The following is a 55829-nucleotide window of genomic DNA, read 5'->3' on the forward strand; positions in this document are numbered from 1 at the left end:
GCGACGTTCCCGCGACACTGAGCCGGCCCGCCCAGCTTGCCCAGCGGTAACGGTCGCGGTGCCGGGCACCGCCCCACCGAATCCGTACCAGCGAATCCGACAATCCCGTTTCCGCGTTCAGGTCACGCCGCCAGAGTGGGCCCCGAGTGTCGTACAGCACCAACTCTTCCCAGCCGGTGCTGCCGTATACGGCGTAATCGATGTCGAGTTCCGCAGCAGCGGTGAGGATTTCGTCGCCCATCCAGTCGTTGCCGCTGTGCAGCAGGGCAACTGACCGACTACCCGTGGTGGCCCAGGTGCGCCGGGATCGCAGCGCCTGTCCAACGTGAGCGGCGGTGAGATCTCCGGCGAGTACGCCGGTCAAACCGCCATGGCCGCCAAAGATATTGGCGCCGGGCGCGCCGCCGCCGGGTCGGCCTCGATGCTCGTCGCTGGCAGCGCTGGCGCCGACCTTGATCCCGCGTGCGAGGGCATCCTCGAGGAACCACGGGCTACTGCCCCAGGTCGAATGCACCTCGATCAGGCGCTCCAGTTCGGGGTGATGCCAATCCAGCACCGCGCGCCGACCCCCGACGTGCGGTATCAGCAGGTATGAATCGGGTTCTTTCTCGTACGCCGCATACAGTTCGGTGATCGGCCAGGTTTGGGGCGTCGGCGCGGTGGCGGACATGCCCTGACGCCACTCCAAAGACCTTGCGACGGTGGTGTCCTCGCCGAGGAACACGACATTGTGATCGCCGCCCACGCCGGCGGTTCCGCACCATTCCACGCCGGGGAAGCAGACGAAGTGCCCGTCTTTAGACGCTTCGCGGCAGGCCGCGACCACGTCCGACCAGGCACCGTCGGTGATCTGAAAGTCGTTGGCGGTGTACCCGAGTATGTCCAGGCCGCCGATATCGCGGCCGTAGCGCAGGTTCCAGTCGGTGTCCTGCGTTCCGACTGTGTCGTTGGAGTGCACGTGCAGATCGCAGAAATAGGCGCGGGGCGCGGGCAATTCGGTGACGATGTCGATCTCGGCGACGGTGGGCCCGAACGCCGCGTCGCCGACCTGCGCACTCACCGCGATGGAAGCCGTTCGGGCGGGCACGTCGAGCACCGCCCGTGCCCATCCGGCCGTCGGAGTCGTTGCGGTGGTCAGGATTTCACTGCTTGCGTGCGCGTGTATGACCGCAGGGACGTCACGGCATGCGTTTCCCCAGCGATCCTGCAGGTGCGCGTGCAAGCGCACGGTCGACGTCCGCGGACTCACCACCCGTGGGCCGTGTACCACCAGTTCCGCGGGCGGCCCGGCGACGACGGCGAGCTTCGTCAATCCGGCATGGGCCATCCGCGAAGTGCCGAGTGGATCGACGTAGAGATGGATTTCGAAGTCATCCTCGACGAAGGTCTGCACACGGGTGCCGGGGCCTCCGAACTGTCGATCGCCGAGCCGGATCTCGATGACGTCGCCCGGGCGCAGGTAGCCGTCGACCACGTGTACCAGCAGAGACTTCTGAAAGGGCCGCTCGCCGCCTTTGACGTCATATCGGGTGGTCAGCCGTCGAACCGTGGCCGCCCCGTCATCGGATGCGCCGCCGATCAAGGAACGACTGACCAGCGAGGCGGTCGCGTAGTCACGACCGGACGGGTCGGTGGTCTGCAGATCCCAGTCGGAGTAGTAGCGGAAGCAGAGCTTGAGCCATCCGCTGTCGGCGATGCCGGAAAGGCCGACGGTGTAGGTGAAGACGAGTTCCGCCGTCTCTCCGGCGACGACCTGCTGAGTCCGGCAAGTCAGAGTGCCCAGGAACGGCAACCCCTCGAACTCGGCGTTGATCCGATCACGGACCTCGACCGACGAGCAGTCATTGGTGCGCAACCCACCGGTCGGGCGCACGACGACCGGGACCGGCCGCTCATCGCGAAGTGCGCCTGCAGACATCTACCAATTCTCGGGTTGATTCACTTAGACGTCCAGCGCATAGATATGATCCGATCAATCATCGAAAGTGATCAATCATGAACCTGCAGCAGCTCCGCTATGTGCTCGCGGTGGCCGAGACGTGCAGTTTCACCCGCGCCGCAGACGGCTTGTTTGTGGTGCAATCGGCGCTAAGCCAGCAAGTCCGCAAGCTCGAGGGCGAGCTTGGCGTCCAGATCTTCAATCGCACCACCCGCTCGGTCTCACTGACACCCGCCGGTGAGGCCCTGATGCCGCTGTTGCGCCAGGTGATCGCCGGTGTCGATCAAATCGCCGTGGACGCGCAGGCGCTGCGCGGCAGCGTGATCGGCAGGCTCACCGTCGGGATGATGGAGATCCCGTCCGAAAGCCTGGATGTCGCAGCGCTGATGGGAACCTTTCACGCGCGCTACCCCGACGTCACGGTGACGCTGCGCAGCGGCGGCAGCGACCTCCTCGTCCAAGCGACCCGGGACCGCAAGCTCGACGTGGCCATCGTCGGCTCGGACGTTGCACAGTCAGCCGACGGTTTGTCATTCGAGCACCTATTCACCGAGTCCCTGGTCGCCGTCCTACCGGTCCGACATCCGCTCGCCGCCAATCCCACGGTCTCACTGGGCCAACTGGCCGAACTCCCTTTCATCGACTTCCCGCCCGGGTACGGGCTGCGGCGCGAGACCGACCGCGGATTCGCCGGAGTCGAGCGACGCGTCGCGTTCGAGGTCACCCGCGTCGACGAGGTCATTCACTTCGTGTGCGAAGGCCTGGGCGTGGCATTGCTGCCCGAATCGGTGGCGCGCACCCGCGCCAAAGTGAATGCGGCGCTGGTGCTGCTACCCGTGCAGGGCGCCGTACTGCGACGGGAGGTTCACCTCGTGGCGCCCAGAGCCCAACTTCGCTCTGCCGCCACCCACTCCTTCATGCAGTGCGTTCACGAACACATCAGTGATCATCAGCAGAGTTGACGGGACCGGTCAGGTAGTGCACGAGCACCGGCCGTAACCATTCGGTCAAAGTGGCGTCGTCCATGTCGGCGATCGCCGGGATGCCCAGGATGTAGCGTGCCGTCGCGAGCCCCAGCACCTGCGATCCGACCAGCGCGGCGCGCTCCGCAGCGCGATCGGACACCAGCGTGGCCAGCGCCGGAGCCACCCGGTCGACAAACACACTGAGCAGGGCGTCCGCTGCGGCCCGATTGGTCGCCGCCGCACGAAGCAACGGAAGCAACGGCCCCTGCGGCCCCCAGATGTTGATGAACAACGGGACCAGGACGTCGGCAACGCGGTCGAACGGAATTCCGGCGAGATCGGGAAACTTGATATCGAATTGTGAAGCAGCGGAGAATAATTCGGCCTTGCTGCCAAAGTAGTGCATGACGAGCGCCGGGTCGACGCCAGCCGCTGACGCGACCGATCTGATGGTCGTGCGCTCGAAACCGTGGTTGCCGAACTGCGATCGCGCGGTCGCCAGGATCGAGGCTCGAGTTGCTTGTCCATCGCGCGCTTCACGCGCTTTCGCGGGCATATCAGCAGTGTATTCAACAACTGTTGACATAACCAGTGCGGAGCGCTAACGTTGATTTCAACAGTTGTTGAACTCGAGGCGGGGGGGTCGCGAAAATGCCAGTCACAGCCATCCAGATCGGACTCGATCCTGATGTGATCGATTGCTCCGCGCCCGACTTCGCGCAATTTCCCGGCCTGACCACCGAGAAGCTCCGGGCCGCCAACGACGGCAACGTCGCTGCGCTGCGCGCCGCCGGCTACCACGTCGACAACTGCCTCATCGACTTCGGCGACGCAGGTGCCGACAAGGCGCGGCGGTGGCTGGAAGCCAAGCAGTACGACGCGGTGCTCATCGGCGCCGGGGTCCGACTGGTCGCGAGCAACACACTGCTGTTCGAGTCGATCATCAACACCGCACACGTCACACAACCCGGCTGCCGATTCGTCTTCAACTACGCAGCCAAATCAACTCCCGACGACATCCGTCGTTGGTACCCGCAACCCGAGGCGGTGGCGCGATGAACATCAATCACGTGGACGTACTGGTAGTGGGTGCCGGTCCGGCAGGACTCACTGCGGCCGGCGACCTGGCCCGCGCCGGTCGGTCGGTGACCGTGCTCGAGCGCTGGCCCTCGGTCAATCCGTCCAGTCGCGCATTTGCCACCATGGCCCGCACACTCGAAGTTCTCGACGCCCGGGGACTGGCCGACGATCTGTTGGCGCACTCCCATAAGGCAACGGGAGTGACAGTCTTCGCGGGCGGACACATCGATCTGACGCACCTCGACTCGCCCTACCAGTTCGTGATGGTCACCCCGCAAACCAATGTCGACCGGGCGCTGGCCGGCTACGCCGTCGAGCAGGGCGCCGATGTCCGCCGCGGCGTTGAGGTCATCGGTATCGACCAGGACGCCGACGGTGTGACCGTGACCGCACGTCCGCACGGCGGCGGCACCGAAATCCGTTGGCGTGCAGCATTCGTGATCGGCGCCGATGGGGCGCACAGCACGGTGCGTGATTTGGTCGGTGCGGAATTCCACGGCAAGACGATCTTGTCGTCCATCGTCCTTGCCGACGTGAAACTCGCTCACGGGCCGGCTGACGGCGGCCTCCGCGTCGGTAGCACTCGCAACATGTTCGCGCTGCTGGCCCCTTACGACCGGCATGACGCGGAGGGCTCGTGGTACCGAACGATGGTCTGGGACCGCAATCACCAGGTGCCCGACAGCGAACCAGTCGATGATGACGAAATTCTCAACATCCTTGCCCAGTCGATGGGCACCGACCTCGGCGTCGTCGACGTGCAATGGAAGTCCCGATTCCACTGCGAGGAAAGACAAGTCGCGCAGTATCGGCACGGCCGGGTTTTTCTCGCCGGCGACGCCGCACACGTTCACTCCCCGATGGGCGGACAAGGCATGAACACCGGTATCCAGGACGCGGCCAACCTCGCCTGGAAGATCGGCGCCGTGCTCGAAGGTGCGGATGATTCGGTGCTCAACACCTACCAGGACGAACGCCACCCGATCGGCAAGCGGGTGCTGATGCAATCCGGGCTGCTGGCTCGAGGCATCACCCTGCATCCGAGGATTGCGCGCGCAATACGAAACTTCTTGGTGCCCAAAGTGCTTCGTGTTCCTCGAGTGCGCGACACCATCGCAGGCAGCTTGGCGGGCACCGAATTGCGGTACGCCCACGGCGATGACGAGAGTCCACTGGTGGGGACCCGCGCCACGCAGATTCCATTGACGCAAGGACGGCTCACCGAGTTACAACGGGTACTGCCGGGGTTCGTGCTGATTCGCGAGCATGGCGCTGAGCAGGTCGATGCGATCGATCTACACCAAGCCGAAAGGTCCGACGGCGGTCCGGCAGTGCTGGTTCGTCCCGACGGCTACATCGCCTGGGCGGGCAATTCAGCTGACCGGTCCGGTTGGACTGCCGCGCTGACGCGGTGGTTGGGAATCGGCGTGTGGGCCTGGGCGCACATCAGGTAGTGGGAAGATTACCGGGGTGAACATACCGATGCCAGGTGTCGGTGGCGGACCACCCCAATGGCCACCACCACACTTGCCGCAGCGTCCTATACCTCCGGTGCACCACACCTGGGTTGCTTCTGCCGGCGATGGAAAACGTTTGTACTGGAATGCGTTCCGCCGCACTTTCGGCGTCTGGCGACTGGGAATCTACCTGGCGATGCTGGCCTTGATCAGCGTTCTCGCGATCCTCGAGCCGGCCGCGGGCATGCCTGGGCTGATCGGCCTGGTCGTCTTCGCTGTGCTATTGGCCGTACTGGTAATTCGTCGCAGCAATATCGCCGACATGTACATGCAGCCGGGTTCAGTGTGGGCGACGGGCTTCGGCGCCAACGAACTCCTGGTCATCACGCCGGTCAACACGCTGATCGCCGACTACGCTGCGCTGGCCCCGCCGCGCGACGCTGGGCTCACTGTTCTTGTTCGCGTTCGACACGGAACCACCCTCTTTCTGCCCCGGGAGCTGGTTCCGCCTGCGGCGTTTTCGCTTCTCCAACAGCGCACCTCATGATTTCGGGTTCAACCCGAGCAGCTCTGTCAGTTGGTCCAGCGAGTAGCGGTTCGGCCCGAGGCCGTTCCGGATCGCTGCACGTGTCGCGGACGCCAAGGCGGCATTGAGCGGCGCCGCGATACCGCATCGGTGAGCGAGCCGGACGATCTCTCCGTTGAGGAAGTCCGTCTCCACATTGCCGGTCTCGCGGCTCATCGATTGCCAGGTCGAGTTGCTCTGTCCGCCAGACCATCCGGGTATCGGGCGGATCGTCGGTCCGTCCTTGCGCACCTCTTTGGACATCTCGAACGGAACGAATTCGATTCCCGCACAATTCAGTACGCTTTCGCCTTCGCGGCGCACGGCAGCCAACACCTCGGTTGCTGCGGCCGCGTCGGCGGACAGGGCGCCGATGGCGTTGCCGAGGTTGCTCAGTAGCTTGTTGTACTTCCACGGGGCGACATCATCAGGAAGGCGCACCCGGACGCCGGCGGTGCTCCACGTTTCGGCAAGCCCGGTCAACAGCTCGGCATCGGCTTGGCTGCTGACCGTCGCGGGCCATCGTGCGATGTGGAACTGACCGACTACCGGCCACGACCGTACAATCACCTCACCAGGTTCGAGGTGTACGGCGGGCAACCAGACGCAGACGCCGAAAACTCGCCGGAAATAGCGCAGCGCTTTCTCCTCGGCTGCAACACCATTGAGTGCCGTCAGCGCCGGCAGCACGTTACCTGCGGTTCCGACCAGATCCTCCGGGCCATCGGTGCCCCAAACCGGCTGATCCACCCATTCCTGCAGTGCGGCGTCGAGTTGCTGGGTCTTGGTCGCGAAGACCAGCACGTCGCGCTCGGTCAGCCGCACGTCCTGGGGCCGCGACGCCGCGCTGACCGGCGTGTGAAAGGTGCCGTCCGGCGTTCGCAGCGTCATCCCTGCCGTCGCCAACGCCTCGGCATGTCGACCTCGGGCGACCAACACCGTACGAATGCCCGCTCGTGTCAGTACGGCGCCCACGGTGCCGCCGATCGCACCGGCGCCGACGATCACGTATCGGCGGTCGTCTTGATCCAAAGCCGCACCCCTCCCGTCGATCCACGAATCTCCGACGTGCGCGAGGTTACGTTGCCTTCCTGACAGCCTCTCTGATAGACATTGCCAGCTCAGACGTCACGATGTCGCGGGGTGGCCGATCTCGCGCACCAGCTCGATCGCGCGAGCCAAGGTGGAAAGTCGCGCGTCGAGACTGTCTCCTGCCGGGTAGAGCCGCACGGTGTTGACGCCGGCGTCGCGCCACACCTGCAACCGTTGCCGCACCATGGTTTCCGTGCCGATCAGCGTGGTCGCCAACACCATCTCGTCGGTCACCAGGCCGGCGGCGCCGTCGCGGTCGCCAGTCTGCCAGCGCTCGCGGATCTCGGCGGCGATGTCGGCCCAGCCCTGCCGGCTATAGGCCTGGTTGTAGAAGTTCGTGGACGCCGAGCCCATGCCGCCCAGACTGAAGGCGAGTTCCTTCTTGCGGCCCGCGACCATTTCCCGCAGCACATCCTCGTCGGCGGCAAATGCCACTTCGGCGCCCTGGCAGACATCGAGATCGGCGCGACTGCGTCCACTTCGCGCCAAACCCTCGTCGAGGTAACCGAAGTAGGCGTCGCCGGCACCCTCGGGCACGAAACTGGTGCCGAGCCAGCCGTCGGCAATCTCACCGGTGAGGCGCAGCATGGCCGGGGACAGTGTGGCCAGGTAGATCGGGATCGGGTGTTCGGCGCGCGCCGACAGGCGCATGGGCACCGCTTCCCCGCCCGGCACGGGAATGTGGAACTCTTTGCCGGAGTAGGAAATCTTGCCTCCACCGAGCACCTGGCGAACGATCTCGACGGTCTCTCGCACCCGCGCGAGCGGTCGCGCGAACGACACGCCATGCAGGCCCTCCATGACCTGCGGACCGGACGCCCCCAGCCCGAGCAGAAACCGTCCCTCCGACAAATTCGAGAGCGTGATCGCGGTTTGCGCCACCGCGACCGGCGTGCGCGTGCCCACCTGAAGGATCCCGGATCCCAACAGCATTCGATCGGTACAGGCCGCGTAGTAACCCAGCGCCGACGGCGCATCGGAGCCCCAAGCCTCGGCAACCCAGCAGATATCGAGTCCGAGCTTTTCGGCTTCGACGACGAAGTCCCTGCCGTCGCGCCACTGCGGAAAGCTTGCTGCTTCGATCGTCGTGGCGGTGCGCATCAGCTCTCCGCCAGTTTCTTGATCTGCTGCAGGGTGAATCCCATGTTCTGTTCGAACTCGCGCATGCGGACGAACACGATCTTCTGCTCCTTGTCCGGCATGCGCTCGATCGCAAATGACAACCCGGATGGCGCCGGACCCATCTGCATCCACTGATGGAGCTCGGTCCCGCCGTCCCTGGGTTCGAGGCGGAAGCGCCAGATGGCCGTCGGGTTCGTCGGGTCCTGGACTGCCCAGGCGAACACTGTCTCGGGCTCGCACTCGACCACGTGCGACGTGGTCGACCACTCACCCAGCGAGTCGTGCTTGTTGTACCCGACGAACCGCGCGCCCACGGCGGCATGGGTGACGCCGTCCAGCCATTCGATCGAGTCGAGCTCCTGGCTCATCGTCGGCATCAGGCCGACATCAGACACCAACTCCCACAACCGCTTTGGCGACGCATCGATCCACGTCTGCACCTCCACGGTGGGTTTGTCCGCATAGCGCGCACCCGTCCACTCCATTGCGGGCTACCTCCATTCAGTTCACCGGTTGCCGCGATGCATGATCAGACCGCGGCCGACAACCGGCTCGGTATCGCGCGCATTGATGTCCTCGCCACATTCCGAACAGACCACCTGCACGCCCACTCGGTGCCCACAGGGCTTGTGCAACAGTTCAACTGGCGGCGCCGGTAGACCAGTCCATTCGTTGCCCCATTGCATCAGGGCGACGTAGACCGGAAACAACGCGCGGCCCTTGTCGGTCAGCCGATACTCGTTGAGCTCGCGCGCGGCATGCTCGGCGTAGGGCCGACGTTCCAGAACTCCTTGGGCGACCAGCAAGTTGAGGCGGTCGGTGAGCACATTGCGAGCCAGGCCGATGCCCCGCTGGTAGTCCTCGAACCGCCGGGCGCCGTTGAACGCCTGGCGCAGGATCAACCAGACCCACCGCTCGCCGACGATCGCCGCGGACCGGGCGACCGCGCAATTCTCGTCAAGCAGATCGGCGTGCTTCACATCGACGAGGATAACGCAGGGTAGTTGCTTTTCAAAACTAGAATCATGCGATCGTCAGGCCGCCGTCGACCACCAGCGTGGCACCGGTGACGTAGGACGCGGCCGGGCTGGCGAGGAACACCAGCGCCGCGGCGAGCTCGGCCGGGTCGCCAGGCCGTCCGGCAGGTAGTCGTGACAGTTGGCTGTCGATGTAGCCCTCCGGGAACTCATCGGTCATCTCGGATGGAAAGAAGCCCGGAGCCAGCGCATTGACGCGGATGCCCTTGCGCCCCGTCCACTGGCCGGCCAGATCCCGGGTCAGGCCCGCCACTCCGGCCTTGCTGGCCGAATAGGCGGCCTGCGGCAGCCCGCCGCTCATCAGCGCGATCACGCTGGCGACGTTGATGATCGAGCTACCGGGTTTCATCACCCGGCCACAAGCTTGGGCCATCCAGTAAGAGCCGTTGAGATTGATATCGATCACTTCACGGAACTGCTCGGGCGTTTCGCGGGTCGCCGGTACGGCGGTGCCCTTGCCGGCGTTGTTCACCAGCACGTCGACGTGGCCGAAGTCGGCCATCGCCAACTCGACGACCTTCTGCGCGTCTTCGGGACGCGACACGTCCGCGGTCACCGTCAGCGCACGCCGGCCCCGATCCTCGACCAGGGCGCGGGTCTGCTCGAGGCGATCGGCGCGGCGCGCAGCGAGTACCAGATCGGCACCCGCCTCGGCAAGCGCCTCGGCGAACGCGACGCCCAGCCCCGACGAAGCCCCGGTGACGATCGCCACCTGCCCATCGAGCCGAAATCGGTCGAGCACCGTCCTGGGAGTCGCGGAAGTCATCTCGGTCCTTTCCTTGGAGAAGCTATCAGCTAGTTGCAAACTACTACTACTAGCCAGGTAGCGTGTGAAGGCATCCCCCGAAATGGACGACGTGCCAGGCGTCTACCGGCGCGCCCACTCCTGCGCAAGCAGCCGGTAGGACCGCACCCGATCCCGATGGTCATGGGTAATGGTGGTGACGAGCAGCTCGTCAGCCTGGGTCGCATCGCGCAGCCGCTCGAGCTGATCCGCTACCTGGGTGGCAGATCCGACGAATTGTGTGTCGACCCGATCGGCAACGAGTTTGCGGTCGCAGTCGGTCCAGGTGTGGGCACGGGCCTGCGTCGGAGTTGGATAGGGAATCGCGCCCTCGGCCGTACGGATACTGCGCACCCACAGCCCGTAGCCGGTGGCCAACTCCCGGGCGGTCGCCTCATCCTCGGCGACGACGACGTCCGCCGAGACCGCGACATATGGCCGGTCCAGCACCGCCGAGGGCTGGAATGCCGCCCGGTATGCGTCACTTGCCTCGAGTACCGAAGCCGGGGCGACGTGGTAGTTGGCAGCGAAACGCAGTCCTCTTTCCCCTGCGACGCTGGCACTCTCCCCGCCGCTGCTGCCCAGGATCCAGATTTGCAGATCTGCTCCGGCGCCGGGCACCACGTGGGCTTCCTCGCCTTCCGGGGAACGATAGGTGTCGGCAATGAAAGCGAGAACATCGTCGATCTGCTCGGTGTACTGCTGCGATTCCGCGCCAGGCAGCTGCAGCAATGTTTTGTGCAACGCAAAGCGCGGCGATTGCAACACCGGCGCCATATCGAACTTCGCCGGAATCAACAGTCCATTCGGTGATTTCCCGTTGCCCGCCGCCCGCGAGCCGGCGCCGACGGGAATTGCCGATGGCGCCGGTCGGCCGCCCGAGCGACCCAACCCGAGATCGAATCGGCCCGGGTGCAGCGCATCGAGCAATCCGAACTCTTCCACCGTGGACAAGGCGGTCCGGTGCCCCATCTGCACGGCGCCGGAACCGAGCCGGATCGTCGAGGTGTGTGACGCGGTCAAGGCCAGCAATACCGCGGGAGAAGTGCCGGCCACCCCGGGATTGAGGTGATGTTCGGCGAACCAGTACCGCGTGTAGCCCAGCTTCTCGGCATGCTGAGCCAGGTCGATACTGTTGCGTAACGCTTGTGCCGCAGTCGATCCCGAGGAGATCGGCACCAGATCGAGGACCGCCAGCGGAGTGGCCATGATCGTCAAGAAGCCGATCTGGCGGCATCGTGGTCGACGGACCGCCGGGGAACAGGCAGTTGCGCCAGCCCCAGGTGCTCGCGCAACGTGGTGCCCTCATAGTCGGCGCGGAAAACCCCACGCTCCTGCAGCAGCGGTACCACCTGATCGACGAATGGGTCCAGCCCGCCGGGCGTGATGTGGGGGACCAGGATGAATCCGTCACTGGCATCAGCCTGTACGAGTTCGTTGAGTTTCGCGGCGACCGTTTGCGCTGAGCCGATGAAAGATTGGCGGCCGGTGACCTCGACGATCAGTTCGCGCGTGGTCAGCCTCTCCGCTTCGGCTTTGGCCCGCCACTCGTTCGCGATTGCTACCGAATCCCGGAACATCCGAACACTGGCCCGGCCGCGGGAGATCGTGTTCTCTCCCACGATCGGGTCGACGGTCGGCAGCGGACCGTCCGGGTCGTGGTCGGAAAGGTCGCGGTTCCAGAGCTGTTCGAGAAACTTGATCGCCGTCTGCGGCGACACCTGCGCAAGTCGTACCTCGTGCGCGATGTCGGCGGCCTCCGCGTCGGTGTCGCCGAGCACGAAGGTCGCGGCCGGCAGGATGAGCAACTCGTCACGACGGCGCCCGTAGCGGGCCAACCGCCCTTTGACGTCGGAGTAGAACGCCTGGCCCTCCGTCAATGTGCTGTGCCGGGAGAAGATCGCGTCCGCGGCTGCGGCGGCGAAGTCTCGGCCGGCCTCGGAATCACCGGCCTGAAAGATGACCGGCCGTCCCTGCGGGCTTCGTGGCACATTGAATCGCCCGTGGATGTTGAAATGGGCGTCGCTATGCGCGAATTCGCCGGCGTTCGGATCGGACAGGAAGACGCCGCTGTCTTTATCCGCAACGACTTCGTCTCCGCGCCAAGAGTCGAACAGCTCATTGGCTGTCTGCAGAAAAGTCTGCGCGCGCTGGTAGCGCTGATCTTCCGCGAGGAAGCCCCCGCGCCGAAAGTTCTCGCCGGTGAACGCATCCCAGGAGGTCACCACATTCCAGGCGGCCCGACCGCCCGACAGGTGATCCAGCGAGGCGAATTGCCTCGCCACCTCATAGGGCTCGTTGAAGGTGGAGTTGATGGTGCCGGTCAGACCCAATCGGTCCGTGACTGCCGCGAGTGCGGCCAGCACCGCGAAAGTGTCGGGACGGCCGACCACGTCCAGGTCATAGATCTGGCCGTTCTGCTCGCGCAGCCGCAAACCCTCGGCGAGGAACAGGAAGTCGAACTTGCCCCGTTCGGCGGTCTGCGCGAACTGCGCGAACGAACTGAACTCGATGTGGCTGCCGGCCGCCGGGTCGCTCCACACGGTGGTGTTGTTGACGCCGGGGAAGTGAGCGGCCAGGTGAATCTGCTTGGTTGGCTTGGTCATTGCGAATTCCTTGGTTGCTGATCAGATCACGCAATCGCGTATCTGTTGATAGGCCGGGACAACCCGAGCAGACCCCGCAGCGTGTCGGCTTCGTAGGCAGTCCGGAACACCCCTCGGCGGCGCAACTCGGGTACCAGAACCTCGGTGATCTGGGCCAGATCATGGGGAAGGGCCGCGGGACGCAGCCGGAAGCCGGAGAGACCGGCCGCATGCCACTCCTGCAGCAGATCCGCCAACTGCGCTGGCGTGCCTACGAAAACTCCAGCGTCGCCGACGTATTCGACACCGGCCTGATCGTCGAGTCGCTGTCGTCGCGATTGCGCTGCCTGCTCGGTGTGATCGAGGAACACCGTCAGGTCACCGAAAACGTGCACGGTGTCCTGGCCTCGGCCGGCGGCACTCTGCAGTGCCCGGATCTCGGCCACGATTTCCGAGGCATGCGAAGCACTATGCGGGGTAACGAATCCGACGTCCGCGCTGCCGGCAATCAGTTGGTAGGCGACGGCGACGTGACCCAGGGCGGCGACGACGGGCTGCCCCTGCGGTGGGCGGGGCGTGATGGAAGGTCCTTTGACCGAGAACCAACGTCCTTCGAAGTCGATGTAGTGCAACTTGTCCCGGTCGACGAACCGTCCTGTCGCGGTGTCCCGGATCTCGGCGTCGTCCTCCCAGCTGTCCCACAACAGGCGCAGCACCGCGACGTAGTCGGCGGCCTCGGCAAAGTAGTCACCAATCTGGTTCTGGCCAAGCGGTTCGCGACGGCCGAAGTGCGCTGCCACATCCGGGCGGCCGGCGATCTGCACCCGGACGCCGGCCCGCCCGGTACTGACGTAGTCGAGCGTGGCAATGGACTTCGACACGTGAAACGGCTCGGTATGGGTGACGACCGCTGTGGGGATGAGACCTATTCGCTTGGTGCGCGGCGCAACTCGCGCGGCGATCAGCGCCGCGTCCAGGCGCCCGCGAACACGATCGGTCCGTTCGTCGGCCAGGAAGGGGTGATCCGATTGCAGCGCAAGCGAATCCTCGATCGTGACGAAATCCAATGTCGCAGCCTCGGCCAGCGCCACCAGATCCACCCAGTAGTCGGCGTCGAGCAGTTTGTCCGGTCGGGCGTCGGGTTCGCGCCAAGCGCCCGGGTGCCATCCGGCGCCGTCCAAAGCCACGGCGAGGTGAAGGGGAACTGAGGAATCAGGCATTTGCGGGTGCCCCGCTTTCGTGTTGGTGCGATCCAGCAATCAGGGAGATTGGTGCCGGGCTGAGCCGCCGAACATGATCAATGCGTCGGCGGCTACGAACACAACAGGTTGGGCGGCAGCACGCCGAGCGGCGGCAGACCTAGGCAGCGGCAACCACACGCTTGTGTCAGCATGTCGCCTCCTGCCTTACCGCTCACCTGCCCTCGACCACAGCGTAGTTACGGCCACCGGACGCCGCCGGTTGCCAATTCACCGCTTGTGGGCTTGCCGTTGGCACAACGCCAGGCTCCGCCAAAATCATCCGCATCCTGACCACGCATTTCGTGATCGATTTCACCGACGTCGACAATCGGGGGAGGACCAGCGCGTTTGCCGAACGAATTGCATTCTGCGCGTTTTTAACCCGCGCCGCGGCCGACGGCTGGGTGTACTTTCAGTACCCTGATTGCCAGCCATTCCTGCAGCGCGTTAAAGAACCTGCGGCCAATCGTGTTCGTGCTGAACAACTTTGCTACCTCATCGAGCGGTGCTGTCCAAGAAGCTGCTCGATGAGGTCAAAACGCTGTACAACCAGAACTGGCCGATTCGCTTGGACAGCTCACCCACCGATGAGAAGCTGTTGGGCATGAACTCCGATGGTGGGCGCCGGTGGCTGCAGTTCGTCGTAGGAATCCTGGCGGCCATCCCGTTCCTGACAGGTCTGGCCGGGATGGTCGCCGGCCCCTCGACATTGCCCGGCGACACCAGCCGCTTCGAATCCAGCGCCGACAGCGAATACCGCTTTGCCTCGACCTTCTGGTTCGCTGCCGGGCCGGCGATGTGGTCCACTCTGCCTGGCATCGAGCAGAACGGCGCGCGATTCCGCGCCGTGTGCGGCACCGTGTTCCTCGGGGGCCTAGCCAGATTGCTGTCCTGGCGGGCCACCGGCCGCCCGCATCCGGTATTCGTCGGCGCGATCGGGCTTGAGCTTGTCGGCATGCCGGCGCTGGTCGCCTGGCAGGCGAAGATCCAAACTAGATCCCGTCAGCTCAAGCTGACATCAGCCTGAGTGCATGATGGCTAGGTGACCCGCGAGATCCGGATTCTCGACACCGAGGAAGACCTGTTCGCTGCGGCAAAGCTTTTCCGTGCCGCCATGGTGGGCCTGCCGCCGCTACCGGACCTCTCACCAGGCAAGATCGCCACGCTGCTCGAACCCGGCCGGACCATCGGTGTCTTTGTCGGACAGCAACTGGTGGGTACCGCTGACGCGGCTAGCGGCGAACTCACACTGCCCGGTGGAGCGCTCGTCGGCCATGCTGCCGTGACGCACATCGGCGTGCTGCCGTCGTTCACCCGGCAAGGCATCGCCACCGACCTGGTCCGCCATCAATTGCGCGACTTCGCCGAACGCGGCGAGGTGGTCGCGACGTTACGGGCATCGGAGGCGACCATCTACGGACGGTACGGCTACGGCATGGCGAGTTCGATGCAAACCGTCGAGGTTACGACCGCGCGCGCGGCGCTGCGTCCCGGCGTCGGGGCCGGCGGTCCGGTACGGCTGATCGAGACGGCCGACGCATGGGACGTGCTGCCCCGCGTCTGCAGCGAGCATCGCCCGTCCCGGCCCGGAACCATTGGCAGATCCCCGGTTTGGTGGCAGAGCCTGCGGGCCCGAACCGAATCCTCGCCTGGACCTTCGTATATCGCGGTGCACGGCGAGCCGGGATCCGAATCGGGTTTCGCCCGCTACCGGCCCCTCGATACCGAACGTTGGTTCATCAGCGATCAGCGGACCATTGCGGTGGAGGACTTCTTCGCGCCCACCATGGACGCCTATCTGGGTCTGCTGCGCTTCTTACTCGGGCTGGATCTCGTTGATCGCGTGGTGTTCCGGATGCTGCCGATCGACGACCCGTTGCCCGGGCTCCTGGTCGATCGACGGGCTGCAAAGGTCGCCGCGGTGTATGACGAAACGTGGCTGCGCGTCGTCGATGTCGAAAAGGCTCTGGCCGCACGCCGATATCTCGGCGATGGCGCAGTCACCATCGCGGTCAATGACGCTCTCGTGCCTGGCAATTCAGCCAACTTCGCCATCACCGGCGACGGCGCCGAACCGACGGACCAGCGCGCAGAGCTACACGTCGACATCGAAGGGCTCGGTGCCGCAATGCTCGGCGGCACCACGTGGCGCAGTCTCGCGGCCGCCGGACTGGCCCGCGCCGATGATCCCGCCGCGCTCGACGCAGCCGACCGGTTGTTTGCGGTACCGGATGCCCCGTTCGCCGGATTCTTCTTCTGAACTGTTCGTCGTCGAACTCGTGCGCGGCCGGCGTTGAGTCTGCGTCCACGGTTGTGTTTTCACGGACTTTCCCGCCGTAGCCGCAGTGTCAACGGCACCCCTGCCTCGGCGGCAGTACCCGTCGCCGATTTCCCTCGAGGCTGGTGAGTGAGTACTCTCTCACCATGGTCCCTTCCGGACGTGACCGCCTGTTGGCCGAGGCTCTGCAGCTTTTCGCCGCCAAGGGGTATGCGGCGACGTCGGTGGCCGACATCCAGCGGGCATCGGGGCTGGCACCGGGCTCGGGCGCCCTCTATAAGCACTTCGGGTCCAAGCGCGAGCTGCTGGAAGCAGCGGTCGCGCACCGGATCGACAGCATCGTCGCCGCGAGGGAGATGTACGACGCGAGAGATCCGAAGAGCCTCGAAGACGCGGTCCGCACCGCCGGGCAGCTGATCTGGAGCAACTTCAAGCAGAGCGAGGACCTGCTCAAGGTGATGCTGCGCGAACCCGATGAACTCGGCGATCTGGACGAGAAGACCTGGCAGGTCATCACCGACAACGCCTATCAACGTTTCGCCGACGAACTGATCGCATCCAACCGGTCCGGCCGCACGCAGATCCCCGATCCTGAGGCCACCGCGGCCACCGCGATCGGCTCGCTGTCCTACGCCGCAACGCTAGAGGCGTTGACCGGCCGGTTGCCGGGCAATATCGCCGAAGACCGCTACTTCGAGGCCTGGGTGAAGCAAACGCTCAGCGTCCTCGCGCAATACCGAACTCCCAGAAACCTCAATCAGGAGCAACCAACGTGACTTTTTCATTGGACCTCAGCGACGACGTGATCGAAGTGCGCGACTGGGTGCACAAATTCGCCACCGACGTCATCCGCCCCGCCGCCGCCGAATGGGACGAGCGGGAGGAAACACCGTGGCCGGTAATCCAGGAAGCGGCAAAGGTCGGGTTGTACTCGCCCGACTTCTTCGCCCAACAGGCCGGCGAGCCGACCGGGCTGGGCATGCTGACCGCCTTCGAAGAGATGTTCTGGGGCGACGCCGGCATCGCACTGTCCATCATGGGTACCGGCCTCGCCGCCGCGGCACTGGCGGGCAACGGAACTCCCGAACAAATCGGCCGCTGGCTGCCTGACATGTTCGGCACTCCGGGAGAACCCCAGCTCGGCGCGTTCTGCTCGTCGGAGCCCGACGCGGGTTCCGACGTCGGAGGTATCCGCACTCGCGCCCGCTACGACGAGGCAACCAGCGAGTGGGTGCTCAACGGCACCAAGACCTGGGCCACGAACGGCGGTATCGCCAATGTGCACATCGTGGTGGCATCCGTTTACCCCGAGCTTGGCACCCGCGGCCAGGCCAGCTTCGTCATCGGGCCGGACACCAAGGGCCTCGCTCAGGGGCAGAAGTTCAAGAAACACGGGATTCGCGCATCGCACACCGCTGAAGTAGTGCTCGACAACGTCCGCCTGCCTGAGGACGGGATCCTCGGTGGCCGGGAAAAATTCGAGGCGCGGATCGCCCGGGTCAAGTCCGGTGCGTCCACCGGTGGGCAGGCCGCGATGAAGACCTTCGAGCGCACCCGACCAACCGTCGGGGCGATGGCTGTCGGCGTGGCCCGGGCCGCGTACGAGTACGCACTCGACTACGCCAGTCAGCGGGAGCAGTTCGGGCGCAAGATCGGTGAGTTCCAAGCGGTGGCGTTCAAGCTGGCCGACATGAAGAGCCGGATCGATGCGGCCCGGCTACTGGTCTGGCGGGCCGGTTGGATGGCGCGCAACAATAAAAACTTCGACAGCGCTGAAGGGTCGATGGCCAAGCTGGTGGCCAGCGAGACCGCGGTCTACGTCACCGACGAGGCCATCCAGATCCTGGGCGGCAACGGATACACCCGCGACTACCCCGTCGAGCGGATGCATCGTGACGCGAAGATCTTCACCATCTTCGAGGGCACCAGCGAGATTCAGCGACTGGTGATTTCGCGGGCACTGACCGGTTTGGCCATTCGCTGAGCGACCCGATCAGGCCAGCATCTTCCACTCCCGGCGCGGCGCACTCGTGGAGCGGACCGCACCGGCGCTGGCACCGATAGGACTGTTGCCGACAACGCTCAGGCCGGCCAGTCGACGCCAGGACCGGATGGCGTGACGCGTCATCTCCACAATCCGGGGCGCGCCGCCCACCAGGTTCGCCAATCGGTGGGCGCGCAGGGCGTTGCCGGTCACCGCGTCCAGCGTGTCCCAGGCTTCGGCATCAGACAGCGAGGTCGATTGATAGGCGGCTCGGACCGCGTACTTCTCGGCACACGGCGACATCCCGGCACTGATCTCACGCGCGGCGCGGGCGGCCCGGTCCCAGCTGGCGATGTCTGGCATCTCGCCCGGGCCGAGGGTGCGATGCAGTTCGGCGATATCGAAGATCGCTTCGGCCGCAGCGCCATCGGCGTAGCGGACGACACCCCAGGGCGGACTGATCAGCAGCTTGGACACCCACGGATGGATGACGGTTGCGGGCGCCTCCCCCTCACAGGCGGTTCCCACGGTCAACCAACCCAGATCAAGCGCCAGCACGGCGTCATCCGGCGAGAGGTATCCGTCGGGACCGGCCAGTTGGTCGTTGCACAACTGCACGAAAGCGGCCAGCGGTCGGGCCGACGTCGCGGGAAAATCGGTGATCTGCTCGTCGCCGTTGATGTACGAGATCACGTTCATGGCGCACCCTGTTGCGGATCCCGCCTGGTGTGATCCCCGCGCAAGCCTCAACGGGTGGGTAATGCGCTCAAGATCCATAGTGAATTCTATGACCGGCCAAGTTGCGGCGCCTCGCGACACTTCGGCCGGATGACTGACATGATGGGGCCCATGTCGGTTGCATTGATTTCGGCGTTTGATCGGGCGGCTCCAGACGAAAGTGAAACCGTCGTAGGTTCGGTCGCCGTCATCGACAGCGTCGCGGTAGCCGGAGCGGCGGCGGTCGCGGGCAGCGTCGCGGTCGCAGGGTCGGCGTCGGCCGCAGGAAGCGTCGCGGTCGCAGGATCGGTTGCGACGGCAGGCAGCGTCGCGGTGGCGGGGTCAGCGATCACCGCCGGCAGCGTCGGGGTGATCGCCAGCCTCATGACGGTGATGTGCGTCGCCGTCCGGGAGTGTGTGGCGTGCATCGGATGTATCGCGTGCACCCGGTGCGTGGCCTGCATCGCGTGTGTTCGCTGTACCGACTGCGTCGGTTGCGTCGGATGTGTGAACTGCTCGGGGCTCCGAAACGTCACGGGCGCCAGAAACATTCACGTGGCGCCGGGTGCGTGATCGCGGTGCCGTCCTCTGGGTAGTGGGAGTGGTTGGCTACCTGTTTCTCGAAGCCTTCACCGCCGCCGGTTATCGGCCTGCCTACAGCTACGCGCGTAACTACATCAGCGATCTGGGCGTGACCGGGTCTCGGACGCATCTAATGCACGCGGCGTTCTTCTTGCAGGGCAGCATGTTCCTACTCGGAGCGCTGTTCATCGCGGGCACTGCGCGCCGCAGATTGGTGTACCTGTTCCTGGCACTGTCCACCGCGAATGCCGTCGGCAACATTCTGGTCGGCATCCTGCACAGCGGGAAGGTACACACCTTGGGGGCCGGCCTGGCGATCGTAGGCGGCAACGCCGCGATTCTTGCCGGTTCGGCAGTGGTCGGGCCGCTGCGTCGTTGGTACCTCGGCACATCCAGAGTAATTGCGGCCCTTGGATTTTTATGCCTTCTCGGGCTGCTGCTCGGCTGGACCTCAGCAGCGCCACCGCTACTGCCGATCGGCGTGTGGGAGCGCGGCAGCGTCTACTCGATCTTCGTATGGCAATTGCTGACCGCGGCCTGTCTCCTGCGTGCCAAACGAGTCACTTGCCAGTGAAGTTCGGTGGCCGCTTCTCCAGGAATGCGCGCGGCCCCTCCTTGGCGTCGGCCGAACCCATCACCGCCATACCGAGTTCGAGTTCGCGAGGGAAGGCCTCCGCCTCGGTCTTCTCCAGGTTCTCGATCACCGACGCCTTGATATTGCGGACCGCCAGCGGCCCGTTCGCCGCCACTTGCTCGGCCACCTCGCGCGCCCGGCCGAGCGCACCCCCGGCGGGAGTGACGTGGCCGACCAGGCCGATTTCGTAGGCACGCCGACCGGAGATGGGGGTTCCCGCGATCAGCATCTCCATCGCCACGGTGTACGGGATCTGCCGGGGCAACCGGATGGTCGACGCGCTCATCGGGAACAGGCCGCGCTGCACTTCGCTGATGGCCAACCGCGCATCCTCGGCTGCCACCCGGATGTCGAACGCCTGCAGGATCTCCATCCCGCCCGCGTAGCAGTAGCCCTCGACCGCCGCGATGATCGGCTTCTTGACGTAGTGGTCCTTGAGAAAACCCTTGTAGATCAACGAGAAATCGGTCCTGACGCGCTCCTCGAACTCGTTCTGCGGCGGCTCCCCGGCGATCAGGGCGCCTACCAATCGATCCAAATCGGCACCTGCCGAGAAGTTTCGGTCCGCGCCGGTCAGGATTGCGACCCGCAGATCAGGATCGTCGTCCAACAGGTCCCAGGCGTCGGCGAGGCGGCACAGCACTTCTGGATTGAAGGCATTGCGCTTGTCCGGGCGATTGATGGTGATTGTCAGGATGTGCTGGTCACGTTCCAACAGCACTGCCGCTTCTGCCACGTACTGCTGTCTAGCACGAAAACCGCTTCCGGAGAAGTGCGCGAACCTGCGCTCAGCGAGTCGAGACTGCGGTCAGCGCGCAAAATCCTCAGGATCAAGCACTGGACGCAGACTCGGCGCCGCCAAGCGACGCGAGTCCTCTGCTTGGGAATAGCGCCGCTGCCGAGGGTGTCCTTCTAGGGGGCGCTATCGGCGCCCAAATTCATGGAGCGCGCGGAGGGGAAGTCAGTGGCGTCGTCGAACGGGGCTACCGCGGCGACCGCGCAACCGGTGCCGCCAACCAGGTCGGGCCACACCCGGCCCGGCCCCGCCGTGTTCACCGCCGTCCTGGCCGTCTTGTTCGCGTCGGGCTGGGCCGCCAATCACTTCGCCGCTTTGATACCCGCTATCCGGGATGGCCGGCACCTCGACGTCGCCGACCTGGACGCGATCTTCGGAATCTACGCGGTGGGGCTGCTGCCCGGCCTGCTCGGCGGTGGCCGCGCCTCGGACGCGTTCGGACGCAAGGCGGTCGCGTTGACCGGGGCGACCACAACCGTGCTGGGGACCATCGCGATGATGCTGTCGCAGCAGCCCGATGTGTTGATGGTGGGCCGACTGATCGTCGGCGTCGGGGTTGGGCTCGCCGTTAGTTCTTGTACGGCATGGACCTCCGACCTGAAGGGGCCCGCGGGTGCCGGCATGGCCGGTGCGGTGTTGATGGCCGGTTTCGCGGTCGGTCCGTTCGCCTCAGGCGCGATCGCCTTGGCAGGGCCGTCCGGCATCGGGGCATCATTCGGCATCGCCGCCGTCCTGGTCGTTGCTGCGGTTGCCGGCGTTGTTGTCGCGTTGCGACGTGCTGAGGCGACGCCGGTGGAGGCGGTGCGTGCGGCTGAATCGTCCACCGAGCAGGGCGCCGTACAAGCGTTGAGCTGGGCCATACCTCTGGCTCCATGGGTATTCGTCTCGGCGACAATCGCTTTCGTCACTCTGCCTGGCCGGGTGCACACCGGGCTCGCCGCACCACTGGCTGCCGGAACGGCCGCGCTGATCGCCAATGGAGCCAGTGGCCTCAGCCAGGTGGCCGCTCGAAGGCGTAAGTGGGGTCCACAGGCCGGAACCATCGGAGCGCTGCTTGCCGCGCTCGGCTACGTAGGCGTCGCGGTAGCTCCGACGACAATGCCGCTCTGGCTGGCCCTCCTACTGGTGGTGTTGCTCGGCTGCGCTTCCGGGCTTTGTCTGCGCGAGGGCCTGATCGACCTGGAAGCCGCTGCACCGCAACGTGTTCGCGGCACCCTGACTGGTGTGTTCTACGCAACGACCTACCTGGGCTTTGCCCTGCCATTGGTGTTGACCCTCGTCGGATCCGCCCGCGGGTCGGCGATGATTCTCACCTCGCTGGCAGCAGTCGCGGTGGCAGCGGCCCTCACGCGGGCAATTCGACTACGACGAAACAGCCACCGCGGGAACTGATTCCGTCAGTTAGTCGTCCGACGGCTTCCCTTGATTCGGCCGAAATCCGGACTGCGCGATCGCAACGGAAACACCGTTGCCGATCGGGCCTTTGTGGTCGACGAGAACAGCTGAACCGCTGGCTACCCCGTCGTCGCTGTAGTGGGTGAGCGAGGCCAGTCCGAGATGCGGTCCTTCGGGAAGTCGGGTCAGTGTCAGCGTGTAGTCGACGTTGATGAACTGCAAACCCTTCGTCCCCCAGTTGGCGATCGAAGCCGTGATGTCACCGGCCATGGCGGCCCGGGTGAAGGCAGTCATCGGTTGATCGTCGACGAGTGGGCGTGTCTCCTGCAGCCAGGTGTACTTCGGCCCGAACGTTTGGGCCCACTCGGGATCGGGATTCTGCAGCCCGCTGCCCCATCCGAAGGTCCGGATGAACAGCGACTGGACGCCGTCCCGGTCGTCGGGCAGCGGCGGCATGTGTACCGGTTGCGACCAGATCGTGCCGTCGGGCTGGGTTTCGCGGCGCAGAAACAGCGCACTCGCGTGCGCGACAGGATTCTGGTCCTGAACCAGGACCGCTTCGACCAGGCGCAGTCGGCGTCGGTCCTGGGTCACTCGAGTGCGCACCTCGACCGGTTTGAACGCGGTTGGACGAGGCAGGTCGACGGTGAGCCGGGCGGGCTGGAATTGCGGATCGTCGACCGCACGTTCGACCGCCCAGCCGAGCAGGCCGCCGACGACATGCCCACTCAGCGAAGGCCCCCAGCCACCTTGGGCGATTGAGGTTGGCACATAACGACTTTCGTCGGTTCGAAAGTACGGCTGCGTCGCCGCGAAGTCAGCCTCATCGGGATTGCCTTGCACACCTGTTTCTACCGCACAACGCGACCACCGCTGCGGCGGGTCAGCATTGACGCGTCGTTACACCTGACTAGCCAACGCGCGCCGGATCTCGTGCACCCGGACGGCATCGATACCCCAGGGCTGTTCGACTCCAACGCGTGCGTCAAGATCCCACAGCACACATTGCTCGCCGGGTTGCGCGACCAGCTGCCAGGCGATGACCGTCCTTCGCAGCTGTTCGCCGGCCGAGTCGACGGTCGCTACGGCATGCTCGGGCGCCCCGCCCTCGGGATGGTGATGAAGAAATCGGCCGTACGCCTTGTCGCAGAACGCCTGGTAGCGGGCGGTACACAGGATGAAGCCGTGCCATGCTTCGTCGACCGCCCGGGACGGCATGCCGATCACCCGTTTGTCGCGAAGCGCCGGCGCACAGCAGCGCAACCACTGCCGCAGGCCGGTCTCGATGAGATCCTGTGGCTGCCACGGACACGTCTTGTAGACCGCCGGCGGAAGGTCGAGTTCGGCTATCGCACGACGGGCGCGGGCGTATCGATCGCGTGCCGGCCGTCGCATGTTTTTACTGTAAACAAAAAAGAAGATCCTGACGTACCCTTGCCCGCATGAGCGGCTCTTCCACGACGTTGTGGTGGCCTTTGCTGTCGTGGGTGACGCTGGTGGGCTTCGGCAAGCTTGCGCAGCGCGGCAGACGCACGGTGCACAACCCACGTAGCCGCACCGGGCGCCGACGACGGGACAGCGACATTTGGTGGAGCGGCTCGGATTCGTCGGACGGCGGCCATCATGGCTGCGGTGGCGGTCATCACGGCTGTGGGGGCAGCAGTGGTTGCGGCGGTGGTGGCTGTGGAGGCGCCGGCTAGCGTCACATGAACGCCCCTACTTCCAGGCGAAGGGCGGTTGTTCGAGTTCGTCGACCGGGTCATGCCGGCCCTCCAGACAAAGCCAGCGCAGCTGCAGCAGCACCGCACCCGTCGGCGCGTGGATCAGGTCATTTCCCAGCGGGATCTGAACCACGGGTCGTGGGCTCTCGGGAATGCTGATGTAACGCGGTGAATCGTCGCGCTGCAGTTGGTGCAACCCCACCCGGTAGACCGCCTCTACTTCGTCCGGCGCCGGGCGCGGGTCAAGCCGGCCGCCGCCCCAGATCACCACCGGCGTAATGACATATCCCGATCGGGTCGGGTAGTCGTCGAGCAGGCCGAGCACTGTCGAGGCCGGCAGGCTGACCGCCACCTCCTCGTCCAGTTCCCGCAGCGCGGCTTCGACGACCGTTTCGCCCGGGTCGAGGCGACCACCGGGCAGCGCCCACTGGGCGGCGTGTGCATTGAGACGAGAAGCTCGGCGGCACAACAGGAAAGCGGCACCGCCTGCCACGTCGACCATGTGGCCGTCGAGACCCTCTTCCGGCATCGGCCGGCCACCGATCCAGTCGTCCACGTTCGCCGGATCCACTCGGTCTTCGCCGGCTTCGGAGTCGACGAGCACCACCGCGACCGCCGCGTGCCGCTTCGTGGGGTCGGTCACCGTGCGGCGGTGATGGCTCGCCAACCGCGCCCGGATCTGGTCCCGCAGCGTCTCGTCGTACGTGATGGTCACAGCTCGACCATAGGCCGGACCCGCGCGTCCGCGTCGGCGTGCACCCGGGTCGGGAAGCAATCACGATGCCGCGTGGTTGACTACTGAATGCGCATCGGAGTCGTGTTCCCGCAGACCGAATTGGGCGGCGATCCCGCTGTGGTGCGCGCGTATGGCGAACGCGTCGAAGAACTCGGGTTCACCCACATCCTGGCTTACGACCACGTCGTCGGCGCCGATCCTGCTGTGCACCAAGACTTTCAGGGTCCTTACAACATCGACACGACGTTCCACGAGCCGTTCGTGGTGTTCGGATTCCTGGCTGCCGTCACCACGCTGGAGCTCGTCACCGGCGTGATCATCCTGCCGCAACGACAGACGGTATTGGTGGCCAAGCAGGCGGCCGAGGTCGATCTGCTCACCGGCGGGCGGTTCCGCCTCGGCATCGGACTGGGCTGGAACGCCGTCGAGTACGAAGCACTCGGCGAGCGCTTCACCAACCGCGGCAGGCGCTCCGAGGAGCAGGTGGAGCTGATGCGCAAACTCTGGACCGAGCGATCCGTCACCTTCACCGGCAAGCATCACACGGTGACCGGGGCCGGCCTGGCGCCAATGCCGATCCAACAACCGATCCCGGTGTGGTTCGGCGCAGCCTCCGAGCGTGCCTACGAGCGCGCCGGGCGGCTGGCTGACGGCTGGTTTCCCATGATGGATCCCGGGCCCGGCCTTGACTACGCCCGTGATCAGGTGGAACGCGCCGCGACTGCCTCCGGCCGGGACGTCGGAAACCTCGGGATGGAAGGCCGGATCAGCTGGACGGGCGACCGCGACAAGGCCGCGGCTGAAATCGCAGCGTGGCGGGAGGCCGGCGCCACTCACCTGTCGGTCAACACGATGGGGGCACGCCTGGCGAACGTCGACGACCACCTGGCCGCTCTGGAGCAGGTTGCTGACAACCTGAAGTAGCGACTCGACCTGGCATTCTCCCGCGACGGATCGACCGCTGACGCGAAAACTTATGTGCAACATCGCATGTGGGAGAACGCTGCCGAGCTCTTCGACTGGATCCAGGACGGCGCGCATGTGTACGTGTGTGGCGACGCCGATCGGATGGCCAGGGACGTCGACGCCGCATTGCACGGCATTGTGGCCCGCTGCGGCAACTTGGCACCTGACGCCGCGCACGCGTACATCAACCGGTTGATCAAGGAGCACCGCTACCTGCGCGACGTCTACTGAGCATCAGCGTCGTCACCATTGGTGACGAATTCGTCAGAAACTCTTGACTGACACGAACTCCGCATGTGACGATTTCGTCAGAAGATGCGTCGCGAGCGTTCAGCCCTGATTGCTTGCCGCTGCAAGTCAGGAGAACGCCCGATGCGTGACGGCCCCAACGGAGTGGCGACCTATTCCGAAAGCATCTACTCCACCCCGGCTTTACTGCAGCCCTACCCGCACTACCAGCGACTACGGCAACTCGGCTCCGTGGTGTGGTTGCAGCGTCACCGGGTCTATGCACTGCCCCGCTATGCCGAATGCAAGGCCACGCTGCGCAACGACAAGGTATTCATCTCTGGCAACGGTGTCGCGCTCAATCCGCTGAGCAACCGACTGGCCCGCGGCACCACGCTGAACAGCGATGGCGCCGAGCACGACCAGCGTCGCAAGCTGCTTGCCCACCGCCTGTTGCCTAGAGCACTGCGTTCAGTCGGCGAAGCCATCGACCAACAGGCCGACGCCGTGGTCGACGCTGCCGTCCAACAGGGCGTCGTCGACGCGGTCGCCGATCTGGCCACCGCCCTGCCGTTGGCGATCGTCCCCGACCTGGTCGGCTGGCCACGGGACCAACGCCAGCACCTCATCGAATGGGGCGGCGCCACCTTTGACGTCCTCGGGCCACTCAATTGGCAAGCTGTCAAAGCGATTCCACGTACGCTGCAGATGCTGCGGTTCGCCCGCCGCGTCGTACAGCAGCGCTCGGTGCTCGAGGGGAGCATGGCGCACGAACTGTTGTGTGCGGCCGACGAGAACAAGCTCACCCACGCCGAGTGCCCGGCACTGATGATCGACTACATCGCCCCATCCCTGGACACGACGATCAGCGCCATCTCGAACGCCATCTATCTGCTCGCCACCCATCCCGAGCAATGGCAACTGCTCAAGAATGACCCGGGTCTGATCTCAAATGCCATCAACGAGGTCATCCGTTTCGAGGCACCCCTTCGGGCCTTCGCCCGCCAGGTTCGCGACGACACCGAGATCGACGGCACGCCGATTCCGAAGGGGGCCCGGGTCCTGGTCGTCTACGCCTCGGCCAACCGCGACGAGAACGAATGGGACCGCCCCGACGTCTTCGACATCCGACGCGACGCCGGTCGCCAGATCGGCTTCGGCAACGGAACCCATGCCTGTGCGGGTCAAGGACTCGCCCGGATGGAGACCGCCGCGATGCTGCGCGCCATGCTCGAACGTGTCGACCGCATCGAAGTGACCGATCGGCCTTCGTGGGCGGTCAACAACATCATCCGCCGGCACAGCCACCTGCCGATCAAACTCATCCCGGCCTAGTGCTCACCAGGTCAGGAAAGTGACCACCGCCATATAGTTAGGGCGCTAACTAATAGCGTACGATGAGGTCAGTGTCGGCGCCGACTTGGGCACCGATTCACGACCATTCCGAAGGAGCGATCATGGCCGGCGCTCGCCCGAACATCTTTCATTACATCGCTTATTCCTACGGCAAGCGACTGCCCGCCTCGATGCGGGAATGGGTGGCCTACGACCTTGCCGGCGAGGGGGCGATTCGTCGACACATGATCCGGATCGCGATACCACCGCTGCTGGTGCTCGCGCCGTTCTGGCTGTTGCCGGCCTCGTTGTATGTGCACACGGAGATGACGGTGCCCATCTACGCCTGGGCCCTGCTGATGGGGCTGGCGCTGAACAAGGTGTGGCGTCGGCATCGACTGGCCCAGCACGGCCTGGACCCCAACCTCGTCGACGTGATCAAGCGCCAGAAAGACGCTCACATCCACGACGACTACGCCCGACGCTTCGGGCCGCGTCCCGAATCCGCTAAATGGCAGGACAACAGCAGCCCGTTCTGACGGGACATATTCCGCGACAATCTTTTACACATTGATTCTGCGAGGGGATGGTCGTACATGGCCACAGGAATCGCTACGAATATCGACCCGCTGTCCCTAGAACGGCAGGTCTGCTTCGCGTTGGCCGTCACCAACCGCGCGGTGCTCGCCGTGTACCGGCCGCTACTGGAGCCCCTCGGCCTGACCCATCCCCAATACCTGGTGATGCTGGCTCTGTGGGACCACGCGAAAGCCATCCAGAAGCCGGACGCAAATCCGTTGTCGGTCAAGGACGTTGCCGCATTGCTTCAGATGGATTCGGCCACGCTGTCGCCGATGCTCAAACGCCTGCAGACGCAGGGACTCATCACCCGAACACGCAGCGCTGCCGATGAGCGAACGATGCTGGTGGAGTTGACCGCGCAGGGCCGCCAGCTACGCAGGCAGGCGCTGAAGGTTCCGCCCGCGGTGGTAGACCGCCTCGGCGTCGAACTCGCCGAACTCGAGCATCTGCGCGAAGTGCTGACCAAGATCAACCGGGCCGCGCTGGCGGCCGGCGCGCTCGCCTGATCCCCGCCGAGCCGGACAAATACTGTAAGTCGTACAGTACGATCCATTGGATGACCGGCAGCGTCGTCCACAAACCCACCTTCTGTCGCATCTGCGAGCCGTTGTGCGGCATGGTGGCCACCGTCAAAGACGGGCAGCTCGTGGCACTGCGGCCCGACAAAGACCACCCGCTGTCAGCGGGTTTCGCCTGCCAGAAGGGCATTGCGTTCGCCGAGGTCGTCAACGATCCGGACCGGGTGCAGACACCGCTGCGGCGAGGCACAGCCGGATTTGAGCCAGTCTCCTGGGACGAGGCACTCGACGACATCGCGGCGCGCCTCGACGCGATCCACCGCGAGCATGGGTCGGGTGCGTTCGGCTGGTATCTGGGCAACCCGGCGGCGTTCAGCTATTCACATCTGTTCGGCGCGATGGGTTTCATCAAAGGAATCGGGCGGGACAGCCACTTCTTCTCGTCATCGACGCAGGACACAAGCAGCCGCCTGATCGCCAGCCAACTCCTCTACGGGTCGCCGATCTCGGTGCCCATTCCGGACCTGATGCGGACCGATCTCCTGGTCATGCTGGGCGCAAATCCCGTTGTGTCGCATGGCAGTTTTCTGACTGCCCCGCGGATCAAGGACCGTATGCACGACATTGTCAGGCGGGGCGGTCGGGTGATAGTGATCGATCCACGGCGCTCGGAGACGGCGGCACAGTTCGAATGGCTGGGCATCGTGCCGGACACCGATTCGTCCCTGCTGCTGTCGTTGCTGCAGGTGATGTTCGCCGACGGTTTGGTCGACCTCGCCGCGGTGGCCGAGCAGGCGGACGGCACACAGTGGCTTCGAGATCAATGCGCACCGTTCACGCCCGAACGCACCGAGGCGCACACCGGAATCGCGCCGGCGACGGTACGGGCGCTCGCCGAGACCCTGGCAACCACACCACGTGCCGCCCTCTACGGACGCCTCGGAACCTGCGTTGGCAGACACGGCACGCTCACCAACTACTTGATCGACGCGGTCAATCTGATCGCCGGAAACCTCGATTGCCCGGGTGGCAGCGTTTTCAGCACTCTCGGGATTCCGGGTCAGAAGTGGGGACTCAAGCTCATGGGATGGTCGATGCGGCGCGCCTACCGCCGCAAGCGAACCCGCGTCGGTGGTTTCCCGTCGGTGATCGGGGCAGAACCCGCCGCCCTGATGGCCAAGGAGATCACCACCGGCGGCGACCGGCAGATCAAGGCGCTGTTCGTCGGAGCGGGAAATCCCGTTCTCTCGGTGCCCAACGGCGACGAACTCGAAAAGGCCGTCGAAGAACTGGACCTGATGGTCGGCCTCGACATGTACGTGAATGAGACGACGGCACATTGCGATTACGTTCTGCCAGTCACCACGATGTACGAACGAGACGACTTCGCGGTCACCTTCCAGACGTTTCAGGCCACGCCGTTCCGGCAAGCGACTGCGGCGGTCGTCGAACCGGTAGGTCAGGCACGCACGGAGTGGGACATCATCGCCGACCTGGTGCGGCGTACCGCGGTTCGCACGCCGGCCTTCGTGGTGCAGCGGGCCCTCGGAGCCCTAGGTATCCGGATACATCCTCGACCGTTGATCGACATGATGATTCGAATGGCCGATGGCGGAAACCGATTCGGAATACGTCGCAACGGACTGACATTTCGCCGCCTGGTGGAACAGCAACCACACGGTGTCGTCGTCGCGCCGAACTTACGAACGGGTCTGTTGAATGAGGTGGTGGCATACCGTAATGGGCGAGTCCGGTTGCGCCACAGTGACATTGCCGACGAGATCACCGCGATGTCAGGGCGCAGGGACCCGGTGGACTATCCAATGCGATTGATCGGCATGCGCGAGCCACGATCAGAGAACTCGTGGATGCACAATTCTCCACTCCTGATGCGCGGCAATCGAACTCACCGAGCGCTCATGCACTTCGCCGACGCCGAATATCGTGGGATCGCAGACGGTGACACTGTGACAGTGCTTTCGCCGCACGGCCGGATCACCATTCAGATCGCGCTGACCGACGACATAATGCCGGGAACCCTCGCCGTGCCGCACGGCTGGGGCCACAAAGGCACCGGCAAGTGGCAACTGGCCAATCGTGCCTGCGGCGCGAACGTCAACCAACTCATGTCGAGCGACCCGAACGATGTCGAGGCGCTGGGCGGAATGTCATGGCTGACCGGTGTTCCAGTTGAGGTGGCTGCATTGGCGGAGACGTCGGCTCACGCGTGACGCAGCACTAGCAGTTCCCCAGTCAGCGTCCCGTCATCGAGCAGCCGACCTATCTCCGAGCTCTGCTTTTCTGCCGATTGCCACGCCTGCGTATGTCCGTACCGCTCCTCCAGCGCCTTTGTCACGGTCTCGACGCGCTCATTCCAGGTGTCGGGGATCGCGGGCAGTTCGGCAGTCGACAGTGAGCGCTCGACGCGTAGCGAAGATTTGCTCACCAAGTCGAGAAGAGCGTCAGGCGTCGGAAAGTGGTTGCCTTCGCACTGATCGTCCGGAATGTCACGCTGCGCCAAGAACACAAGCAGTCCGATGGACCCGCCGTCACGCACCGTTCGCCGCAGTTCCTCGAGCAAGGCGACTTGTTCGGAAGTGGTGCACAACACGCCGAGGCACCAGGCGGCGTCGTAACTCGCGTCCGCCATCGGCAGCTTCGAGCCGTCGGCGCACACCACCGGATGGCCGAACAATTTCTTCGCCGCGCGGCATGCGCCCACCTCCGGCTCAACGAGCACCGGAAGCACCGCACGCGACCGCGCAGCGTAGGCGGCGGGTCCTCCGACGCCGGCCCCGCAGTCCAGCAACTGCGTGCCCGCCGCCAGTTCCATAGTTTCGATCAGCCAGTCGAGCGCAGGCGGACTGCCGCTGCCCCGGCACCCCGCAGGCACGTGGTAGTCGGGGCCGAGGTCGGCCGCTACTCGAGCCGTCCACTCGGCGACCGTGCCGAACTCCGCCTCCATTGCCTCGGTCATGACAGTTCTTCGCGGATGCGCCGGCCTACCTCGGCCTTGATCTCCGCGCCGATGTGGGCGCCTGCCGCCGATGCAAGTCCAGAGACATTCACTCCGTCGATTCCTTCGATCGACAGCAGTGCGCGCGCCTCGGTGATCGCGGCCGAGATGCCGGCCGCAACGGGATCCACCGCGCCTAGTACCTGTTCGGTCACAGCCGGATCGAGTTCGAGGCCGGGCAGACCTTGCAACACCGCCGCCGACACGTTGTCGGTGAAGACCGCGACCGCCGCGATGACGGGAAGCGAAAGACCCTGCGAACGAGCAGTTTTCATGAAATCGGCGATCATGTCGGGGTACGGCACATGATTGAGCACCGCAATGCTTGCTCCGGCCCGCTGCTTTTCCACCAGTCGAGCGGGTCTGGCATGTACCGGCGGGGCGGTGGGTGTTTCCGGCACCGCCGGGATCACTCCCACCGAGGCGGCCAGCGATACCAGGCGTGGCCCGTCGAGATCGAAGGTCTGAGTAACGTCCGGTCGCACGTCGTAGCCACGTCCATCACCCGTCACGCACAGCACCGTGTCGACGCCGATGCTGCGCAGCCCGCGGAGTTCCTGCTCAAGGACGATGCGGTTCCGGTCACGGCAGGACAACGTGATCCATGGCGTCACCCCCGCGTCAAGCAGCAGCGACCCCATCAGCGTGGGCGGAAAGTCCGGCTTGTTCTGATGCTCACCGACGAGAACGGCGTCACACGATGGCGCCAGGACCGCCGCGGTTGCCGCAACGTCACCCCGATCGAACGGCGTGCAGCTGAAATCGGTGAGCACCAGGGGCGCACGGGCTGACCGAGCGCCGGGCACCAGCCCTCTCCAGGGCACCACGTCATCGAATGAGCAAGCACCGGAACGCATTTCGCACTGACCGTCGGGCCGCACCCCACCACACGGCCCGAATTCCATTCGTTTCGGACAACTGGTGTCGATCGACATGGTCGCCCCCTTGCGCAGCTCTGACGATCAGCGAATACCCCGGCAACTGCGCGGGCAAAAGTCGCACCCGACCAATCGGAAGCGCTGGTCAGCGACCAGTCTCTACGTAATCCATGGGCGGCGCGCCGCCATGGGCAGCCACTCGGTGCGCCACAGCCGTAGCCAGCACCTGCCCGTTCTGGACGGTTCCGAGGATCGTCACTTCGTCATTGACCGCGAACTGGTCATTGACGATGAAATGCACACTAGCGCTGTGGGATTGACCGCCGGCCCTGGTAATCACCGTGGTGTCCGGAGTCAGTACGTAGGTTTGGGTGTACCCATCAGCGCTGCGTGCGGTTACCGAGCCGATTGACACGGCGATCACCGTGCCCTCTTGGCGCACTGGCTGCGATGCCTGCGGCGGCTGCTCAGCCCTGGCGGCCGTACCATCCACTTTTTCACCGGCGCCAAATGCATTCACCATCAGCGCGGCCAATACCGCGGCGACAATTGCCGAACCAAAGACGTAAAAGGAAATTCGGGCGAGAACAGGCATCGAGCGGCCCGCCCACTGTTCAACCAGCCGTGGTTCCAGCGGCAATTCCGTGAGCCGGTGCCTAGCGCTCATGCTCGTCTCGCTTCTTGCCGGTGGCGCGCCAATAGTTGCCGACGCGTGCCCGAACAGGTCGTCGGCAAGTGGTACCCGCCAGATAGCGCCAGTAAACGCCCCGGCGATCGGATCGGAATTCGAACTACTTCCCTGCGTTCGTAGGTTTATCGGGCAGTCGCGGTCGTAAGGCCGGGAATTTCCAGGCGCTCGGCAAGCCATGGCAATGCTGAGGCGAAGGCAGATGCCGCCGAAGGCCAGTCATGTTTGCCCGGCACTGCTACGACACTGCAGGAGATTTTGTTGACGGCGCCAAGTTCGCATAGTTTCTCGGCTGCGTCCTGCCCAACAGCCTTGCGATGATCGGAAGCACTTCCAATATCGGACTGGACTGCCCCTGGCACCACGAAGAGGCCGGACAGGTCGGAGTACCGACCGTGGCGGACGATGGCCGTGCCGGGGTCGAACCAGGACCAGGCGTTGACGTCCCCGCCGTAGAGGCGCTCGATCGTCTGCTGCCTCGTTCCGGCGTTCGGTCCGATATCGCCGCCGATATCGACGAAGGCGCTGAATGTTCCGGGATTCATGACGGCCAGGTCCACAGCACAGGTACCGCCCGAGGAAAAGCCGACGACTCCCCAATCAGTGAGCGCATCGAGTCCGAACATCGCCCCGATTTCTGGGATGACCTCCCCGGTCAAATGATCAGCCGCGTTACCAAGCGACCCGTTGACGCATTCGGTGTCGACGGTAAATCCACCGGTCGCGTCGGCGAAGACAGCCACCGGCGCATTGCCGTCGTGCGCCGCGGCGAAAGCATCGAGGGTGTTGACGGCACCGCCGACGCGTGCCCAGTCGGCCGGGGTGTTGAACTCCCCACCGAGCATCAATATCGCGGGCAGCCGCGGCGGGGGCGTACTGGTGAACCAGGCGGGAGGCAGGTAGACCCATTCGTCGCGATGCGAAAAGCCTGAAACCCGCGTGCTGGTACGCACGGCGACGACCGCTCCCTGTTGCGGTGCAACGCCTTTCGATTGCATTGCCCGTACCGTTTCGAAGTCCGTTTCATTTGGTAGTGGCCTGTTGGCCAACTGGCTCCACGCGGCATTAACGGTCGGGAAATACCCGAGCCAACCGTTGATGGTCAAACCTGTGCTGAGCAAGCAAAAGGACGCCGCGAAAACCGCCGCGTTGCGCCGCCACCATCCGGCGCTCGACCACCCGACCACAGCGACGGCGGCGGCGAGCCCGACAAGAGACACCCACAACCACAGCTGCCAGGGCGGCGGCTCGCTGGCGAGGCCGAGCGTTCCGTAGTACCAGTGGGTCACCGTGCCGGTGACGACGCCCGCACCGACCGACAGTGGTATCCACATCACCCGCCACCGCCGCGCGCGCCACCCAATCGCATATACCAGTGCCGCCGCGGTGATCACCTGCACCGCGACAGGGACCACTCCTTGAGTCAGCGAGACGTGCCACACGTCGTTCCCGTCACCGCGACGTACTACCCTGCTCAGCGCTTCGGAAACGGTGGCACCACGACCGCGGAATATCGGACAGCCAACCGACGTTCCATTGCTCGACGGTGTCGGACATCCCCCGGGTACCACATCAGAACCATCGCTTCGAGCGATCACTTGCCGAGAGGCGTGAGTACGGCACCGTCCTTTTAGACCTTCTCTGTCGCGGGTGGACCGAACCAAGTAGTGAGTGCCTCAAGCAGACCGATATGCGGTGGATCGCCCAACCAGGCGACATATCCATCGGGCCGTATCAACACCGCACCGGGCGCAGTAACAGCACCCAGAGCCGGAAGCTCCCAACGATCAGCGGCTTCCGCTTCGACCACCAGAACGCGGTCGCCCCACGGACCGATGTCGAGGGTCACGCCGAAGTTGAGTAGCAGCGGACGGGCCTTGTGCAGCAGGGTCGCTACCCGTGACGGGCCGTCGGCGGTAACCAGGTCGAGGTCCGGCATGCGGCGCCCGAGCAGGGGATGGCCCGCGCCGAGGTCGTAACGAATGTCCAGATCGGACATCATCGCGGCGAACCGGTTGCGTGGCTCATCCATGCTGAGAAGTTCGGAAATGATCTCGCGCACTGCTTCGGTGCGGTCGTCCGGACGGCGGAGCGCAACCTGAGCAAGGGTGTTGCGCAGCACCCGGGCACCGACCGGTTGGCGCTCGGCATGGTAGGTATCCAAAAGGCTCTCCGGCGATATGCGCTTGACCACCTGCGCGAGCTTCCAGCCCAGGTTCACGGCATCCTGTGCGCCGGTGTTGAGCCCTTGTCCACCCACCGGGTAATGCACGTGTGCGGCGTCTCCGGCCAGCAATATCCGTCGGTTCCGGTAGGACGCTGCCTGCCGGGCCATGTCGGTGAACCTGGAAATCCAAGTGGGACTGTGGATCCCGTAATCGGTTCCATACACTGCGATGAGCGCACTCGCGAGGTCGGCCAGTGTGGGTTCGCCGGTCGCACCGACGCCGCGTTCGGTCACCATGACCCGCACCGGCCCGCCGTCCTCAGGACGGCTGAACGAATGGACGCCTATTGCATCTTGGCGGATGCCCCATTCCGGTTCCTCGTTGATCTCAACCTCGGCGATCAGGTTGCTGGTTGTGGGATCCGAACCGGGGAATTCGATGCCGGCGGCTTTGCGAACGAGGCTGCGTCCGCCGTCGCAGCCGACGAGATAATCTCCGCGCAACAACTCACCGCCGGCCAGCGCGACCTCAACTCCGTTGTCCCCCTGTATTATTCCCGTCACCTCACGTCCGCGGTACACCGTGACTGCCAATTCCTCGACCCATTCGGCCAGCAAACGCTCAATGTGCTTCTGCACCAATGCGAGACCGTAGGGGTGCCGGGTGGGAAAGCCACTGATGTCGAAACGAATCCCAGCGAATCCCGCGACCTGGGCGGTATAACCCTGCGAAAGGAAGCGATCGGCTATCCCCCGCTGATCGAGAAGTTCGATGGTGCCGGCATGCAAGCCGAGCGCACGCACTCCGGTGAGGTCCTGGTTAGTACGCCGTTCGACGATCGCGACATCGACTCCGGCCAGCGCCAACTCGCCGGCCAGCATCAACCCGGTCGGTCCTGCGCCGACGATCATCACCGCATGATCGGACATCTGTTTCACGTCGCTGCTTGGTACCGCTGCCAACAGTTTTCGCCCCCGATTCAATGAGTTCTGCTTTCGGACAGCGATTTTGCGTCATCACCCGGGTCTTGCCGCAAGCCCCCGGGTCGGGTATAGGTTGAAGGCGAGGGGAAGAGTTCTGTTCGACTAGCGCTTGGCGCTGCCCCAGTTGGGCCCGAAGCCGGTCGAAACATCAAGCGCTACATCGAGCGGATACGCGCCGCACATCTGTTCCCGGACGTGCGAGGCCAATATCTCCCGTTCTCCTTCTGCCACCTCGAAGAGCAGCCCATCGTCTGCAGCCAGCACCATGCGCGACTTCAGGCCGATCGCTGTGATCACCTCGTTGATGCCGATCATCGCCGTCTTGACGATGTCGGCCGCGCTGCCCTCGATGGACAAGGACAGGGCCGCTCGCTCGGCATCCTCGCGCGCCTTACGATCTTTGCTGTCTAAACCCGCCAAGTAGCGTCGCCGGCCCACCAGGGAGGTGGCATACCCAACCCGGCGAGCCTCCTCAACGAGGCCCCGGAAATCGCTGTCGTCGCTGTCGACTTCGAGCAACGCGGCATCGCCGGTGCGGTGGGCGATGACTCGCAACTCGAGTCGTTCATAACTTGCGCTCATCAATTCCGCATAACCGTCACCGACGATGAATGCGTCGCGCAGGGTGGCCAGTTCGTCCAGGTTCGGATCAGACGTCAGTCGGCCGGTTGCGGCAACCGCCTGCTGCAAGGTGGCATGGATACGTCCATCGGAAGCAATCGAATTCAGCAGGTCAGCTGCCCGCGGTTCGCGCTCGGCAATGCTGGTCAGCAGCGCGCGATCAGCGGCGACACCGACCGCCTCCATGCCGGCCAGTACCCGCTGGACCGGCAGTTCCACTCGGCCCAGCAATGACGACGAGTCGATTCGCGCCAACTCTTCATCCAGCACATCGGCCAGGTCGAGGACCGCGCAGGCCTGCAGGATCAGACCTGGGACGGCCGCCTGGTCAACAGCTTCCGCGGGCAACGCGCAGCGCATGTGTCGCACCAGCAGATCATTCAGCCCCGAGCCTCGCCGATCGGGCCGCAGCAGATGCGCGGCCAGCACGGTATCCGACGTGACACCGCGCAGCGGCCAGCCGCGGCCTGCCAGTGCATGCATCGCCAGCCGGGCGTCATGCACCGCCTTTGGCGGTCCCGGGTCAGCAAGCCAGGACGCCAGCGCCGCCTCGTCATCTGTCGTCAACGTGGTGGGATCGATATGACGGCCGTCGCCATCTGCTGCAACGATCGCCAGGGCGACGGCACGGGAATCGTAGGACGGCCCGGTACCTACAACTGCCAGGCCGAAACGGTTCCCCAGACTGTGCTCCGACAGCCAGGCGGCGAGCTCACCGGCTTGCAGGGCCCGCCCACGAACGTCGAAGCCTTTCGACACGGTGACCACTCTGGCGTATCCGCGTTTTCGGGCGCGCACCGGCTGGCACCCGGCAGTCAGCCGACCCCCGTGCGCCGGTACACCACCGCCCGGCCGCCGCGGGCCGGCGCGGTGGCAACGCCTCGCTGGTAGCGCCGTTCCGCGCGGGCAGCAGTGGGAGCGAAGTCGAACTCGCGCAGCAACGTTCGCAGCGTCACGTTCATCTCCATATTCGCGAAGGCGGCACCGATGCAGCGCCGGACTCCACCGCCGAACGGAATCCAGGTATGGCTGTCCGGTGGACGTTGTAGGAAACGGTCCGGATCGAAGCTTGTGGCATCGGCAAAATTCTCCTCCGCCTCGTGGACTAGCGAGGCGCTGACAACGATCGCAAAATTCTCGGGAATCACCCACGGGCCCAATCGGATTCGGGTGTTCGTCCGCCGGGTGGTCGCCTCGATCACCGGCCGGGTGCGCTGGACTTCCCAGATGGTGGCCTGCCGGAGTTGCGACCCGCCACTGTTCGCCTCCTCGGCCAGTCGGGCCAGCAACGGCGGGTGGCGCCGGATCCGTTCCACCGTCCAGGCCAATGTGGTGGCCGTCGTCTCGTGGCCGGCAGCCAGCAGCGTCAACAATTCGTCGGCGATGTGATCGTCGGAGATGGGCGAGCCGTCGTCATAACGCGCCGCGAGCAGCAGCGCCAGCACGTCGTTGCGTTGCTCGGCCGCGGCGCCGGTGCGTGCCTGGTGGATCAGCGCGGCGATGATGGCGTCGTAATCTCGGCGATACTGGACCGCCCGTCCCCAGGGGCTCAACTGTCCCAGATCGCGCCGCACCGCCGGAGGAACCGCTGCCATGCGGGAGGTCAATCGCACCCACCGCGGCAGCAGTTCACGCAGCTGACTCAGCTCCGGACCCTGCGCACCGAACACCGTGCGCAGAATTGTGTTCAGCGTGATGCGCATCATCGACGGCGCCGTCGCGAACTCCCGGCCACGCGGCCAGTCGGCCGACTCGCGCAGCACCTCTTCCGCCACGATCGCCTCGTAGCCGGCCATCCTGCGACCATGAAAAGGCGGGACCAGGAGTTTGCGCCGGCGCAGATGTTCGGGGCCGTTGAGGCTGAAGGTCGATCCGGGCCCCAGCACGTTCCCCAGGTTGGAAGGCCGACCGAGAAGGTCGTTGCCGCTGGTGAAGAGATCCTTGATCAGCGCTGGGTCGCTGATCACCACCGACCGGCCCAGCACCGGCAGATCCAGTGTGAACGCGCTGCCCCATCGCCTCTGTAGCGCCGTCAGCCCCCGATGCCGGGCGGTCACGAAGCCGATGCCGAGCGCAAGTTTCGGGATAGCAGGACGGTGTGGCAACAGAACCGGGTCGGTGGTCGCGTCAACCACGGGCACCTCCCAGCCTAGTTTGCTCGAGCCCCGACGGTACGCAGACGTACCGGCCGGCTCAAGGTTTTCGCCGCCGCGGATTTCTTGAGCCGCGTCCGGGAATGAAGTTCGAAGGTGCCGGGTTCGTTAGATCAACATGAAGTTCCTGCTGATCACGCTCATCACTCACCTTCCGGACCCGGTGTCCGGTACGAAGAAGAGCCCCGCAGACCGGTTGCGTGACGTGCTCGACAAGGCAGTGCTGGCCGAGGATCTGGGGTTCGACGGGTTCGCCGTCGGGGAGCGTCACGAGGATCCGTTCATCTCGTCCTCGCCCCCGGTGGTGTTGAGCAGTATCGCCGCGCGCACCTCGAAGATCGGATTGTTCACCGCGGTGACGACGCTGAGCCTGCTCGATCCGGTCCGTGCATTCGAGGACTACTCGACGCTGGACAACCTGTCCGGCGGGCGCCTCGAACTCATCATCGGCAAGGGGAACGGCGCAGCGCAGGCCGAGTTGTTCCAGGTGACCGCCGACGATCAATGGGACCGCAACCGCGAAGGCTATGAGCTTTTCCGACTGCTCTGGAACAACGAGCAGGTGACCTGGTCGGGCAGTTTCCGTCCACCGCTGGTCGACGCAAAGGCGTTGCCCCGGCCGCTGCAGGAACAGATCCGAATATGGCACGGCAGTGCGACAAGCACCGACTCGGTCGACCTCGCGGCGCGCCACGGCGATCCGATCTTCTCGGCCAACGTCAGCAACCCGATAGAGCCCTACGCCGAGCTGGTTCGCCACTACCGGGAGCGCTGGGAGTTCTACGGGCACAACGCCGAAGACGCCTTGGTCGGCGCCGGCACCGCCGGGTTCTACGTGACCGGGAAGTCGCAGGACGCGGTGGCTGCCTACCGTCCGGCGTTCGAAGCCCGGCTGCAGGCCCAGCGCCGAGCCGGCCTGCCGGTGACGTTCACATCGATAGAAGACTTCGTCGAGCGCAGCTCGGCGCTAATCGGTAGTCCGGCTCAGGTGATCGACAAAGTAGGTCGCTATCACGAGCGACTGGGCCACGAAGTGATGCACCTCAGCGCTGACAACGATGGCGTGACGGTCAGCCAGCAACGCCGTAGCTTGGAATTGTTCCAGTCCGACGTTGCTCCCCTCCTGCGTCAACAGTTTCCAAGTCGACCACTCGTACACGAAGGAGCATCGCAACGATGACCAGCACGACCGCAGATGCCACGGTAGAAACGTTCGATGCCGCCTGGGAACGTTGGCACCTCGAGCGCGAACGCTACTACGGCGAACCACTGGGCTGGGTAAGCCTGACCGGATTGTATTGGCTGAGTGAGGAATTCGAGAGTGTCGCCGACCTACCGGGGCAATGGCGGGCGGACTCCGACGCCGTGTTCGTCCAAGGCATCGAGGGGACCGACCGGCTCGAACCCGTCGAGGGCGCGCCGGGCTTGCTCGTCGATGCCGGCGAGCGCCGCATCGAGGTCATCCGCCGAACCGGGTCGGCAGCATTGCGGGTGCACGACCCGAAGTCTCCGCACCTGAGTGCGTACCAGGGCATACCCACCTATCCGCCGAGTGAGCAATGGGCCGTTGTGGGCACCTTCACCCGGTACGAGCAGCCACACACGGTCACCACGGGCGCCGTCGTCGAAGGACTTCGGCACCAGCTCAACGCCGTTGGCGTCATCGACTTCGAATTGTCCGGTGTAGCAATGCAAGTGATCGCTTTCGGTGGCGCGGAGGGTCCGCTGCAGGTGTTGTTCACCGACGCCACCAGTGGCGTGACGACATATCCTGGCGCCAGGTCACTGTCAGTCGCCGAACCGGGCGCCGACTCGAGAGTGATCCTTGACTTCAACCGTGCGTCGAACTTGCCGTGCTCGTTCACCGACTACGCCACTTGCCCGGTGGCACCGGCGCAGAACAAGCTGCCGATCGCTGTGGAAGCGGGCGAAAAGAACCCGCGCTGAATTACTCCAGCACGAAGACCGGAATCTGCCTCGTCGTCTTCGTCTGGTACTCGGTGTAGGGCGGATAGGCCTCAACCGACAGTCGCCACCACTTGTCGCGTTCGTCATCGCGGAGTTCGCGCGCGGTCAGGGCGACGACTTTCTCGCCGTCCTGCAGCGTGACCGCGGGATTCGCCTTGAGGTTGAAATACCAGGACGGGTGCGTGGGAGCACCGCCCTGCGAAGCCACCACCGCGTAGCGCCCGTCCTCTTCGACCCGCATCAACGGCACGTACCGCTGTTTGCCGGACTTCGCCCCCGTCACGGTCAGCAGGACAACCGGCCTGTCGAGGATCTCGACGCCGTCCGTCGTGCCCTGCTGCAAGATTTGCTCGGTCTGATTACGCACCCAGTCCCGGGGACTGCGCTCAATGTCATCGGCCATACCCGTGCCCAACACCACGATGCAGCCCATGCATTCCCGTCGAATCTTGGAGTGAACGCATGCGCCGCGGGGTAACCGCAAACAACTCCGGTCTCGCGCGGACCGATCCGCGCTGCAATTCTCAACGACGCCGGTCTCCGGCCGACTTGCGTAGTGTCAGACCGGAACCAACGACGAAAGATTCACAACTATGCAGGCAACGGTCACCCCCGAGGCCGAAACCGCCGTCAGCGACATTGCCGATCGGCACGGAATCTCCCGCGAAGCCGTCCTGGCCATGCTCTTTGCACTCCACAGCGGAGGCGGCAACATGGCCCAGTTCTCCATCCCCGAGCTGGGCGGCTCCGGCCAGTGGATGCGTGGCGGGATGACCATGGTCGGCAACATGTTCGACAACGCGCTGAAGGCGCGGGTCGATGCCCTGTGCAGCGAGCTCGCCCAGCTGCTGGCCGCAACCACGGTCTTCCGGACTTCGGCCACGCAATCTCAGGCGGGGGGGTTCACCTCCAGCAACTGGTGGCCGGCCGACCTCGGTGTGCCGAGTTCTTCCGGCGGGCAGAACGACGCGCGCTACGCGGTCTTCCCGATCACCAAGCGGCTCGCGATTCAGGTTCACGGTGCCACGAGGGTCTTCGACACCGGCGAGCACCAGATCAACGGCGTGCAACAGCAGCAGGGCGGCGGATCCGGCACGGTGAACTTCACCAGCCAGTTCGGCACCTTCGATGTGTCCAGCCTGCGGGAGCTAGGGGCTGCACAGGTGGCGCGAACCCCTGCGGCCGCACCGGTCCCGCAGCATCAGGACCCGGTACCGCCACCCGCGGCTCAACCGACGGCATCCGCATCGGCGGACCCGCCTGGGGATTCCGCGGCCATCATCACGGCCATCGAGTCGCTGGCCGGATTACGTGAGCGGGGCATCCTGTCCGACGAGGAGTTCGCCGCGAAGAAGGCGGAGTTGCTCGCCCGGCTCTGAGGAGCCACCGAACACCGGGATACTCGACGGCATGCCCACGATCGTCGCTTTCCACGCCCACCCGGACGACGAAGTGATCCTGACCGGCGGCACGCTCGCGCAAGCGGCGGCCGCTGGGCATCGGGTGGTCGTGGTGACTGCGACCGACGGCCGGATGGGCAGCGAACCCGACGACACCCGGATCGGCGAATTGCGCAACAGTGCAAGCATCCTCGGGGTGCATCGGGTCGAGTGTCTCGACTACGCCGACAGTGGCTACGGGCCTGATTTCTATCCAGATCCGCCCGGGCGGATTCGGTTCGGGCGCAGTGACGTCGAGGAGGCGGCCTCGAAACTGGCCGCGATACTTCGCGACGAGAACGCACAACTACTACTGAACTACCAACGCAACGGCGGCTACGGTCACCGTGACCACGTGCAGGTTCACCACGTAGGCAAGCGGGCCGCCGAATTGGCCCAGACCCCGCGAGTACTCGAAGTGACCATGCCGCGCGAATTGCTCACCCGCGTCGGCAATATCGCCCGTTGGTTCCGGTTGCCCGCGCCCTACGAACGCGATGTGGTGCGCACCGCCTACGCGCCGCAGTCCACGATCACCCATCGCATCAATGTGCGGGAGTTCGCCCGGCAGAAGCGCGATGCTGTCGCCGCTCACCGCTCACAACTCGGCGATGGCCTGACCGGGCGCGTCTACGCAGTGTTGCTCAAGGTGCCGCCGCAGCTTTTCGGCCTGCTCTTCGGACAGGAATGGTTCGTCGATCCCGAGGCCGCGCCGGGAAAGGTTCGCCGCAATATTTTCGATTAGCCGGCGGGGGAATAGCGGCCCCGGGCCACTGTGTTGCGCCCCACATGAAAGCTTTCTCCGAGTCCGAGCGCCAGGAATTCCTCGCAGCACTGCACGTGGCAGTGCTGTCCGTCGACTCCGGTGGCGAGCGTCCACCGGCCAGCGTCCCGATTTGGTATGACTACACGCCCGGCGGGCACATCCGGCTCAGTACCGGCCCCGGTTCGCGCAAGGCCAAGCTGATCGAGAAGGCCGGAGCGGTGACGCTGGTCGTGCAACGAGAGGAGCCGCCCTACCAATATGTGATCGTCGAGGGCACCGTGGTTGAGACGTCCAATCCGGCGCCGGCGGACTTGCAGGAATCCATCGCGATCCGCTATCTCGGCGAGGAGGGTGGAAAGGCGTTCATTAAAAGCATGGAAGGCCAGGACTCTGTGCTCTATTCAATCCGCCCAGACCGCTGGATCAGCGCGGATTTCTCCGACGAGCTATAGCTTAGCCGTTTGCTCGGCGTCGGCCCGCTCTGCGTTGGTCGAGTAATTCAGGCAGACGGTGGTGCCGCTGGACCGAGTGTTGATGATGCAGTGGTCGGCCAGAGCATGCATCAATTTGATGCCGCGGGAGGCCCGTGGGTCATCGGGCCGGCGCGACGGCGGTCGATGCCACTTTCCGCGGTCACTGACGGCGATGCTGAGTGACTGCGTTGCACAGTCGTAGTTTGCCTGGAGGCGGACGGTGCCTACCGTCCGACAATCGCGGTAGGCGTGTTCAACGCAGTTGGCCAACGCTTCGTTGACGCTCATCACGACGTCACCCCGTAGTTCAGTCGGCCCCTGCACGCTCTGTTGCAACCATCGATCCAGAGAACGGCGCAGTTGCGCAGCGGTGGTGGCATTCGCCTCACCTGCACAAACCAACCGCTCCGGGCTTGCTGCGGGAGACGGAGATGCATTCATATCCAGTGCATACCCAAGTGGAGCCTCGGCAATACCCAAGTCGGCGCATCGATTTGACCACAACGAAAAATCGGCTTAGAGGACCGTTGTCACTTACGATGCGCGCGCAGTTGGTAGAGCCCCCGGGTGGTGGCCACCACCGTGCCGGCCGCGTCGGTGACCACCGCTTCCAGCGTGTAATCAGACTTGCCCTTGGCAGCGGCCTCGGCTTCGACGCGGGCGATGGTCTCGTCATCCATCGACGCTTCCGCGCGCAGGTCTGTGGTGGCCATCCCGACAAACGAGATGTCGACGTTCTTCACCAACGGGAAGTATTTGCCGGCATCGAACGATGACAACGCGATGATTCCGCCGAGGATCTCGGCGACCGTGAATTGGACACCGGCATAAATGACCCCGAAGTGGTTGCCGTTGCCCTCCGCCGGAACACTGGCGGCAGCAAAGCCACGCCGGGCGTCGAGAACTTTCACGCCCATCCGCTCGGCGATCGGGATGGTCGTAGCCATTCCCGCATTCATCATTTCGACGAGCTGATCATTCACGACGTCGATGGTCCCATAACCGCGCGTGGGCTAGCGGCCGGGTAGACATAGTTCGTGGTGGTGAAATCGGTTCCCGCCAAGACGTTTGGCCTGGTACATCGCGGTGTCGGAGGCTGTCACCAGCACCTCGAGCAACGCCTGATGATCGCCCGACGGGGCATCATCCAGACGAGCGCAAGCGGTGCCGATGCTGGCGGTGACTCCTGCCCTCGAGGCTTCGATGGCCTTGCACGTCTGGGCGGCCAGAGCTTCAGCGTTGCAGGTCGTCGCCGTGCCGGCGATCAAGAACTCCTCGCCGCCGCTACGCGCCACCACGGCCTGTTCGTCTGCGGCTGCGAGCAACGCCTGGGCGACCTGGACCAAAGCGTGATCGCCAGCGGCGTGACCACGGTTGTCGTTGAGGCCTTTGAAGTTATCCAAATCAATCACCAGCACCACCAGATGAGCGTCGATGCCGCGGCGGGCCAGCATCATCCCTAGCGCGATATGTCTAAACGCCCGTCTGTTGAGCAGGCCAGTCAGCGGGTCGCGGTCAGCCCGCAGCAAGTCGCCCGCCAAGGCGCGTACCAGGATGGCTATGGCTACCGGGAGGGCAATATTGACTTCTAACACCAGCCATAAATCCACTCCGGCCAGGGAGGGATGGCCGGAGTGCGCCAGCCGTAATGCCTCGTAGGTCGCGACGGCGGCCGCGACACCGAAGTTGTACAGCACGAACGCCATCGTGTGAAAGAACGCAATGTAGGCGCCGAAACTGGCGAAGGCGATGCACCCGATGATTGCGGGTAGCGGCTCCGGGTAGGCCACACAAGCTAACGCGACGGCAGTATTGCAAGCCACCGCATAAGACACCGACTGGGCGCGGGTCGGCCAGCGCCATATCCACAACAATGCCCCTGCGATGCCGTTCGCCATCGCGACCCAGGTCATCAGTACCCCGGCGGTTCCGCGGGGGCCGTCAGGACCGACCAACAGCGCGACCAGGCAGATCACCAAGGACGCCGAAATGAACGCCATCAGCGCCCGCGTCATACCGCTTATCCCCCGCGCAGCCAGATAACCGGAGAGCCAGTCGAACTGGTCGCCCCGCTGCCATCTGCTAAAGATCGCGGTCATCGTGGAATTCCGGTCGATTTGCTCCTGCCACCACCAACGAAATCGCGGTGGCGGCCGATATGTCATGCCTCTACCCAGGCCATTTAGCAGCGTAACGCCGATTGCGCAGTTAGACAGGCTTATCTGCTGAACACCTATTTTCTGGACGAAGTCGGCTTATCCCCCAGCGGCGCCGACGGCGTGAATTCGACAGGCATCTTTTCCAGGCCGCTGACGAAGTTGGCCGGCCGCAGCGGCAGCGGCGCGTCCGACTTCAGCCGCATGTCCGGCAGCCGCTGCAGCAGCCGCTCCTGCATCATGGACAGCTCCAGCCGGGCCAGTTGGTTGCCGAGGCAGAAGTGGGTGCCGAAGCCGAACGCCATGTGATTGTTCGGGTAGCGGTCGATCCTGAAGCGCTCCGGATCACCGAACACCGACTCGTCGAAGTTGGCCGACTCGAACAGCAGGATCACCTTCTCGCCCTGTTTGAGCTGTTCGCCGTGGAAATCGATGTCGGTAGTGATCGTCCGGGCCATGTTCTTCACCGGGGACGTCCAGCGCAGCATCTCCTCGATCGCGTTCGGCAGTAACTCCAGATCGTTCACCAGGCGCTGGTGCTGCTCGGGGTGGCGCAGCAGTTGCGCGGTGCCGCCGGACAGGGTGTGTCGGGTGGTCTCGTCACCGCCGATCAACAGCAGCAAGACCTCGGTGACGATCTCGTGGTCGGCCAGTCCCTCGCCATCCACCTCCGCGTGGACCAGCACGCTGACCAGATCGTCGGTCGGTTCGGCCTTGCGCGCCGCGATCATGTTCATCATGTATTCGGTGTAGGCGGCAAACGCGTCGATGGAGACCTGGAAGTCCCCTTCCGCGGCGGTGCTGCTGAGAAAAGTCACCATGTCGTCGGACCAGCGCAGAAACATCTCCCGCTCTTCCGGCAACACGCCCAGCATGTCCCCGATGACGGCCATCGGCAGCGGCGCCGCGAGGTCCCACACGAAGTCACATTCGCCCCGTTCGCATACCGCATCGATCAGCGCGTCACACAGCGCGCCGATCGACTGTTCCTTGTCCTTAACGCGTTTACGGGTGAAGCCCGCGTTGACGAGTTTGCGCCGCAGCAGATGCGCGGGGTCGTCCATCGCGATCATCATCGGCGGAGCGTCCTGGTCCGGCCGGATGCCGCCGGCATTGGAGAACAGCTCCGGTTTGCGCTCGGCCTCGATCACCGCCGGGTAGGACGCCAGGCCGGCCAAGCCATTGCGGTCGCGAAAGACAGGCTCGTGGTCTCGCATCCACTTGTAGCGCGATCGCGAGTCGCCGGCGTAGAAGGCGCCGTCCAAGAGATCGACGTCGGGACGCGATTCATGCTGGGACTCAACCACGTTCGGCAACGCTGCACCCTTTCCAGACCAGGGCGGGATGCCCTTTACCGTAGACATTACAGTAGCAACTGTGGTAATCATCACAGAAATTTTCTGCCACTGGCTACAGACCAGACGGAAGGCAAGTCGATGAAGACACGTGGAGCCCTGATCTGGGATTTCAATCAGCCGTGGTCGGTCGAGGAAATCGAGATCGGCGAACCCCGCAAGGGCGAAGTCAAGGTCCAGATGGAAGCTGCGGGGATGTGCCATTCCGAGCACCATGTGGTGACTGGTGACATCCCGATGGCGGCCTTTCCCATGCTCGGCGGTCACGAGGGCGCCGGCATCGTGGTGGAGGTCGGCGAAGGCGTCGACGATCTCGCGGTGGGCGACCACGTCGCGGCGTCGTTCATCCCGTCCTGCGGAAAGTGCCCCTCGTGTCATGCGGGCGAACGCAATCTGTGCGACCTGGGCATGGGCCTGATGGCCGGCACCGCGGTTTCCGACGGCACATTTCGAATCCAGACCAAGGGGCAGAACGTCTACCCCTACGCACTGCTCGGCACTTTCGCGCCTTACATCGTGGTGCACCAGACCTCGCTGGTGAAGATCGACCCGGCCGTACCATTCGAGACGGCGGCGCTCGTCAGTTGCGGAGTCACCACCGGATTCGGGTCGGCAACGCGGGCGGCCGATGTCCGCCCCGGTGACGACGTGGCAATCGTCGGGCTAGGTGGTGTCGGTATCGCGGCGCTGCTGGGGGCGGTGAACTGCGGGGCGCGCCGGATCTTCGCCGTCGACCCCGTCGAATGGAAACGCGACCAGGCACTGAAATTCGGTGCGACACATGTCTATTCCGACATCGACAGCGCACTGATGGCGATCGCGAACATCACCGTGGGCCGGATGGCCCGCAAGGTGATCGTCACCGTCGGCCGGGCCGATGGCGCGGACCTGGAGAAGTACGTGACCATCACATCCAAGGGCGGGACGTGCGTGGTGACCGCGATGGGCAGCGTTGTGGAAACGAATGTCTCGCTGAACCTCTCGTTGTTGACCCTGATGCAGAAGAGGCTGCAGGGCAGCATCTTCGGCGGCGGCAACCCCCACCACGACATTCCGCTGCTGCTGTCGATGTACCAGCTCGGTCGGCTCAACCTGGACGACATGATCACCCGCCGCTACCGTCTCGACGAGATCAACGAGGGCTACCAAGACATGTTGGCGGGCCGCAACATTCGCGGCGTCATCAGCTTTACCGATGAAGACAGATAGCCATCTGGCTCGTTACAGCGGTGCTACCCGATCGGCCCACGGCAGGGCCTGCTCGAGTTGGGCCGCCAGTCGGATCAACAGGGGCTCGCCGCCCAGTGGCGCAACGAACTGCACGCCCAGCGGCAGCGCGTCCGCGGTCTGGTGCAGCGGTAGCGAGATCGCCGGGCGGCCAGTGAGATTCGCCAACTGGGTATAGGGCACCCAGCCGAGGTTCTTGTCCACCATGTCGTCGACGATGTTGGTGTGCCGAAGCAGGCGCGCGGTGCGCGTTTTCAGCAGCACGTCAGCCCCGCGCTGCAACGGCACCGGTAGGTCGAACTCGCCGACCTTCGGCGGCGGAGTCGCCATGGTGGGGGTTAGCAGCAAATCGTAGGACTCGAAGAACGTGGTCAGCCGACGAGTGTGCTGGTGACGACGTTCCACCGCGGCCACATAGTCGACGCTGCTGGTGGCGCGGCCGAGTGCGGCCATGATCAACGTGTCACGCTCGAACGCGTCGTCGCCCGCACCGCTTCGGCGCTTGGCGTCAGCAACCTCCCAGGCCATATAGACGAACCAGGTGAGCAGGAAGTCGTGGGCGAGCGCGGCATCGTCGTAGGGGGCCTGCGGCAGTTCGTCGACGTGGTGGCCGAGGTCGGTCAGAGCTTGCACTGCCGTCTCGACCGCCGCGAACGCTTCGGCGTGCGGTGTCGGGGTGATCGCCGACGGCACCCGCACGCCGATCCGCAGCTTGCCCGGATCCTCTCCGACGGACGATGCGAACGACGACGCGGGCAGCGCTGGAACGTACGGGCCCCACGGCTCGCCACCGCAGATGACGTCGAACATGGCGGCGGTGTCGCGCACCGTCCGCGACACCACGCCTTGCACCGCGGCGCCATGCATGAATTCGCTGCTCCCGGGCCCCATCGGCGTCAGTCCGCGGCCCGGCTTGAGACCGACCAGGCCACAACAACCCGCCGGTATGCGGGTCGACCCGCCGCCGTCGTTGGCGCCCGCGCACGGCACGATTCCGGCCGCGACCGCAGCAGCCGAGCCGCCGGAGGATCCGCCCGGGGTGCGGCTCAGGTCCCACGGGTTGCGAGCCGGGCCCCAGACCGCGGGTTCGCTGATCGCTTTCGCGCCGAACTCCGGCAGGTTCGTCTTGCCGAAGATGACCAGCCCGGCATCGACCCAACGCTGGACGACGGTCGCGTGCTCGGCGACCGGCGTCGACTTCAACGCCCGCGACCCGCTTGAAGTGGGCAGACCCGCGTAGTCCTGTGCGATGTCCTTGATCAGAAACGGAACGCCGGCGAACGGGCCGCTCAGATCGTCGGAGGGCGAAGCGGGCACGTCGCGCACGATTGCGTTGATCCGCGGGTTCACCACCGCGGCCCGTTCCCGAGCGAGCGTGAGCAGTTCGGCTGCGGTCACTTCTTTATCGGCGACCAGCTTCGCCAACCCGGTGGCGTCGAATTTCCGATACTCGTCGAAGTTCATGGTTCGACCGTAACGGGGTTTCGACACCGCGGAATCGGGAGACCCTTCAGGCAACTTCTGTAGATGCTCAGAGAGGCCCCGCGTGAATCAGCAGGATGACAGCAAGCCCGAACCGGTGCCGACGGACGCCAGAGAACCGACCGAGGCACAGCGCGTCGAGGAAGAGGAGCTGGAGCACGGAGGCGCCGACCCGAACGCGCCAGGCGGCCACCAGTCGGCAGAGAACACCGCTGACGAGAGCAGTCGTTAACCGACTACAGATACATGCCCGCCGGCACGGCGGCCCGGTACCTCCCGCTGCCCACCTCGGCCAGCAGCGACGCGGTGCTCACGGTGCCGCCGTCGCTGGCCAGCACCGCGCGGCGCACGACTTCGCGGATGTCGCTGCCGCTGGTGCGCTCCGGCAGCACGGCCACCACCGCCGCCGCGTCGACAGCCCGGCCGCCTGGAATGTCGCGGATCAGCGTCAGCAGGATGCGGGCCGCGTCACCGCGGTTGGGATAGCCGACCTCGACGACCGAGTCGAACCGGCCGGTGCGGATCGCCGCTTTGTCCAGCGTTGCGGCATCGTTGGTGGACGCCAGCGTCAAGATACGAGCGTCGGCCTTGACGTCCATGGCCTGCAACAACTCCGACAACCCGACCTCGTTCGATGCGCGGTCACGACACCACAGGTCGACATCCTCGAGCACAATCAGCACCGGGCCGCCGAGTCGCTGGGCCTCTTCCACCACCACGGTGAGCAGTTCAGCTCCCGCCCGCGCTTCGACGTAGATGACGGTGAAAGCGCCGACCACCTCGCGGGCCACCACCGCGCTCACCGCCGACTTGCCGGTGCCGGGCGGGCCGCACAACAGGACACCGCGCCGGGCACCCAGACCATGTGCGTTGAGCACCTGGTAGCGGTCCCGCACCGCGGTGAGGCCCAGGTCGACCTCGGTCCACACCTCGTCGGGAACGATGACGGATTCTCTGGTCGCGGTCGGCAGGTCGATGACCGTGAAGCTCAGCCCGTGGTTGTTGGCGGCGCGTACCGCCTTGCCGCGGTACGGGTTCAGCTCGGCGGCCCGCTCGGCCAACCGGTCCAGCACGGCACGGGCGTACGCCTGGTTGTCCGGAGTCACGAACGCGCTCACCTCGGCCGAGTGCATGATGCTCTCGCGCGCCTCGATGTGGATGACACATCCCGCGTCGTCCAGCAAGGTCCCGGCGGGGAAATGCACCCGCAGGCACAACGGGTGCCGATAACGCTGGCCGCCGAGTTCGGTCTGCGTCCACTTGGGCGGATACGCGCACTCGCCCGGGCCGATCTCGCAGACGCCCAGATGCTGCTCGATCCATTCCGCCAACGCCAGCGCGGTGGTCAACCGGGACACCGGGTTGAGTTCGCGTTCCTCGTCGAGCAGGTGCCCGGAGTCCGGCACACCCAGACAGCGCGCGGTGAACCGCTCTGCGGTTTCGGCACTTTCGCGCTCGGCGACACCGACCAGCAACTCCCCAAGGGCGCGCAGCGCCGGACGCACACCGTAGTCCAGTCCATCCAGCCATGCATCGATGTCGGTGATGGGTTGGCGGTGTGCGTGATCGCCGCCGGGCATTCCGGCGGTGAGGCTGGTCAGTTCATCGTTGGTGAGAGTCATCGCTTTTCGTTGTCGTGGTTAGTTAGGGCAGCGGTCCACGATCTCACTCGGCTAGCAGGCGGTCAACTGATTTACACTGTGGTAGACACGGCCCCATGGCCCTGCTGATCCCCGGCCAGACATGCTGGGACATTCGCCGGGCCGACCAGTTCGCCCGTGTGGTTGATGCCGCGGATTACTTCAGGCTCGTCAAGGCGGCACTGCTGCGGGCGCAGCACCGAATCATGCTGATCGGCTGGGATTTCGATGCCCGCATGACATTCGAGCGAGGCGTCACCACGCTGGCCGGTCCAAACCAGTTGGGCGCCTTCCTCTATTGGCTGATGCGCAAAAGGCCGGACCTCGAAATCTACCTATTGCGGTCGAACCTGCGTCTGCTTCCGGTCTTCGACGGTGTCTGGTTCGGTGTGACGCCGGTGGCGCTGGTCAATCAGGTCACCAGCAAGCGAATTCACTTCGCCATCGACGGCGCTCATCCCACCGGGGCCGTCCATCACCAGAAGATCGTCGTCATCGATGACGGGCTCGCATTCTGCGGTGGCATCGACCTCACCACCGCCAGGTGGGACACCCGCGCCCATCACGACGACAGTCGTGGCCGCCGATCACTGCGGCGCCGGTATGGCCCGCGACACGAGACCGCGGTAGCAGTGGACGGGGCGGCAGCGCGCGGACTCGGCGAGTTGGCAAGGGCCCGTTGGCACACCGCGACGAAGCAGCAGTTGGACGCCATCGCGGCTGAGCACGCGGCGTGGCCGAGCGAGCTCGAACCGTCGCTACGCGACGTCGACGTGGGCATCGCGCGCACCTTGCCGGAATTAGCCGGCCAGAGCGAGGTTCGAGAGATAGAGGCACTCAATCTCACCGCCATCGCGGCGGCGCACGACACGATATACCTCGAGAACCAGTACCTGGCCTCCCGACGGATCGTCGCTGCGCTGGCGGACCGACTCCGGGAGGAGGACGGTCCCGAGATCGTCATTGTCGTTCCACTCAAAGGCAATAATTTGCTCGAGCGGGGAACGATGGATGGCGCGCGCCACCGGCTCATTCAGGTTCTCTGGGACGCCGACGAGCATCGCCGATTGGGCGTCTACTATCCGGTGACCGACGGCGGAACTTCGATCTACGTTCATTCGAAGGTGATGGTGATCGACGATCGATTGCTTCGCATCGGGTCCTCGAATCTCAACAACCGGTCGATGGGATTCGACAGCGAGTGCGATGTGGCCATCGAAGCCGACCCGGACGATCCGGCGCACGATGATCTGCGTCGCGAGATCCTCTTCGCGCGCGATGATCTGGTGTCAGAGCACCTCGGCGTGTCGAGCGATGTGTTCAATGATGCTGCAAGGCAGGAACATTCACTGCTTCGGGTGGTCGACGCACTCCGAGGGGAAGGCAAGACGCTGCGGCCCCTCACCGAGGAGACGATTTCCGATCAGGCGAGCCCGTTGGCGGAGAACGATTTGATGGATCCCGATCGCGCGGAGGGCCGCTCGGTGACCGGGACTGCGCAGCAATTCATCACGGCATTGCGCGGCCGACTTCGCTGACTACTGAATCGGCTCGTCGCCCAGAACCGTGGTGCGCAGCATCTCACGAGGCGAGTCGGGGTCGTAGGGGGCGGCCCGGTGCAGGACACCGCGGTTATCCCAGATGACGGTGTCACCGACCGACCAGCTGTGGCTGTACACCTTGGCCGTGGCGCGGTCGAGAAGTTCGGCCAGCAGGCCTCGGCCCTCCCCCGGGTCCATGCCGACCACGTAGTCGGCAGAAGCACCCAGTACCAACGACTTTCGGCCGCTGCGATGTGTCCAGACCAAGGGGTGTTCGTGGGTGCGTCGAGATCGCCAGCGCGCCAGCTGTTCTGGGCTCGGATCTGGAGTGACGCGCCGTTGCGACGCTTCGAGCGAGTGCACCACACGCAACGATCCGAAGCGGTCCTTCTCCTCGGCGGTCAGCGCTTCGTAGGCCGCATAGGAGTTGGCGAACTCGGTCTCCCCGCCCCACTCGGCGACCTGCACCGCCGACAGGATGGTCGCCTTCTGCGGGCATTCGTCTCCGGTCGGTGTGCAGCCGTCGATGTGCCAGTCGAAGGTGGCTTTCAGATACGCCGCAGAAGAGTTCTTCGACGGGTTCAACGTGATGGGGTAGATACCGGAGACGGGGTGGTGCCCGTCGGATGAGTGGTCGATCTCGCCGAGGCGACGGCAGAACGCGACCTGCGCCTCAGGGTCGAGTTGCAGCCCGGGAAAGACCAGAACTCCGTTGTCTTCCAACGCATCCAAGATCGCGTCACTCGCTGACGTATCGGCCGCCAGGCTGCCGGCATCAAGACCGGCAACTTCGGCGCCGACCGAGTCGGTGAGTTTGGTGATGGTGAGCAGACTCATGGACGGATCTCTCTGTCAGGGCACGGGTTCGTCGGTGCGGGTCATCACTGCGTCGGCAGCGCTAACCGGAATAGGTTGGTGCATGATCTCGACCGACATCGACACCATGATCAGCGAATAGATCAGGTGGAGCAGGTTGAGCGCATCATCCGGCAGGCTGTCGAGCGCGAACTTGTCGCAATACTCGATCGCCTCTTCCAGACGCGGGAAGAACGCGTCGTAGAACTGTTGCATCTGCGGCATGGTGCTGGAGACTCGCGCGTTCCAGCGTTCGGTTTCGGTGGCCAGACACCACGTTTGCGCGTAGCCCTCCAACTCGGCGAATGCGCTGGGCAGCAACGTATCCGACATGGTCACACTCCCGCCGGGGCCGCTTCGCGTTGGTAGGCGTCCACCCAATCGACCACTACCTTATGCAGATGGCGCACCAGGATCTCCTGGTCGTTGAGCGGGAAGTCATCGACGATGCCGTATTCCAGTGCGGCCTGCGTGCCGCCGAGCATGCCCGCGTCCTGTAAGGCGAATTCCTTGAGCACCACAGCGGCGACCTCGTGTTCGATCCGTTCCCGGACACTGCCGGCCGGATGGAAATAGGTGTACGCCTCGAAGCGATGGGTGTTGTAAGACGTCGGCCAGTACCGGTAGAGCAGATACCACCCGCCGTAGATCAAGATCTCGATGTTGGGGAAGATCTGGAAGTTGCTGATACCCCAAGGCTCGACGTTGCCCGGGTTGAGCCCCGCCGGCAACTCACCGATGTCGGGGGTACGCCAGGGACCGACCAGTCCGCTCTTGGTGGCCCGCTCAATCGGGTACATGAACTCGGCGGGCAGCAGCCAACGCCGCCGCCCGGCCGTGGACACCAACCGGTGCGGACCGTCGAGTTGGAAATGCCCGCAAGTGAATCCGGCGTTGGGGTCTCGCACTTCCGAGGGCACTTGCTGCGGATGCAGCGACGGCACATGGTAGTACTCCTGGAAGGCGTCAGCGAAGATCTTCCAGTTGCTGTTGTTGTGCGCGACCCACTCGTAGCGTTCGGTCAGCTTTGCGAACGGATAGTCGTCCAGGCCGGTGATCATCGGCCCGAGGAACTCCCGCAGGGTCTGGCGTGGCTCGGGATCCAGATTGATGAAGATGAACCCGTTCCACACGTCGCACTGCACCGCGCTCAGTCCGTACTCGGCGACGTCGAGACCGAAGAACTCCGATTGCTGCTGAACGAAATTCAGCGCGCCGTCCAGGCCGTAACGCCAGCCATGGTACTTGCAGGTGAACTGACGGCAGGTGCCCTTGGTCTGCTCGCCGGGAAAGTCGTTCCACACCAGCTTGTTTCCGCGATGACGGCACACGTTGTAGAAGGCACGGATCCGTTCGTCGCGGCCCTTGACCAGGATGATGGAAGCCCGGGCGACCTCGATCTCCTTGGTGAGATAGCTTCCGACACGAGGTAACTCCTCGATTCGGGCGACATTGAGCCAGGCGCGCTTGAAGATTGCTGCGCGCTCCAGTTCATAGAACTCCGGAGATGTCGAGTCACGGAATGAGACGGGACCCGTCCCCAGGTCGGGGTAGTGCTCGGTCCACGAGCCTTCCGGGGGTCGTCCTGCTCGCGTCATAGCACCGAACCTCCGTTCACACCCAGCACCTGGCCGGTGATGAATCTGGCCTCATCGGAGCTCAGGAACCCGACCGCGGCGGCGATATCGGCGCCGGTACCGAGGTAGCCGACGGGGATGTTGCCGGCGATCTGCTCGTTGGAGCCGAGGTATCCGGCGGCCTGATTCTGATGCTGCATCGGCGTTTCGATGCCCGAGGGCGGGATGGTGTTGACGGTGATGCCATGCGCGGCGTACTCGCGAGCCAGGGACTTGGCCAAGGTGAGCACCGCCCCCTTGGAGGCCGCGTAGTGGGTGGCGAAAGGCGACCCGCGCTGCGCACTGGACGACGAAATCAGCACTATCCGGCCCCATTTCGCGGCCAGCATGTCAGGTATCGCCACCTGGCAGCAATGAAACGTGCCCGTCAGGTTCACGTCGACGATGCGCGACCAGTCCTCGATGGTGATCTCGAGAAACGGTGCGAAGCCGAACAACCCGGCG

General features: G+C 64.8%; 57 protein-coding genes and 2 pseudogenes (2 of these 59 cut by a window edge). 26 read left to right on the forward strand and 33 right to left on the reverse strand.

Annotated elements, in window-relative coordinates:
* On the reverse strand, window positions 1-1918 hold the 5' portion of the coding sequence (locus tag ACZY1I_RS13735; RefSeq protein ID WP_463754938.1) for a CehA/McbA family metallohydrolase domain-containing protein. 434 nt of this gene lie to the left of the window's left edge; only the first 1918 of its 2352 coding nucleotides appear in the window; its start codon is at window positions 1916-1918; its stop codon lies off the left edge, out of view.
* Between the two features lie 77 nt (window positions 1919-1995).
* On the opposite strand from ACZY1I_RS13735, the gene ACZY1I_RS13740 reads away from it, so the two are divergent.
* Window positions 1996-2901 (forward strand): LysR family transcriptional regulator, encoded by a 906-nt coding sequence (locus tag ACZY1I_RS13740; RefSeq protein WP_463754939.1) that lies wholly within the window; start codon window positions 1996-1998, stop codon window positions 2899-2901.
* Here ACZY1I_RS13740 and ACZY1I_RS13745 read toward each other — a convergent pair.
* On the reverse strand, window positions 2879-3460 hold the full coding sequence (locus ACZY1I_RS13745; protein ID WP_463754940.1) for a TetR/AcrR family transcriptional regulator: 582 nt from the start codon (window positions 3458-3460) through the stop codon (window positions 2879-2881). The two genes, ACZY1I_RS13740 and ACZY1I_RS13745, sit on opposite strands and share 23 nt — an antisense overlap.
* A gap of 95 nt (window positions 3461-3555) precedes the next feature.
* On the opposite strand from ACZY1I_RS13745, the gene ACZY1I_RS13750 reads away from it, so the two are divergent.
* The 3 genes from ACZY1I_RS13750 to ACZY1I_RS13760 are packed head-to-tail and all read left to right on the forward strand — an operon-like array spanning window position 3556 to window position 5988.
* Window positions 3556-3963, forward strand: coding sequence for a hypothetical protein (locus tag ACZY1I_RS13750; protein ID WP_463754941.1), 408 nt, complete (start codon window positions 3556-3558; stop codon window positions 3961-3963).
* Window positions 3960-5438, forward strand: coding sequence for an FAD-dependent oxidoreductase (locus ACZY1I_RS13755; RefSeq protein WP_463754942.1), 1479 nt, complete (start codon window positions 3960-3962; stop codon window positions 5436-5438). Before ACZY1I_RS13750 ends, ACZY1I_RS13755 begins: the two co-directional genes overlap by 4 nt.
* Before the next feature lie 16 nt (window positions 5439-5454).
* The gene (locus ACZY1I_RS13760) at window positions 5455-5988 is read left to right on the forward strand and encodes a hypothetical protein (protein WP_463754943.1); all 534 of its coding nucleotides are present in this window, start codon (window positions 5455-5457) and stop codon (window positions 5986-5988) included.
* Here ACZY1I_RS13760 and ACZY1I_RS13765 read toward each other — a convergent pair.
* The 8 genes from ACZY1I_RS13765 to ACZY1I_RS13800 form a co-directional block, all read right to left on the reverse strand.
* Window positions 5983-7038, reverse strand: a complete 1056-nt coding sequence (locus ACZY1I_RS13765; protein WP_463754944.1) for a ketopantoate reductase family protein — start codon at window positions 7036-7038, stop codon at window positions 5983-5985. The genes ACZY1I_RS13760 and ACZY1I_RS13765 overlap by 6 nt on opposite strands.
* Window positions 7039-7134: 96 nt before the next feature.
* Complete coding sequence (locus tag ACZY1I_RS13770) at window positions 7135-8199, reverse strand: LLM class flavin-dependent oxidoreductase (protein ID WP_463754945.1); 1065 nt, start codon at window positions 8197-8199, stop codon at window positions 7135-7137.
* Window positions 8199-8705, reverse strand: coding sequence for an SRPBCC family protein (locus tag ACZY1I_RS13775; RefSeq protein WP_463754946.1), 507 nt, complete (start codon window positions 8703-8705; stop codon window positions 8199-8201). The genes ACZY1I_RS13770 and ACZY1I_RS13775 overlap by 1 nt, the downstream gene beginning before the upstream one ends.
* A gap of 21 nt (window positions 8706-8726) precedes the next feature.
* A complete protein-coding gene (locus ACZY1I_RS13780; protein WP_463754947.1) occupies window positions 8727-9200 on the reverse strand; it encodes a winged helix-turn-helix transcriptional regulator in 474 nt (157 codons plus the stop codon).
* 43 nt (window positions 9201-9243) lie between these two features.
* Entirely contained in the window at window positions 9244-10023 is a 780-nt protein-coding gene (locus tag ACZY1I_RS13785; RefSeq protein ID WP_463754948.1) for an SDR family NAD(P)-dependent oxidoreductase, read from the reverse strand.
* Window positions 10024-10125: 102 nt separating this feature from the next.
* Window positions 10126-11250: an LLM class flavin-dependent oxidoreductase gene (locus ACZY1I_RS13790; RefSeq protein WP_463754949.1), complete on the reverse strand. Its 1125-nt coding sequence runs from the start codon at window positions 11248-11250 to the stop codon at window positions 10126-10128.
* A gap of 5 nt (window positions 11251-11255) precedes the next feature.
* On the reverse strand, window positions 11256-12647 hold the full coding sequence (locus ACZY1I_RS13795; protein ID WP_463754950.1) for an NtaA/DmoA family FMN-dependent monooxygenase: 1392 nt from the start codon (window positions 12645-12647) through the stop codon (window positions 11256-11258).
* 26 nt (window positions 12648-12673) lie between these two features.
* Complete coding sequence (locus ACZY1I_RS13800) at window positions 12674-13846, reverse strand: LLM class flavin-dependent oxidoreductase (RefSeq protein WP_463754951.1); 1173 nt, start codon at window positions 13844-13846, stop codon at window positions 12674-12676.
* 526 nt (window positions 13847-14372) lie between these two features.
* Here ACZY1I_RS13800 and ACZY1I_RS13805 point away from each other — a divergent pair.
* The 4 genes from ACZY1I_RS13805 (at window position 14373) to ACZY1I_RS13820 (ending at window position 18129) form a co-directional block, all read left to right on the forward strand.
* Entirely contained in the window at window positions 14373-14894 is a 522-nt protein-coding gene (locus tag ACZY1I_RS13805; RefSeq protein ID WP_463754952.1) for a DUF4345 domain-containing protein, read from the forward strand.
* Window positions 14895-14909: 15 nt separating this feature from the next.
* The gene (locus tag ACZY1I_RS13810; protein WP_463754953.1) at window positions 14910-16127 is read left to right on the forward strand and encodes a GNAT family N-acetyltransferase; all 1218 of its coding nucleotides are present in this window, start codon (window positions 14910-14912) and stop codon (window positions 16125-16127) included.
* Between the two features lie 164 nt (window positions 16128-16291).
* The gene (locus tag ACZY1I_RS13815) at window positions 16292-16921 is read left to right on the forward strand and encodes a TetR/AcrR family transcriptional regulator (RefSeq protein ID WP_463755133.1); all 630 of its coding nucleotides are present in this window, start codon (window positions 16292-16294) and stop codon (window positions 16919-16921) included.
* Window positions 16918-18129 carry an acyl-CoA dehydrogenase family protein gene (locus tag ACZY1I_RS13820; protein ID WP_463754954.1) on the forward strand — a complete coding sequence of 404 codons (1212 nt, stop codon included), beginning with the start codon at window positions 16918-16920 and terminating at the stop codon, window positions 18127-18129. Before ACZY1I_RS13815 ends, ACZY1I_RS13820 begins: the two co-directional genes overlap by 4 nt.
* Window positions 18130-18138: 9 nt before the next feature.
* Here the strand turns inward: ACZY1I_RS13820 and ACZY1I_RS13825 are convergent, their stop codons facing one another.
* Window positions 18139-18828, reverse strand: a complete 690-nt coding sequence (locus ACZY1I_RS13825; protein ID WP_463754955.1) for a hypothetical protein — start codon at window positions 18826-18828, stop codon at window positions 18139-18141.
* A gap of 150 nt (window positions 18829-18978) precedes the next feature.
* Between ACZY1I_RS13825 and ACZY1I_RS13830 the strand changes: the two genes are divergently transcribed.
* Together ACZY1I_RS13830 and ACZY1I_RS13835 are read left to right on the forward strand one after the other, a co-directional pair.
* The gene (locus ACZY1I_RS13830; RefSeq protein WP_463754956.1) at window positions 18979-19419 is read left to right on the forward strand and encodes a hypothetical protein; all 441 of its coding nucleotides are present in this window, start codon (window positions 18979-18981) and stop codon (window positions 19417-19419) included.
* Window positions 19412-20002, forward strand: a complete 591-nt coding sequence (locus tag ACZY1I_RS13835) for a DUF998 domain-containing protein (RefSeq protein WP_463754957.1) — start codon at window positions 19412-19414, stop codon at window positions 20000-20002. The genes ACZY1I_RS13830 and ACZY1I_RS13835 overlap by 8 nt, the downstream gene beginning before the upstream one ends.
* Here the strand turns inward: ACZY1I_RS13835 and ACZY1I_RS13840 are convergent.
* On the reverse strand, window positions 19989-20798 hold the full coding sequence (locus ACZY1I_RS13840; RefSeq protein ID WP_463754959.1) for an enoyl-CoA hydratase-related protein: 810 nt from the start codon (window positions 20796-20798) through the stop codon (window positions 19989-19991). The genes ACZY1I_RS13835 and ACZY1I_RS13840 overlap by 14 nt on opposite strands.
* A gap of 228 nt (window positions 20799-21026) precedes the next feature.
* Between ACZY1I_RS13840 and ACZY1I_RS13845 the strand changes: the two genes are divergently transcribed.
* Window positions 21027-22250, forward strand: a complete 1224-nt coding sequence (locus tag ACZY1I_RS13845; RefSeq protein ID WP_463754960.1) for an MFS transporter — start codon at window positions 21027-21029, stop codon at window positions 22248-22250.
* A 9-nt stretch (window positions 22251-22259) separates the two neighbouring features.
* Here ACZY1I_RS13845 and ACZY1I_RS13850 read toward each other — a convergent pair whose 3' ends face one another.
* Window positions 22260-23096, reverse strand: a complete 837-nt coding sequence (locus tag ACZY1I_RS13850) for an acyl-CoA thioesterase domain-containing protein (protein WP_463754961.1) — start codon at window positions 23094-23096, stop codon at window positions 22260-22262.
* 57 nt (window positions 23097-23153) lie between these two features.
* On the reverse strand, window positions 23154-23648 hold the full coding sequence (locus ACZY1I_RS13855; RefSeq protein WP_463754962.1) for a glycine-rich domain-containing protein: 495 nt from the start codon (window positions 23646-23648) through the stop codon (window positions 23154-23156).
* A gap of 47 nt (window positions 23649-23695) precedes the next feature.
* Between ACZY1I_RS13855 and ACZY1I_RS13860 the strand changes: the two genes are divergently transcribed.
* A complete protein-coding gene (locus tag ACZY1I_RS13860) occupies window positions 23696-23953 on the forward strand; it encodes a hypothetical protein (protein ID WP_463754963.1) in 258 nt (85 codons plus the stop codon).
* Between the two features lie 16 nt (window positions 23954-23969).
* On the opposite strand, the gene ACZY1I_RS13865 is transcribed toward ACZY1I_RS13860, so the two are convergent.
* Entirely contained in the window at window positions 23970-24689 is a 720-nt protein-coding gene (locus ACZY1I_RS13865) for an NUDIX hydrolase (protein ID WP_463754964.1), read from the reverse strand.
* 87 nt (window positions 24690-24776) lie between these two features.
* Between ACZY1I_RS13865 and ACZY1I_RS13870 the strand changes: the two genes are divergently transcribed.
* From ACZY1I_RS13870 to ACZY1I_RS13895, 6 genes and pseudogenes are all read left to right on the forward strand, one after another.
* Window positions 24777-25634, forward strand: a complete 858-nt coding sequence (locus ACZY1I_RS13870) for an LLM class F420-dependent oxidoreductase (RefSeq protein WP_463754965.1) — start codon at window positions 24777-24779, stop codon at window positions 25632-25634.
* Window positions 25635-25907: pseudogene (locus ACZY1I_RS13875) on the forward strand (sulfite reductase flavoprotein subunit alpha); the annotation flags it as partial.
* A gap of 141 nt (window positions 25908-26048) precedes the next feature.
* Window positions 26049-27239 (forward strand): cytochrome P450, encoded by a 1191-nt coding sequence (locus ACZY1I_RS13880; protein ID WP_463754966.1) that lies wholly within the window; start codon window positions 26049-26051, stop codon window positions 27237-27239.
* 122 nt (window positions 27240-27361) lie between these two features.
* The gene (locus ACZY1I_RS13885; protein WP_463754967.1) at window positions 27362-27778 is read left to right on the forward strand and encodes a DUF5313 domain-containing protein; all 417 of its coding nucleotides are present in this window, start codon (window positions 27362-27364) and stop codon (window positions 27776-27778) included.
* A gap of 57 nt (window positions 27779-27835) precedes the next feature.
* Entirely contained in the window at window positions 27836-28327 is a 492-nt protein-coding gene (locus ACZY1I_RS13890) for a MarR family winged helix-turn-helix transcriptional regulator (RefSeq protein WP_463754968.1), read from the forward strand.
* Window positions 28328-28377: 50 nt separating this feature from the next.
* Complete coding sequence (locus ACZY1I_RS13895) at window positions 28378-30570, forward strand: molybdopterin-containing oxidoreductase family protein (protein WP_463754970.1); 2193 nt, start codon at window positions 28378-28380, stop codon at window positions 30568-30570.
* Here the strand turns inward: ACZY1I_RS13895 and ACZY1I_RS13900 are convergent.
* The 7 genes and pseudogenes from ACZY1I_RS13900 to ACZY1I_RS13930 form a co-directional block, all read right to left on the reverse strand.
* Complete coding sequence (locus ACZY1I_RS13900) at window positions 30561-31316, reverse strand: class I SAM-dependent methyltransferase (RefSeq protein ID WP_463754971.1); 756 nt, start codon at window positions 31314-31316, stop codon at window positions 30561-30563. The two genes, ACZY1I_RS13895 and ACZY1I_RS13900, sit on opposite strands and share 10 nt — an antisense overlap.
* Window positions 31313-32290, reverse strand: coding sequence for a methylenetetrahydrofolate reductase (locus ACZY1I_RS13905; RefSeq protein ID WP_463754972.1), 978 nt, complete (start codon window positions 32288-32290; stop codon window positions 31313-31315). The genes ACZY1I_RS13900 and ACZY1I_RS13905 overlap by 4 nt, the downstream gene beginning before the upstream one ends.
* An 88-nt stretch (window positions 32291-32378) precedes the next feature.
* A complete protein-coding gene (locus tag ACZY1I_RS13910) occupies window positions 32379-32900 on the reverse strand; it encodes a hypothetical protein (protein ID WP_463754973.1) in 522 nt (173 codons plus the stop codon).
* A gap of 146 nt (window positions 32901-33046) precedes the next feature.
* Window positions 33047-34336 (reverse strand): alpha/beta hydrolase, encoded by a 1290-nt coding sequence (locus tag ACZY1I_RS13915; protein ID WP_463754974.1) that lies wholly within the window; start codon window positions 34334-34336, stop codon window positions 33047-33049.
* Between the two features lie 215 nt (window positions 34337-34551).
* Window positions 34552-36018, reverse strand: a complete 1467-nt coding sequence (locus ACZY1I_RS13920; RefSeq protein ID WP_463754975.1) for an FAD-dependent monooxygenase — start codon at window positions 36016-36018, stop codon at window positions 34552-34554.
* Between the two features lie 156 nt (window positions 36019-36174).
* Window positions 36175-37452 (reverse strand): annotated as a pseudogene (locus ACZY1I_RS13925) (DNA polymerase); the annotation flags it as partial.
* A 56-nt stretch (window positions 37453-37508) separates the two neighbouring features.
* Window positions 37509-38828 carry a cytochrome P450 gene (locus ACZY1I_RS13930; RefSeq protein ID WP_463754976.1) on the reverse strand — a complete coding sequence of 440 codons (1320 nt, stop codon included), beginning with the start codon at window positions 38826-38828 and terminating at the stop codon, window positions 37509-37511.
* Between the two features lie 136 nt (window positions 38829-38964).
* Here ACZY1I_RS13930 and ACZY1I_RS13935 point away from each other — a divergent pair, with 136 nt between their 5' ends.
* Both ACZY1I_RS13935 and ACZY1I_RS13940 read left to right on the forward strand, forming a co-directional pair.
* The gene (locus tag ACZY1I_RS13935; protein WP_463754977.1) at window positions 38965-40026 is read left to right on the forward strand and encodes an LLM class flavin-dependent oxidoreductase; all 1062 of its coding nucleotides are present in this window, start codon (window positions 38965-38967) and stop codon (window positions 40024-40026) included.
* Complete coding sequence (locus ACZY1I_RS13940) at window positions 40023-40793, forward strand: DUF1684 domain-containing protein (protein ID WP_463754978.1); 771 nt, start codon at window positions 40023-40025, stop codon at window positions 40791-40793. The genes ACZY1I_RS13935 and ACZY1I_RS13940 overlap by 4 nt, the downstream gene beginning before the upstream one ends.
* Before the next feature lies 1 nt (window position 40794).
* On the opposite strand, the gene ACZY1I_RS13945 is transcribed toward ACZY1I_RS13940, so the two are convergent.
* A complete protein-coding gene (locus ACZY1I_RS13945; protein ID WP_463755134.1) occupies window positions 40795-41217 on the reverse strand; it encodes a nitroreductase family deazaflavin-dependent oxidoreductase in 423 nt (140 codons plus the stop codon).
* Window positions 41218-41407: 190 nt separating this feature from the next.
* Here ACZY1I_RS13945 and ACZY1I_RS13950 point away from each other — a divergent pair, with 190 nt between their 5' ends.
* The 3 genes from ACZY1I_RS13950 to ACZY1I_RS13960 are packed head-to-tail and all read left to right on the forward strand — an operon-like array spanning window position 41408 to window position 43471.
* On the forward strand, window positions 41408-42193 hold the full coding sequence (locus tag ACZY1I_RS13950) for an SHOCT domain-containing protein (protein WP_463754979.1): 786 nt from the start codon (window positions 41408-41410) through the stop codon (window positions 42191-42193).
* Between the two features lie 31 nt (window positions 42194-42224).
* Window positions 42225-42998: a PIG-L deacetylase family protein gene (locus ACZY1I_RS13955; RefSeq protein WP_463754980.1), complete on the forward strand. Its 774-nt coding sequence runs from the start codon at window positions 42225-42227 to the stop codon at window positions 42996-42998.
* A 44-nt stretch (window positions 42999-43042) separates the two neighbouring features.
* Window positions 43043-43471 carry a pyridoxamine 5'-phosphate oxidase family protein gene (locus ACZY1I_RS13960; protein WP_463754981.1) on the forward strand — a complete coding sequence of 143 codons (429 nt, stop codon included), beginning with the start codon at window positions 43043-43045 and terminating at the stop codon, window positions 43469-43471.
* Here ACZY1I_RS13960 and ACZY1I_RS13965 read toward each other — a convergent pair.
* The 4 genes from ACZY1I_RS13965 to ACZY1I_RS13980 form a co-directional block, all read right to left on the reverse strand.
* Window positions 43466-43933 carry an ATP-binding protein gene (locus ACZY1I_RS13965; protein WP_463754982.1) on the reverse strand — a complete coding sequence of 156 codons (468 nt, stop codon included), beginning with the start codon at window positions 43931-43933 and terminating at the stop codon, window positions 43466-43468. The two genes, ACZY1I_RS13960 and ACZY1I_RS13965, sit on opposite strands and share 6 nt — an antisense overlap.
* Window positions 43934-44022: 89 nt before the next feature.
* Window positions 44023-44475 (reverse strand): PaaI family thioesterase, encoded by a 453-nt coding sequence (locus tag ACZY1I_RS13970; RefSeq protein ID WP_463754983.1) that lies wholly within the window; start codon window positions 44473-44475, stop codon window positions 44023-44025.
* A gap of 30 nt (window positions 44476-44505) precedes the next feature.
* The gene (locus ACZY1I_RS13975) at window positions 44506-45591 is read right to left on the reverse strand and encodes a GGDEF domain-containing protein (protein ID WP_463754984.1); all 1086 of its coding nucleotides are present in this window, start codon (window positions 45589-45591) and stop codon (window positions 44506-44508) included.
* 134 nt (window positions 45592-45725) lie between these two features.
* Window positions 45726-46913, reverse strand: a complete 1188-nt coding sequence (locus ACZY1I_RS13980) for a cytochrome P450 (protein ID WP_463754985.1) — start codon at window positions 46911-46913, stop codon at window positions 45726-45728.
* Between the two features lie 171 nt (window positions 46914-47084).
* Between ACZY1I_RS13980 and ACZY1I_RS13985 the strand changes: the two genes are divergently transcribed.
* On the forward strand, window positions 47085-48212 hold the full coding sequence (locus ACZY1I_RS13985) for an NDMA-dependent alcohol dehydrogenase (RefSeq protein ID WP_463754986.1): 1128 nt from the start codon (window positions 47085-47087) through the stop codon (window positions 48210-48212).
* A gap of 12 nt (window positions 48213-48224) precedes the next feature.
* Here the strand turns inward: ACZY1I_RS13985 and ACZY1I_RS13990 are convergent, their stop codons facing one another.
* The gene (locus ACZY1I_RS13990) at window positions 48225-49694 is read right to left on the reverse strand and encodes an amidase (protein WP_463754987.1); all 1470 of its coding nucleotides are present in this window, start codon (window positions 49692-49694) and stop codon (window positions 48225-48227) included.
* An 82-nt stretch (window positions 49695-49776) separates the two neighbouring features.
* On the opposite strand from ACZY1I_RS13990, the gene ACZY1I_RS13995 reads away from it, so the two are divergent.
* On the forward strand, window positions 49777-49944 hold the full coding sequence (locus ACZY1I_RS13995; RefSeq protein WP_463754988.1) for a hypothetical protein: 168 nt from the start codon (window positions 49777-49779) through the stop codon (window positions 49942-49944).
* 4 nt (window positions 49945-49948) lie between these two features.
* Here the strand turns inward: ACZY1I_RS13995 and ACZY1I_RS14000 are convergent, their stop codons facing one another.
* Window positions 49949-51334, reverse strand: a complete 1386-nt coding sequence (locus tag ACZY1I_RS14000; RefSeq protein ID WP_463754989.1) for an AAA family ATPase — start codon at window positions 51332-51334, stop codon at window positions 49949-49951.
* Window positions 51335-51429: 95 nt separating this feature from the next.
* Between ACZY1I_RS14000 and ACZY1I_RS14005 the strand changes: the two genes are divergently transcribed.
* Entirely contained in the window at window positions 51430-52890 is a 1461-nt protein-coding gene (locus ACZY1I_RS14005; protein WP_463754990.1) for a phospholipase D-like domain-containing protein, read from the forward strand.
* On the opposite strand, the gene ACZY1I_RS14010 is transcribed toward ACZY1I_RS14005, so the two are convergent.
* The 4 genes in view from ACZY1I_RS14010 to ACZY1I_RS14025 are tightly spaced (at most 15 nt apart) and all read right to left on the reverse strand, a layout consistent with a single transcriptional unit that may run on beyond the window.
* Complete coding sequence (locus tag ACZY1I_RS14010; RefSeq protein WP_463754991.1) at window positions 52891-53730, reverse strand: TauD/TfdA dioxygenase family protein; 840 nt, start codon at window positions 53728-53730, stop codon at window positions 52891-52893.
* Window positions 53731-53745: 15 nt separating this feature from the next.
* Window positions 53746-54081 carry a hypothetical protein gene (locus ACZY1I_RS14015; protein ID WP_463754992.1) on the reverse strand — a complete coding sequence of 112 codons (336 nt, stop codon included), beginning with the start codon at window positions 54079-54081 and terminating at the stop codon, window positions 53746-53748.
* A 2-nt stretch (window positions 54082-54083) separates the two neighbouring features.
* Window positions 54084-55346: an aromatic ring-hydroxylating oxygenase subunit alpha gene (locus ACZY1I_RS14020; protein WP_463754993.1), complete on the reverse strand. Its 1263-nt coding sequence runs from the start codon at window positions 55344-55346 to the stop codon at window positions 54084-54086.
* A protein-coding gene (locus tag ACZY1I_RS14025) for an SDR family NAD(P)-dependent oxidoreductase (protein ID WP_463754994.1) crosses the window boundary here: on the reverse strand, window positions 55343-55829 show its 3' portion. The gene runs 257 nt beyond the window's last position; 487 of the gene's 744 nt are visible here — the last part of the coding sequence; the start codon falls outside the window, past its right edge — the gene reads right to left on this strand; it ends in the stop codon at window positions 55343-55345. The genes ACZY1I_RS14020 and ACZY1I_RS14025 overlap by 4 nt, the downstream gene beginning before the upstream one ends.

This window comes from Mycobacterium sp. IDUB_37, from assembly GCF_055419245.1.

Coding starts and splice junctions, on each gene's coding strand:
- ACZY1I_RS14005 (WP_463754990.1), top strand. CDS start 51,430: ATGGCCCTGCTGATCCCCGGCCAGACATGCTGGGACATTCGCCGGGCC.
- ACZY1I_RS13860 (WP_463754963.1), top strand. CDS start 23,696: ATGAGCGGCTCTTCCACGACGTTGTGGTGGCCTTTGCTGTCGTGGGTG.
- ACZY1I_RS13955 (WP_463754980.1), top strand. CDS start 42,225: ATGCCCACGATCGTCGCTTTCCACGCCCACCCGGACGACGAAGTGATC.
- ACZY1I_RS13910 (WP_463754973.1), bottom strand. CDS start 32,900: ATGAGCGCTAGGCACCGGCTCACGGAATTGCCGCTGGAACCACGGCTG.
- ACZY1I_RS14020 (WP_463754993.1), bottom strand. CDS start 55,346: ATGACGCGAGCAGGACGACCCCCGGAAGGCTCGTGGACCGAGCACTAC.
- ACZY1I_RS13885 (WP_463754967.1), top strand. CDS start 27,362: ATGGCCGGCGCTCGCCCGAACATCTTTCATTACATCGCTTATTCCTAC.
- ACZY1I_RS13895 (WP_463754970.1), top strand. CDS start 28,378: ATGACCGGCAGCGTCGTCCACAAACCCACCTTCTGTCGCATCTGCGAG.
- ACZY1I_RS13855 (WP_463754962.1), bottom strand. CDS start 23,648: ATGCGACGGCCGGCACGCGATCGATACGCCCGCGCCCGTCGTGCGATA.
- ACZY1I_RS13950 (WP_463754979.1), top strand. CDS start 41,408: ATGCAGGCAACGGTCACCCCCGAGGCCGAAACCGCCGTCAGCGACATT.
- ACZY1I_RS13870 (WP_463754965.1), top strand. CDS start 24,777: ATGCGCATCGGAGTCGTGTTCCCGCAGACCGAATTGGGCGGCGATCCC.
- ACZY1I_RS13920 (WP_463754975.1), bottom strand. CDS start 36,018: ATGTCCGATCATGCGGTGATGATCGTCGGCGCAGGACCGACCGGGTTG.
- ACZY1I_RS14010 (WP_463754991.1), bottom strand. CDS start 53,730: ATGAGTCTGCTCACCATCACCAAACTCACCGACTCGGTCGGCGCCGAA.
- ACZY1I_RS13785 (WP_463754948.1), bottom strand. CDS start 10,023: ATGACTTCCGCGACTCCCAGGACGGTGCTCGACCGATTTCGGCTCGAT.
- ACZY1I_RS13935 (WP_463754977.1), top strand. CDS start 38,965: ATGAAGTTCCTGCTGATCACGCTCATCACTCACCTTCCGGACCCGGTG.
- ACZY1I_RS14015 (WP_463754992.1), bottom strand. CDS start 54,081: ATGTCGGATACGTTGCTGCCCAGCGCATTCGCCGAGTTGGAGGGCTAC.
- ACZY1I_RS13905 (WP_463754972.1), bottom strand. CDS start 32,290: ATGTCGATCGACACCAGTTGTCCGAAACGAATGGAATTCGGGCCGTGT.
- ACZY1I_RS13965 (WP_463754982.1), bottom strand. CDS start 43,933: ATGAATGCATCTCCGTCTCCCGCAGCAAGCCCGGAGCGGTTGGTTTGT.
- ACZY1I_RS13890 (WP_463754968.1), top strand. CDS start 27,836: ATGGCCACAGGAATCGCTACGAATATCGACCCGCTGTCCCTAGAACGG.
- ACZY1I_RS13745 (WP_463754940.1), bottom strand. CDS start 3,460: ATGCCCGCGAAAGCGCGTGAAGCGCGCGATGGACAAGCAACTCGAGCC.
- ACZY1I_RS13975 (WP_463754984.1), bottom strand. CDS start 45,591: ATGACCGCGATCTTTAGCAGATGGCAGCGGGGCGACCAGTTCGACTGG.
- ACZY1I_RS13770 (WP_463754945.1), bottom strand. CDS start 8,199: ATGCGCACCGCCACGACGATCGAAGCAGCAAGCTTTCCGCAGTGGCGC.
- ACZY1I_RS13830 (WP_463754956.1), top strand. CDS start 18,979: ATGTCGGTTGCATTGATTTCGGCGTTTGATCGGGCGGCTCCAGACGAA.
- ACZY1I_RS13985 (WP_463754986.1), top strand. CDS start 47,085: ATGAAGACACGTGGAGCCCTGATCTGGGATTTCAATCAGCCGTGGTCG.
- ACZY1I_RS13945 (WP_463755134.1), bottom strand. CDS start 41,217: ATGGCCGATGACATTGAGCGCAGTCCCCGGGACTGGGTGCGTAATCAG.
- ACZY1I_RS13825 (WP_463754955.1), bottom strand. CDS start 18,828: ATGAACGTGATCTCGTACATCAACGGCGACGAGCAGATCACCGATTTT.
- ACZY1I_RS13940 (WP_463754978.1), top strand. CDS start 40,023: ATGACCAGCACGACCGCAGATGCCACGGTAGAAACGTTCGATGCCGCC.
- ACZY1I_RS13800 (WP_463754951.1), bottom strand. CDS start 13,846: ATGCCTGATTCCTCAGTTCCCCTTCACCTCGCCGTGGCTTTGGACGGC.
- ACZY1I_RS13960 (WP_463754981.1), top strand. CDS start 43,043: ATGAAAGCTTTCTCCGAGTCCGAGCGCCAGGAATTCCTCGCAGCACTG.
- ACZY1I_RS13795 (WP_463754950.1), bottom strand. CDS start 12,647: ATGACCAAGCCAACCAAGCAGATTCACCTGGCCGCTCACTTCCCCGGC.
- ACZY1I_RS13755 (WP_463754942.1), top strand. CDS start 3,960: ATGAACATCAATCACGTGGACGTACTGGTAGTGGGTGCCGGTCCGGCA.
- ACZY1I_RS13815 (WP_463755133.1), top strand. CDS start 16,292: ATGGTCCCTTCCGGACGTGACCGCCTGTTGGCCGAGGCTCTGCAGCTT.
- ACZY1I_RS13900 (WP_463754971.1), bottom strand. CDS start 31,316: ATGACCGAGGCAATGGAGGCGGAGTTCGGCACGGTCGCCGAGTGGACG.
- ACZY1I_RS14000 (WP_463754989.1), bottom strand. CDS start 51,334: ATGACTCTCACCAACGATGAACTGACCAGCCTCACCGCCGGAATGCCC.
- ACZY1I_RS13740 (WP_463754939.1), top strand. CDS start 1,996: ATGAACCTGCAGCAGCTCCGCTATGTGCTCGCGGTGGCCGAGACGTGC.
- ACZY1I_RS13775 (WP_463754946.1), bottom strand. CDS start 8,705: ATGGAGTGGACGGGTGCGCGCTATGCGGACAAACCCACCGTGGAGGTG.
- ACZY1I_RS13990 (WP_463754987.1), bottom strand. CDS start 49,694: ATGAACTTCGACGAGTATCGGAAATTCGACGCCACCGGGTTGGCGAAG.
- ACZY1I_RS13750 (WP_463754941.1), top strand. CDS start 3,556: ATGCCAGTCACAGCCATCCAGATCGGACTCGATCCTGATGTGATCGAT.
- ACZY1I_RS13790 (WP_463754949.1), bottom strand. CDS start 11,250: ATGGCCACTCCGCTGGCGGTCCTCGATCTGGTGCCGATCTCCTCGGGA.
- ACZY1I_RS13880 (WP_463754966.1), top strand. CDS start 26,049: ATGCGTGACGGCCCCAACGGAGTGGCGACCTATTCCGAAAGCATCTAC.